The organism is Chryseobacterium sp. POE27 (assembly GCF_039727685.1).
GTDB lineage: Bacteria > Bacteroidota > Bacteroidia > Flavobacteriales > Weeksellaceae > Chryseobacterium.
This window is the reverse complement of record NZ_CP152475.1, coordinates 3,064,385-3,122,055: the sequence shown is the minus strand read 5'-3', so window position 1 is coordinate 3,122,055 and position 57,671 is coordinate 3,064,385. Positions and strand designations below refer to the sequence as shown.

The following is a 57,671-nucleotide window of genomic DNA, read 5'->3' as shown; positions in this document are numbered from 1 at the left end:
TGTTCTTAACCAGTTTATGCTTATTTTTGAACAAAGGCTCAGATTATAAAAATCCAAGCCCCTAACTTTTTAACTTACACACTTCGTGGGAGAGTGTCTTAAATTTTGGCTGAAGTCAAATCTTTAAATTATAAAAACGGGCTAAAGCTCGTTCCTATTGAAATAAAGTTCTTTTTTTGATGATCTTTATTTGGAAGTAAAAGTCATTCTCTGGATTCTCACCGCATTCAGAATCGCTAATAAAGCAACGCCGACATCTGCGAAGACCGCTTCCCACATCGTGGCTAAACCGCCGGCACCTAAAATAAGAACAACCGCTTTGATCGTAAAGGCTAGCATAATATTCTGCCAGACAATCTTTTTCGTCTGCTTTCCGATATTAATAGCCATCGGAATCTTACTTGGCTGATCATCCTGTATTACAACATCAGCCGTTTCGATCGTCGCGTCACTTCCGAGTCCGCCCATGGCAATTCCGACATCACTGAGGGCAACAACAGGAGCATCATTCACGCCGTCTCCGACAAATGCAACTGTTTCTCTCTTTGATTTTATTTCTTTGACTTTGTTTACTTTATCTTCCGGTAGCAGATCTCCGTATGCATTAAGAATTCCTAACTGATCTGCCACATGCTTTACCACTGAAGTTTTGTCACCACTCAACATTGTCGTTTTTACATGAAGAGCTTTCAATTTGTTGACTGCAGATTGCGCATCAGGTTTTACAGAATCAGCAATCGTAAGGTACCCGGCAAACTTTTTATCATAAGCCACCGCGATAAGCGTATATACTATATTTTCAGTATTAATATCATAATGGATGTTGAATGTATCCATCAGCTTCAGATTCCCAACCAGCAGTTCTTTACCATTAATTAATGCTTTAAGGCCATGTCCGGCAATTTCCTCAACCCTTTCCAGCTGAAGAGAATGATCAACTTCTCCCACATATTCGTGGATAGCAGTTGCTACAGGATGTGAGCTTTTACTTTCCAGGGCATTAACAAGTTTAAGAATTTCATCTTTATCCAGCTCATTTTTAAAAACAGCTTCCTGTACTTTGAATACACCTTCTGTCAGCGTTCCGGTTTTATCCATTACGACATTTTGGATATTGGCCAGCACATCCAGGAAATTGCTTCCTTTAAATAAAATTCCGTTGCGGCTGCCTGCACCGATACCTCCGAAATATCCCAATGGAATGGAAATCACCAACGCACACGGACAGGAGATCACCAGAAATACCAATGCTCTGTAGAGCCAATCTCTGAAATGATATTCTCCGACGAAAAAGTATGGTAAAAAGGTAATGCCGACAGCCAGAAAAACAACAATAGGTGTATATACTTTTGCAAATTTCCTGATAAAAAGTTCAGTGGGTGCTTTCTGGGCGGTTGCATTCTGCACGAGTTCGAGAATTCTGCTCAGCTTACTGTCTTTATAGGCTGCGGTCACTTTGATCTGGCTAAGCATATTTAAATTAATCATTCCCGCCAGCACGGTATCTCCTTTTATTTTGGTGTCGGGTTTACTTTCACCGGTCAGTGCCGCTGTATTGAATGAGGCGGTTTCAGATAAGAGCTCTCCATCCAGCCCCAGTTTTTCACCGGATTTCAACTGGATGATCTCTCCGATATGTACGTTTTGTGCTTTTACAGTCCGTGGTTTTCCGTCCTTTATAACCGTTACCTCATCGGGACGCTGGTCGAGCAGGGACTTGATATTGCTTTTTGCCCTTGTCACGGCCATTCCCTGGAACACTTCCCCTACAGAGTAGAAAAGCATAACGGCAACCCCTTCCGGATATTCTCCGATCGCGAAGGCTCCGACTGTTGCAATGCCCATCAGAAAAAATTCTGAGAATACATCTCCATGGGTAATACTTTCCCAGGCTTCTTTCAATACGGGTAATCCTACAGGAATATAGGCAATCAGATACCAGACCAGACGAATCCAGCCGGTAAACCAATCGGCTTTTATCAGGTTATCCAGCACGATACCGACTAGAAGCAATCCAAAAGACACCATCGCCGGAAGAAACATCTTAAATACCGACTGATTTTCCGTTCCATGAGAATGGTCGTGATCGTGACCGTTATGGTCATGAGATTTTTCCTGTTTCGATTTTGTACTACAGCATTCTTCCATACTTTAAAACTTTTAACCAAAATTATACATAAGCCCGATGCAATGCTATTGCAAACTTTCCAGGCAGTTTTCGCAGATTCCTTTGGCAAAGAGTCTTATTTCATCGATCCTGAAATTGGTTGTAACATCTTCAGGGAAAGAAATATCTTCTTTGCAGGTGGTCTGTTTGCAGATCTTGCAGTAGAAATGAAGATGCCAGTCGTTGTGTGTATTTTCGTCGCAGCCATCATGACACAGCTTGTATTTGGTGGTGGTATTTTCCTGAATACTATGGACAATCCCTTTTTCTTCAAATGTTTTTAAAGTCCTGTAAATGGTTGTTCTGTCTGCATTGTCAAAGTAGTTTTCTATTTCAGACAAAGAGAGCGCTGCCTCCTGAGAACTCAGAAAATCATACACCAGAATCCTCATGCTGGTGGGCTTGGTATTCTTATCCATTAATTTATTTTCGATATCTTTTTTCATGATCTTGCTGAATTAATGTTCGTGTTCCCCTGAATTTGTCAGTTTCGCATTAATAAAAAACGCTCCTTTTACGGCGATCTTTGCATCAGGTGCAATATTCTGTACGGAAGTTATGGCGGTGTAGCCCATGTCCGATGATCCTTTTACGACTTCCACCTTTTCAAAGGTAATGGTTTTAGGGTGATTAATCTTTTCTTTTTCATGACTTTCCCCGGCAGCTTCATCGGCCATTTTATCCGTCTGAACAAAAACATAAAACTTACCATCGGCTTCCACAATCGCTTCATCAGGGATTGCCGGGGTTACTGTTTTGTCGAGACTTACGATACCGGTAATATTCATTCCGTCGATCAGCCCCGCTTTATTACCCGTCACATTGGCGTGTACGGAAATGGTTTTGCTGTCGTTCTCAAAGGAAGAGCCGATGCTGTAGATTTCCGCGTCGTATTCCGTTCCGGGATTGTTGGTTAATTTAAAATGAACAATCTGTCCTACTTTCATCTTCGGCAGATCTTTTTCAAAAACCTGCAGATCCAGGTGGATGGAATTATTATCAATGATTTCTGCCACCGGTGCGGAAATATCTACATAGCTGCCAATCTGTGAAGAAATACTGCTGATCGTCCCGCTGATCGGTGCCGTAATGGAAAGCCCCGACCGCATACTGCTGTTATTTACTTTTTCCGGGCTTATTCCCATCATCTGAAGCTGCCTCAGAAGTGAGGCTTTGCGGGTTCGCAGTGTTTTAAGCTCGGCATCAGCGCTCTGCAGATTTTTCTTTGCTCCCGCATCATTGTCGAAAAGCTCTTTTTTGTCTGCGGTATTCCTGTTCTGCATACGCCATCCTGCTGTTTACGGTGAGATAATCTTCCTGAAGCTGTATGAATTCCGGGTTGGCAATTGTTGCAATTACCTGTCCTTTTTTCACGAAGCTGCCCACCTGAATCGGTAGAGTTTTTATAATTCCACCATAGAGAGAAGTCACCGTTGCCTTATTATTGTTGGGAACCCGCAGCAATCCGTTGGCTTTGATGGTGGAAGTAAGTTCCTTCATTTCAATATTTCCCAGGGTAATACCAACAGTACCGATCTGCTCTTGCGTTAAAGAAGCGATCGTCGGAGCTTCCTCATGATGATTCTGCTGCTCCGTTGTATTATCCGGATTTTCAGCAGCGGTTTCTTTTTTTACTACAATTTGTTGTAAGGGTAGCAAAGATGAAAAGGGATATAATGTTATATTTAAATTTCATGCTATTTATTAATAAGTGAATTAATGATAATGACCGACTGATTAACCTGCTGAATAGATTCCAGGTATTTTAGCTGGATATTCGTAGCGGTCTGTAAAGCAAAAAGATATTCGACATAAGAAATCTCGCCGGTGGTATATCCTAGCTGAGCAGCTTTTACGATTTTATCGGCATTCGGAACAGCCTGACTTACGTAATATTCATACTGCTGGAGATCGTGTTTATATTGGTTAAAAGCATTTTCCCACTGCGCCAGTAACTGTTTTTCCTGATGCCGGGCATTGATTTCAGCTGCCTGTTTCTGGTATTCCCAGGACTGTATTCTTGCTTTGGTAGCTCCAAAAGTTAAAGGTATTGCCACGCCCAGACTCAGAGAACTGAAACGGTCGCCGGCGTTGTAAAATTGTTCCTGCCCATTTTTTGTATGAAATCCTATCAGTGACTGATTGGTATATCCGATACTGAATTCCGGAAGTCCCTGTGACTTTTCAACATTTTTATTCTTTTCTGCAATACTTATTTCCTGATAGAATGCTCTTACGGTCGGATGTGCGGCAATTACGCTGCTGTCCAGAATATTTTCTGCTTTTAACGGCTCATAATTATTATTGAAGGGAATTTCGAAATCGTCGGTAGTATTCAGGATCGTTTTTAAATTGTTGTAGGCATTATGTAAATACACTTCGTTCTGCTTCAACAACAAATTAATTTCACCTTTCTGCGTTTCTGCGGTATTGATTTCAATCTTTTTGATATCTCCCGCTTTAAATCTTACCGTGGCAATCCTGATAAAATCCTGATACAGACTGTCGAGATTTTTCAGCTTCGATTCGTTGAACTGCAAATATTCGATCTGATAATAATACGTGCGTACCTGCTTTATCAGTTCATTCACGGAAATCTCCTTCTCAATCTGCCTGCTCTTCACATTTTCATTAATCAATTCTTTTCTTGCTTTAAATAATGTTGGGAAAGGAATGCTTTGTGAAATGGAGAACGACTGATCGAATTTCGGACTGTTGTATTGTCCGAGCTGGGCATCAACATTAAGTTTCGGGAGTTCTTTTGCAGTTCCTTTCAATGCTTCAGCAGATTTTATATTTAAATCTTTTGACTCTATATTTAAATTATTGCTAATGGCCATTTCAATAGTCTCATCAATGGAAAGCTTCCTGGACTGAGCATTTGTGTTTGCACCGAAAAATATGAATCCCAGCACCAGAATCGGACTTATGGATTTCATTCTCAGATTTCCCATTTTAATTTTTGAATTAAAAATGATATACAGCATCGGCAAAACAAATAAAGTAAGGAAAGTTGCCGACAAGAGCCCTCCGATAACAACTGTGGCGAGTGGCTTCTGCACTTCTGCGCCGGCTCCTGTAGAAATGGCCATCGGCAAAAACCCTAATGATGCCACCGTTGCTGTCATCAGAACGGGTCGCAACCTGATTTTTGTGCCTTCAAGGACTCTTTTCATGATATCTTTTTCGCCCTCTTTCTCCAGCTGATTAAAGGTTCCGATCAGGACAATTCCGTTCAGTACGGCTACCCCGAAGAGCGCAATAAAGCCTATCCCCGCACTGATGCTGAAAGGCATATCCCGCAAAATCAATGCAAACACACCTCCGATAGCACTCATTGGAATAGCTGAGAAAATTAATGCTGCCTGCTTCAAAGAATGAAAAGTAAAATACAACAGCATAAAAATCAACAACAATGAAACCGGAACTGCGATCATCAGCCTTTTGCTTGCTGCCTGCAGGTTCTCGAACTGCCCACCGTAGGTAAAGTAATAACCGGGCGGCAACTTTACCCGATCCAACTTTGTACGAATATCTTTCACAACGCTTTCTACATCGCGGCCGCTTACATTAAACCCAATGACAATTCTCCGTTTTCCTTCCTCACGGCTGATCTGCGCGGGACCAAGTTTATAACCGACATTTGCCACCTGGGAAAGCGGAATCTGCGTTCCTGTACCGGTAGATATCATTAAATTATTCACATCATCGATATTGGTGCGGTGAAGGCTGTCGAGGCGCACCACCAGATCAAAACGTCTTTCGTTCTCAAAAATCTGCCCGGCACTTTTTCCGGCAAATGCGGTGCTTACGGCAGTATTAACATCTTCAATATTGAGCCCGTAGTTAGCCATTCGTATTCTGTCATATTCTACATTAATCTGGGGAAGACCGCCCACGCGTTCAATCTGTGGCGCTGTCACGCCATCAACAGACTGAATGACCTTCGCCACTTTTTCGGCATATACTGATAACGAATCGAGGTTTTCTCCGAAAATTTTGACGGCTACATCCTGGCGAACTCCTGTCATCAGCTCATTAAACCGCATCTGGATCGGCTGATTCTTTTCAAAGAAAACTCCCGGAATGACTTCGAGCTTTTCCATAATTTCATCTGCCAGTTCATCATAATTTTTATTGGACTTCCATTCTTTCTGAGGTTTTAAAACAACGATTAAATCTGAAGCTTCAGGAGGCATGGGATCGGTAGGAACTTCTGCAGAGCCCGTTTTCCCAATCACCATTTTTACCTCATCAAATTGTTTGATAATCCTTGAAGCCTGCATGGATGTTTCGATACTCTGGCTTAATGAGCTGCCTTGTGGCAAAATGCAGTGAAATGCATAATCGCCCTCCTGCAGCTGAGGAATAAACTCACCACCCATATTTTTAAAAATGAACACTGTAACAACAAAAACGGCAATTGTTGCAGAGACAATGATATATTTCAGACTGATCGCTTTTTTTAACAAAGGCTGGTATATTTTCTGAAGCTTTCCCATCATTCTGTCGGAGAAACTTTCTTTATGAGATATATTCTTAGAAAGAAATAAAGCGCTCATCATAGGGATGAACGTTAATGATAAGATCAAAGCCCCCCAGAATAGCAAACCCCACCGTTTTGGCCATTGGTGTAAACATTTTTCCTTCTACACCGGCGAGTGTAAGAATGGGAATATAGACAATCAGAATAATGATTTCTCCAAAAGCGGCACTGCTTCTGATTTTTGACGCAGAAAGAAAAACTTCTTCATCCATTTCTGCCTGGGTGAGTTTCCCTACGGATTTTCGCAAGCCTAAATGATGAAGGGTTGCCTCAACAATAATCACTGCGCCGTCGACAATCAATCCGAAATCAATAGCTCCCAGGCTCATTAAATTGGCGCTTACGCCAAATACATTCATCATTCCTAAAGCGAACAATAAAGCGAGCGGGATCGCAGAAGCAACAATCAGTCCTGCCCGAAGATTCCCAAGGAAAATAACGAGAACAAAAATAACGATGAGCGCGCCTTCAATAAGATTTTTCTCCACTGTTTTCATAGCTCTGCCTACGAGATCTGTCCTGTCAAGAAAAGGTTCTATCACGATATCCTCAGGAAGCGACTTTTGTATTACCGGAATTTTTGCCTTGATATTGCCGACAACGTCATTGCTGTTGGCACCTTTCAGCATCATAACCACTCCACCTACGGCATCCACATTACCATTGTATGTCATTGCTCCATACCTTACGGCACTTCCTAAATGAACCTCTGCCACATCTTTCACAAAGATCGGAACACTTCCTGTTTCATTTTTCACCGCAATATTTTTAACATCATCCAGAGACGTCACCCTTCCGATTCCACGGATGAAATAAGCGTTGGGCTTTTTATCTATATAAGCGCCTCCTGTATTCTGATTGTTTTTTTCCAGCGCTGTAAAAATATCGGTAATGCTCACTCCCATCGCTTTCAGGCGGTTCGGATCAATGGCAACCTCATACTGCTTCAGCTGTCCCCCAAAACTGTTGACTTCAGCCACTCCGGGAGTTCCGTTAAGCTGTCTTCTGACGATCCAGTCCTGCATTGTTCGGAGTTCTTTGGCATCATATTTTTTTTCACTTCCTTTTTTAGGATGGAGAATATATTGATACACTTCACCCAGACCTGTACTTACAGGGGCAAGTTCCGGAGAGCCGATCCCCTCTGGAATTTCTTCGGCAGCTTCTTTCAGTTTTTCACTGATCAGCTGGCGTGCAAAATATATATCCACTTTTTCTTTGAAAACAACCGTAATCACCGATAATCCAAACCGGGAAACACTTCTGGTTTCTTCAATATCCGGAATATTGGCTATACTCTGTTCAATAGGAAACGTAACGAGCTGTTCCACTTCCTGCCCTGCGAGCGCAGGACACGTCGTGATAATTTGAACCTGATTGTTGGTAATATCCGGTACCGCATCTACCGATAATCTGGTTGCACTCCAAATGCCCCAGACAATCAAAAACAATGTCATTATGCCAATGACAATTTTGTTCTTGATGCTAAATTCTATGATTTTATCTAACACAAACTAAGATTTAATGGGTGACTGTTTTTTATCTTTCACCACATAATATTTTTAAAACTATTGCGTATTCGCTAAGACGTTCACTCAGCAAAATGAAGAAAATACAGTCATTAATATGATTGAAATAATTAAAATTCTGTCATCCTGAATGACAGATTCAAAGATATATTCTTGTACTCTGCAAAGGAATTGCAAAGTTTCAGAATGTTAAATCAAAAATTAAATTTTAGGAGGTTGCCAGATGTGATCGTAAATCTGGTAGACAAAATTATTCTTCTGGAAAAGAATTTTCTTTGAAAAATACACCCGGATTTGTTCCGGAATATCGATTAGCGCATCCAGTTTGAAGGCTGCTACCGTAATCTGACAGCAGTTGCAGACACACAAAGGAGAGCAGATATCTCCATGATCTTTTGAATGAGAATTATCAGCAATAAAAGAAAGCCGAAGCTGATCTGAACCGTGTGATTTCTGCATATCTTCACAAGGCATCAGCGATAATGCCACGAAATAAAATGCAAGTATTAATCTTAACAGGTTCATCCGAACAAATGTAAAGCTTTTTTTATAAAGAGATTAATTAAAATAAAATTTTGCAAAATTATCCTGCCATACTGTAAAAACCATTAATTTTATCCTATGAAAGTTTTAATTGTAAACGGCCCAAGTCTTAACCTGCTGGGAACTCGCGAACCGGAGGTCTACGGTACAACATCAATGGAAGATTACCTGAAAAATTTAAAGTCTCAATTTCCATCTCATGAACTGGATTATTATCAGTCCAATATTGAGGGTGAAATTATCAACAGGCTGCAGCAGGACGATTTTGATGCTCTGGTAATTAATCCGGGTGCATTTACCCATTATTCTTACGCTATTGCCGATTGTTTAAAGAATATAGGTAAGCCTAAAGTAGAGGTTCATATCAGTAATATTTACAAAAGGGAAGAATTTCGTCAAAAATCTGTAACGGCAGCAAATACTGATGCAGTTTTATCTGGCTTTGGTATGGATGGATACAGGCTGGCTTTGTTGAGTCTGATTTCTGCTTAAGCTAGCCTATAACTACAGATTGCACGAATTTTCACACATAATGTGCAAGTATAATGCTTTTTAGAGTTCTCGATAGCTTATATAAAAAAACCTCATCAAATGATGAGGTTTTTTTACATTTATTAAATTGTCTGTTCCTGTAACTGAGGACCGGAAGTCACTAATTTTTTAGCTTCGTCCGAATTGCAATACTGTTCAAAATTCTTGATGTATTTTGCAGCAAGATCTTTTGCTTTTTCTTCCCATTCTTCAACATTGCTGTACGTATCTCGCGGATCCAGGATGCCTTCAGAAACATTTGGCAATGAAGTAGGCACTTCCAGATTCATAATCGGAATTCTTGTTTTCGGGGCATTTTCTATAGAACCATCAATAATAGAATCAATAATTGCTCTCGTATCTTTTAATGAAATTCTTTTTCCGGTTCCGTTCCATCCTGTATTTACCAGATAAGCTTTTGCCCCGTTTTCTTTCATTTTCCCGATCAGTGTTTTCGAATACATGGTAGGATGTAATGTAAGGAAAGCTTCTCCAAATGCCGGTGAAAAAGATGGTTCCGGTTCGGTAATTCCTCTTTCTGTTCCAGCTAATTTTGAGGTATAACCACAAAGGAAATGATACTGAGCCTGGTCTTCATCCAACACAGAAACCGGAGGCAATACTCCGAAAGCATCTGCAGAAAGATAAACAATCTTCTTGGCGTGTCCTGCCTTTGAAGGTAAAACAATTTTATTGATATGGTAAATAGGATAAGATACCCTTGTATTTTCTGTAATAGAATTGTCTGTATAATCAGAAACGCCATTATTCACAACCACATTCTCAAGAAGCGCATCTCTTCTGATGGCTCCGAAAATATCCGGCTCTTTTTCCGCTGAAAGGTCGATTACTTTTGCATAACATCCGCCTTCATAATTGAAAACTCCATTATGGTCCCAACCGTGCTCATCATCCCCGATAAGGTATCTTTTCGGATCGGCAGACAACGTTGTTTTTCCGGTTCCGGACAGCCCAAAGAAAAGAGCTACATCACCGTCTTCACCAACGTTTGCAGAGCAGTGCATGGAAGCCATTCCTTTTAGCGGGAGGTAATAATTCATCATTGAGAACATTCCTTTTTTCATCTCACCACCATACCATGTTCCTCCGATAATCTGAATTTTTTCAGTAAGATTAAACATGATAAAGTTTTCAGAATTCAATCCCTGCTCTTCCCAGTTCGGATTTGTAGTTTTAGAACCATTGATTACGGTGAAATCCGGTTCTCCAAAATTTTCCAGATCAAAATGGGAAGGGCGGATAAACATATTCGTCACGAAATGCGCCTGCCACGCAACTTCTACAATGAATCTCACTTTTAATCTCGTATCTGCATTGGTTCCGCAAAAAGCATCCACCACATAGATTTTTTTTGATGTTGAAAGCTGATTCAGCACTAATTCTTTACAAAATTGGAAAATTTCCGGAGTTGTCGGAAGGTTTACCTTACCGTCCCAAAAAATTGTGTCTTTTGTAACATCATCCTGAACAATGTATCTGTCTTTAGGTGAGCGACCTGTGAAAATTCCTGTTTTTACTGATACTGCACCAGATTCCGTAAGTTCAGCTTTCTCAAAGCCCTGATTTTCAGGAGAAACTTCAGCCTGATACAATTCTTCGTAAGAAGGATTATAGACGACTTCATAGTTTCCTTTAATCCCTAATTTTTCTAAATCCTGGATGATTTTAGCGTGTTTCATTTTACTTATATTTTCTATTTCTTTTTTGGGGTTTAACAAAATTAATATTAATTAATTGTTAAAAGTGGTTTAAATATAATGATATAAGTCAGAATGGCAAATAAAAAAACAAGTTTATAACGTATTGATTACAAATTAATTATATCTGACCATTCAAAAATAGTGTTAAAATCTTTTCCCCAAAAATAGTCCTCAAAGCCGTCAAATTTTCTGCTCATGACGAAATCTCCACCCCAGGCACCCAAACTTTTGACAAAAACAGGACAATCTGCGAAAAAACGATCCTTAACTGTAGGAATTTCAAGAAATTCCGATATTTTTTGTTCATGAAACAACATTAAGTCTGAAAAATTTTCCAATTCATGGCATAATAAAATTTTTCTTGTAAGATCCGAAAATTCATCGACCAGTTTTTGAGACTTATTTTTTGACCGATAAAAGCTAATTCCTTCACGGCTGTCCTGCTTCTGATTAAGGTGGATAAAAATCAGTTCATTTTTAAAAGAAGGATTGAAGTCTACCTTTTCATATTTGATCTCCGGCTTGCTCTGATAAAGCACCGCAGATTTCTCTTTTGCCACGGCTATATCATAACCGCTTCCGCCAAGACTTATCGTATTTAAATAAAAAGGATCGATATCTGCCCATTCTGCAAGATTGTTCATTAAAGTAGAACTGCTTCCTAAACCGTAATCTGCCGGAAACTGAAGATTGGTCGAAAGATGGTAAGTAAAATTGCTTTTGAATTTTGTATTGGAAAGCAACTGAACGTTTTTTAATGTTTTTAAAATAAACTCAGCGCTTACAGGGATATTGGTTTCCAAAATCTGCCAGTCCTGATAATTGATGACAGCCTTCAACCATAATTTATTCTGATGATACGCCTCCCAGAAGATAAGGGATTTCTCATCATTTTCTTCTTTAAAAGAAAACTCTTGTCCCAGCTTAGTTGGTACTGCCAGGACAAGAGCTCCGTCTATTGCGAAATATTCTGAAGTAAGCATCAGCTTTCCCGGTGAAAATATCTCGCCCATGATTTATTACATTTTAGATTGCAGAAGCGACATCAACAGAACTGTCAATTTTCTTGATCAGTCCCTGTAATGTTTTTCCGGGTCCAACTTCTACGAAATTGGTTGTACCGTCTTTGATCATATTTTGTACAGACTGAGTCCATTTTACAGGACCGGTAAGCTGTGCAATCAGGTTTTTCTTAATTTCATCTGGATCAGAAACCGCCGTTGTCGTAATATTCTGATATACCGGAATGGTTGCTTTTCTGAATTTTGTCAGCTCGATTGCTGCTGCCAGTCTCTCCTGTGCCGGCTGCATCAAAGGAGAGTGGAATGCTCCGTTTACCGGTAACAATAAAGCTCTCTTTGCACCTGCTTCCTTTAATTTCACACACGCTTCTTCAACTGCTGCGGTTTCGCCGGAAATTACCAGCTGACCAGGACAGTTGTAATTGGCAGGAACTACGATTCCATTGATTTGGGAACATATTTCTTCAACTTTAGCATCTTCCAGTCCTAAAATTGCCGCCATGGAACTTGGATTGGCGTCACATGCTGCCTGCATAGCCTTTGCTCTTTCAGAAACCAATTTCAAACCGTCATCAAACGACAGAACACCATTGGCAACCAATGCTGAAAATTCTCCTAATGAATGTCCCGCAACCATTTCTGCGCCGAGACCATTTACTGCTTTCAATGCAGCAACAGAATGTATAAAAATTGAAGGTTGGGTAACTTCGGTTTTTTTTAGATCATCATCTGTTCCGTTGAACATGATAGAAAGGATATCGAATCCTAAAATTTCGTTGGCAGATTCCATCAGATCTTTGATGTCTTTTCTAGAATCATATAATTCCTTTCCCATTCCTACGAACTGAGAACCCTGCCCAGGAAACACAAGTGCTTTCATGTATTAATTTAAAATATTTTGCAAATATAAATATAATGTTAATAATATTCTTAAGAAGTGACCAGATGATTTATGGAACCAGTCTGATAACACGGTAGCCTGTATTTACGTATGCTCCGTTTGCTTTAGATTTTACAAACTCAAATTTGGTGGCTAACTGCGTCTGTACTTTATTCATTTGTTTAAAAATCTCCCCTTTTTTGTTCTCTCTGGTCAGCATATCGTTAACCACATCAAAACCTATGATAGCATATCTTGGAGGAGTTTTACAGTATTTACTTTTATAAGCGGCAAGAATTTCTTTTTCAAAATTTCCTTCTGTATTGATTTTTCTGTCCATCAGATAAACCAAATTGGCCTGACTCAGATCATCTACTTTCTTTTCAAAAACCGGAACATAATTCATACTAAATGCTTTTACCCCCTGAACTTCTTTAGATAAAGCAATCACTTTATTGGCAAAAGCTTCGCCGATAGCATCGTTATCACTTGCAAGAATAGCGATTACCGGAGCAGATTGTCCGGTCATCATATTTTGATCCAGCTGAATATCTGCAGCCGAATTTACAATCGTAACATTAGGATTTTTCAGTACTTTTTCAAGGCCTGCCTTGATGTAATTGGCATTTTCTTTTTTAGCATCAGGCAGGATATATATTTTCTGATCAGAATATGCAGCTTTTACTTCTTCAACAATTTTATCGGCATAGGTCTGGTCGTTGGTTTCAACGATAATCAGGTTGCTGTAATTGTACAATTCCGGAGAGTTGGCGAAAGGTGCTACAATAGGAATTTTCTGATTTTTTGTAAAATCAAGAACATCAACAACATTCGATTTAAAGAACGGGCCAATGATCAAATCTGTATTGTTGGGATTTATCTGTGTCAATGAGTTTCTGAAAGAAGCTTCATTTCCTGAATCTACAATTTTTACATCCAGTTTCTGTCCGTTTCTTGCATTTCTTTCAATGGCAAGTTTCGCTCCAGTCAGGAAATCCATCGCCATCGTTCTGTACTGGGTTTCTCCGGTACTATATCCGAAAGGCAACATAACTACGACACTTAATGCATCTCCATTTTTCTTAACATAAGCAGGGTCCATTTTTTTTATTTTAAGAACCATTCCTGCTTTTAATCCTTTAGACAATTCAGGGTTCAGTGCGATTAATTCATCAATGGAAATCCCGAATTTATTAACGATCGAAAAAACAGTATCCCCCTGCTGAACAGTGTAGGTAACATAATCATCGGCAGCAACATCATTTACAGAGACTGATGATCTTTCGTTTCCGGAATCTACCTTTGTTTTTGAATTGACTGTTTCTTCAGAAACTGCTGTTCCGGAATTGCTTTCGTTATTTGATTTTTTAACTGAAATTTTTTCACCAGGTTTCAATCCTTTTTCTTCCAAACCAGGATTTAAAGCAAACAGCTCTTCTTTGGTAATGTCAAACTGTTTTGAAATTCTATAATAATTGTCTTTCTGCTGAATGATGTATTCTCCTTCAGAAGCAGTTACAGCCGGTGTTTCAGCTATTGTTTGCACAGGTTTTACGGTTGGCGCGACTGCCTGCTGATTTCCCCCATATTTTTTAATACTTTCAAGAGGTAACGTAATTTCGTCGCCGATCTTCATATGAGAATCCAGATCAGGATTCAGTTTTCTGAGATCAGTTTCTGCAATTCTGTACTGTTTTGTAATTCCGTAGATCGTTTGTTTTGGCTGAAGAACAATTTTCCCCAACTGAGCATTACCGGAAGATTTTGTCTGAACGGCCGTCCTTGATGAGGCTGTTGCTTTATCATTTTTAACCGTTAAAATCTCACCTATCGCCAGCTTTCCGTCTTTTACAGAAGGATTGAGCTTCAGCAATTCGTCTACAGTAAGTCCGTATTTTTTAGCAATATTATAAGGAGTATCGCCTTTTACAACGGTGTGCGATTTCTGAGCAGACACCCCCAAAACCATGCATAAACTGGACAGAATAAAAAACCTCTTTATCATATTGGAAAATTATATGTACAAAAATACTTCTTTAAAATTAAATGGCAAGGATTATTAATTTCGACTCGTCAATTTGCATTTCTTCTAAACAAGTCTCAAGCCACGAATACCCCTGATCCGCAAAAAAGACACTGAAATTATAAACTCTTTCCTGCCAGTTTTTAGAGGGATGAACATCAAGAAACAAATTTTCAAGCCTTTCGAGCATTTCGTTCTGTTTGATTTTCTCAGCATACAGCAGGCGTCTTTTCATTCTTTTAAAGGATTTCATCTGCCTTACCTCTTCGGCTTTCACCATATTTCCGAAAGATTTCTCGGTGGTTTCCGCAGCTCGCTTTAATTCTGAAAACTGATATGTTAATAGATTTTCTTTTTCGTCAAGCAATCTTAAGATTTCACTATTATCTAAGATCTTATTATTTGTAATTGTCGTGAAATTTTGGAAAAAATCTTCAATTTTTAATTGCAGTTTTTCAATTTTACCTACTGTTTTTTCCTTTAAAAATAACATTGAATTCCTTGGAATCAGAATTGGAAACGGTATATTTATTTTTGTAAAGTAATCTTTCAACTCCAGCCAGTACATGATTTCTGCATTCCCACCGATGTACGCCAGATTAGGCAGTACTGTTTCCTGATAGACAGGACGCATCAGCGCATTAGGGCTGAATTTTTCCGGATGACTTTCCAGTTCGCTGAGAATTTCTTCTTTTGTAAATTGTATATTTTTATCAACGATACTATATTTCTTCCCATCAAAATCAATTCTGTCTCTTGTATCCGTGAGATAAAAAAGATTGATTTCACGAGGATTAACCTGAACTTTACCATATTTTCCAGTTAAGAAATATACTTTTTCTTTTGAGGTTTTATGTAAAGTAAAGTTCAGAAGCTCATCTTTGAACGTTTCCTTTACCTGGCTTTTTAATTCCTTAGAATCTCCATCTAACATCAACAAGCCAAAGTCGGAGAACAATCGATTAACTAAAATCCGAATAGCTTCCGTTAAAGTATTTCCAGCTTTATAGGCTTCTTTTAGCATCAAAATCAATTCAGTTCCGAAAACAAAATCTTTAAATTCTTTCTCAAATTCTGAAATGAAAAACGTATCGGTAATCTGAATTCGTCCTACTGCTCCACCGGATTTTTCATTGATTTCGTAATAATTATTCTCAGTTTTAAAATGGTTAATTTCCGCAAAATCGTGGTCTTCCGAAGCCATCCAATAAACAGGAACAAAATTGAATTCCGGGAAATTTTCTTTTAAGTAAGAACACGTTTTTATGGTCTGTAAAATTTTATACACAAAAAAAACAGGTCCGGAAAAGAGATTCAGCTGATGGCCTGTAGTAATTGTGAACGTGTTTTTAAACTTTAAATCATTCAAATTCTGCTTCTGCTTGGATGAAAGCCTGAGTTCTGAAAGCTGATTTTCCAATGCGTCAGCAAGAATTTCTCTCTGCTGCAATGTGAAGGAGTTCTGCTTTTGATGGAGACTCTTTTTAAAATGATCTAAAGAAAATGTGCTTTCTTCAAAACCCTCAATTTTCTGATTTAAAAAATCTTTTATCAGCTGAGGAATACTTTCTATATCTTGAAATGATATCTTGTTAGTTGTTTTCAACCCTATAATTTTTAGTTGAACAAATACCACACAATTCCGAGGTTCAATCTGAAATCGTAGACCGGATAACTCGGAAATGCATAAGCTTTATTGTGAGAAATAAAAGTTCCGATCTGCTGGCCCTCGATGAAGAAGAACATTTTCTTAACCTTCATATTGAAGTACACATCAGCGATCGGTTGTCCTCCGATTGAGAACGAATTGGCTCCGGGTAAAATATATTCATTAAGAATCGGAAAATATTCTCTGGATGCAAATTTTGAGAAATAATATACTTTTATTCCAGCCTGAATTTCTGCTGCATTTTTAAACGCTTTTGACTGATAAAAGAAATTAGCCCTTCCAATGAAATCCGGCAGAGGCAAAAGATCTTTGTTCGTAAGCACATTCTGGAACTGTACTCTTGTATTTAAATGAAAATTTCCATAGCTGAAAGTGGCATCACCTCCGATCTGGGAAATATTAACCGAGCTTTCACTTTGTTTTGGCATCGCAGCCGTATCAAAATAAGTATAATTTTCAATTCTGAAATAATTGGCAAACAATTCTGTTTTAAACCATTTCAGATTAAGACTTCCGCCTGCCTCCATTACCGTCTGGTTTTGTGCATTCTGGAAATAGTAGTTGAAATTATTATAAATTGACGTATTCAGCAGATAATTGAATGACGGATAAGCGGTCTGAAAATTTAATTTAGCATTTACGAAATAATCTTTTACAGGTTCAAACTTAATATTATTTGTAGTTTTCAGGTAATTTCCGAATTGGCTTCCATTTGAAAACTCTAAAAATGAATTCAGCTGAAATTTATCAAAAAGTCTGATCTGCAGATTGCCAACCGCTCCAATTCTGTTTTCTTTGATTTCAGTAGGAATTTCAAGTAAGGGCAAAATGACCTCACTCGTTCCTAATTTCAACATCTGATACCGAACTCCCGCATCAAGCTTAAATTTCTCATTGTCCCAAACCAGGCTTACCGTATTGCTGAAATTATCAGAGTATTTCTTTGATGAAACAGGTCCGTCTGTTACAAGTTGTTGCGGAGCCTCATACCAAAACGCTTCAGGCGAACTCTGGGTATAATAATATTTATTTCCCTGATGAGAAATTGTATGTCTGATTTTAAAAGGTATTTTCTCTGAATTGAAAGGCGCAAACTGATGCGTAAGATAATATCTGCGATAAGAAAACTGGGAGCTTGAAGAGGCCAGATTGACCTGCATATTCTGCCTGTTTCTGGAATCACTGTTGCCATTCTGGAAGAGACTGTCTACTGCAATTCCTCCGTTTTCCTGGTTATTAATATTTTGATGTAGATAATGGGCAAACAATTCATAATTTCCACTTTTGGAAACATAATGTCCCGAAAATAGTGTATTGTTATTAGAAGCCAAAGAATTCCTGTACATGCCCTGAGAGCGTAAACCACTGTATTCCAACGAAAAATTGAATCTTTTTCCGATATTCTGAGTATAAGATGATCTTAAAGCCGCTCCGTTTTTCATTGCGTTATGATAAATGAAGGTAGCGGTTGGCGTTTTGACATCGTAATAATGGATATCGTTTACTCCGAGAATGCCATATGACTTGTTGGTAGGTAATAATGCCAAATTCTGTTCTGAATTGAACTCATAAGAAATGGGATTGAATCCTGCTCCAATATTGGCAACCTGTACCCTACCGAAATTATCCCTGTTATTGTACTGTGAGAAGATATAGGTTTTATCAAATGTCATCACCGTATCAAAGACTTTCTTTTCTGAAAATTGAGTCTGATACAGATAATCATTAATGGTTGGCTTGAATATTTTTAAGGAGTCTTTCTTTCCGGAGTCGATGACCAGGGTGTCTTTTGCCTCTAACTTTTTATCCAGCCTGTTCGAATCTGTCTTGTTAACCACCTGAGCATGAGTTATAAATCCGAAGAAAGTTATTATGAAAAGTATATACTTCATTATTCTTTTTTGTACAGCAAAAATAAGAAATAATGGGGAATAAAAAAACCCCGCACAATAATGTACGGGATCTAATAAAAATAATCAATTTAAATTGATATTAATAACCAGGAAATTGAGAAATATTAGGATTACTCAAAACTTCACCTTGAGGAATAGCAAATGCTTTAAATTGATATTTACTTGGATCAAGTGTAACTCCAGTTTGAGGATTTGTAAATCCTAAATTATTTCTTTTTAAATCTCGATATCTAAATCCTTCTAAAAATAACTCAACATCTTTCTGGAATAATATTTCTTCCAGTAAAGATTGTCCACTACCTGTAAATACATAACCTGGTACTCTGTAAGTAGAAATATATGCATTCAACTTAGCTAAAGCAGAAGTAGGATTAGTATAGTATAAAGCCTCTAATTGATTAAATATTGCTTCAGACTTTCGCATTAATATAACATCTGTACCAATTGCTGTATATTTAGCAACATCTACAGGCTTAGGATTATCTGGAAAAGCAGATAGAGATGGAGTACCAACACCTGTTAATTTATACCACGTATTTCTCCTAACATCGTTTGTTGACAGTTTATTATAAAATGCTCTCGTAGCAAAATTTTGTCTATACGTTCCACCAGAATACCAGGTTGCTATAATAGCATCATTAGAACCCGGTAAATCCTTATCATTAAATTCAAGCCTGAAAATAGTCTCAGGATTACTTCCTTCATTAGCAGTGGAAAACATAGTTGGAGCTGATGTTGTGGTAGCAATGGTAGAAAAACTACTACTCAAAACTTTTTGAGCATAAGTATCAGCCATCTCATAATTTTTTACCGCGAGATAATATCTTGAGAATAACATATCTACGGCAACATTATTTATTAATCTTTTGTCTTGATTAAGGATTTTCCCTTCAGCTGCTTTCAAATCAGCAAGAATCTGATTATAAACCTGAGCCACAGTAGCTCTAGGCAATTTTGCATTTACATCTACTTTTAAAGGCAGAGGAACACCTAATTCTTGGTTGCCATTTCCTGAAACTTCTGAAAAATGAGTCACCAAATCATAAAAAGCCATAGCCCTCACAGCATGTGCTTGTGCAAATAAACCTTCAGGCGTAGTATTGGTATTAATATCATCTTGAATTTGCCCTTCATAACTTAATACAAAATTTGCGTTTGAGACAATAAAATATAAACTGCCCCAAAGATTTGTAAAATCGCCTTGTTGCCTTACATAATATGACAAATCAGCTTGTCTTGTTCCAGCAAATCTATTAGAATTTCTAAGACTTACAAAGCTATTATCTGCCAATAATTCATTTAGTGTAGGAATTAAAGCTCCATATGAATTTGTACTTTGCATTGAATTATGCAATCCATTAACTGCAATTTCAAGAGTCTTTTCATTTGTAATACCTTGACTGAGTTCTACATTAACTTGAGGTTTCTCATCCAGAAATTCCTCACTACAAGATGTAAAAAAAGAAGTAAAAGCTAAAGAAGCAATTATATATTTAATTTTTTTCATTTGATAATTATTTATTATTAGAAATCTATAGTAAATCCTAACATATATTGTCTTAAGTTAGGTTGTGTTTGATCGTATATACCTAGATTTGAAGCAGTATAGGCAAATGCGTTTGAATTTGATTCAGGATCAAAATAAAGACTTTTATCAAAAGCATAAGTATATAAGTTGATACCTCTAGCATATACATATATGCCATTAATCCCATTAATATTAAGTGTCTTTTTAGTAAATCTATATCCAAATTCAACGTTTCTCAACCTTATGTGGTCTCCATCAAATAAATATCTTGTGGATGTTGCATTAGCATTTTTATTACCACCATATACATATTTTGGTTGAGAAGCACTTGTGTTTTCACTAGTCCAAGAATCATATAAAGCAGAAGATAATTGATTTAAATATCCATACTGTCCGCTTGAATCATAGACAAATGCCCATCTATCATATACCGAATAATTACCTTGATAATTTATTAAGAAAGATAATTTAAAATTTTTGTAATTTAATTCATTATACCAACTCCCTATATGAGTAGGTAGAGCATGCTTTCCTGTGAAAGACAACTTAGCTAACCCTGAATTATTTGTAGTTGCAGTCTTTGTGTCATCTGTGTACCAAAGTGGATCTCCATTTTTCGGGTCAACACCTGCCCATAATCTCATATAAAATTCAGTAGGATTATGTCCTGGCAACCAAGCTTTGTTTCCATCAATAATAGTTGGGCTTGTTTCCCCATTCAAATTTTTGATTCTACTATCATTATAAGAATAATTAAATTTTGTATTCCAATTCAGCCCCTCTCCATTTCCTACTCTAAATCCTAAAGTAGCTTCTAATCCTTTAGAGTAAGAGTCAGCTAAATTTTTAGTTAAAAGATTAAATCCTGTAGAAGGAGGATTTGGAACATTAAATACTTGATCACTATTATTATTCTTATAAACTTCAACTGTTCCGTAAATTAGTCCATTTTTACCGAAAGTAAAGTCTAATCCAATATTCGACTTATCTGATTTTTCCCAGTAAAGTCCCTCACTTGGAGCAACATTGGAAATAAAGCCAGCATTATTTGAAATATAAGACCCATTATAGGAATATTGGTCAATTTTTGCATATGGACCAGCCGCTTGATTTCCATTCTGCCCATAACTAGCTCTTAGTTTTAAGCTCTTAAAAAACCCCGGTAATATACCAGCCTTTCCAAAATCAAAGCTCAATCCAGTACCCCAGAAATTGCCATAATAATCTGTAAATCCAGTATAGCCATCCCTTCTAAAAGATCCGGCTACAGTTAAATATTTGTTAAAGGTATATGAAACTCGTCCCACATATCCGACCAAACTTCTAAAATCCGCACTACCTGTGATGTCAACAGCATTAGTTCCCGCATCTGCATACTTTATTCTTGTACCTGCAGGGAAACCTTGTTTTTGATATCCATAAAATTCACGCTCTGTCCTAGTAGCCTCCAATCCGACTGAAACAGAAAGATCATGTTTTTCTGCAAAAATTTTATTATAGTGTAAAAAATTATACCAATTCCATGTCAGGTAATTATTAAAATTTTTAAAAAGATTACCGTTTCCATTCGTATCTCCAAGATTTAAACCGTCACCAAAGTCTGGATTCCAATATACCAATTCATTACTTGATGTATAATCCAAGCCAAAATTAGAACTATATCTGAAATTTGGTAAAAACTGATAATCAGCACCAATACTTGTAATAATTTTATTGAAAATACCTTTTTCTAAATTTTCATTCTGAATACCTACCGGATTAAAAGTTGAATTTATATAATATAGGTTTATATTATAAGTTCCATCAGGATTGTAGATTGGCTGTGTTGGAGACATCAACCTTCCTGTAAATGTTGGATTCCCAAATGCTGATCCGTCTGCTGATCCATTTTGAACAGAGCGTGATAAGTTAATTGACATGTTCATCTTAAGCCTATCACTAGCTTTCCAGTCCGCTCTTAAAGTTCCATTATATCTATCAAATTTTGAATCTCTGGAAATTCCTTCTTGTTGCAAATATCCCATAGAGGCATAAATTGAAAAATTTCCTACACCTCCAGAATAATTTACATTGTATCTACTAAAAGCAGGATTAGATCTCCTTACAACTTTATTCCAGTCATAATTAGAAACTCCATCCCAACCATATTCAGATTTGGCTATATCATATCCATCTTGTAAAGATGGAGCTTGACCAGCATTAAATAAGCTTAAACCAAATAATTTTGTAGATTCTTCGGCATTAAGCATATTAAATTTTTCAAAAGCGACATCACCTGCACCAATTTCAGTAGTGAAATTTATATCAGATTTGCCTTTTTTTCCAGACTTGGTAGTTATTACAACAACTCCGTTAGCACCCCTAGAGCCATAGACCGCTGTTGCTACACCATCTTTTAAAACTTCTACATTTTCAATGTCTGCAGGATTGATTAGAGACAATGCATTTTGTGTAGTTAATAACCCTGATATATCTCCTGCTGGAATAGGCACTCCATCTATAATATATAATGGATTATTTCCAGAAGTCAAAGAGCCAATACCCCTAATTAAAGTAATTGAATTAGCACCTGGTTGACCGCTGCTTGCTGTAGACATAAGCCCCGCTACCTGGCCCTGCAAAGCACCTTCAATTGATACCGCAGAAGGTCTTTCCAATTGATCCGATTTTATCCTTACACTAGCTCCAGTAATTTGCTCTGCAGTTTGCTTTATACCATAAGATCCCATTACTATAACCTCTTCAATTTGCTTTTCTTTTGGAACAGTATCTCTTTTAGTTTTTTGGGCTATAACTGTTCCACCAATAAAAAACAAAACACCAGCACTCAATACACGTAATTTCACATTCATATTAACAAATTTTAATATTTATAATGGCAAATATGTTAATAAATATTAAAATATCCAAAAAATAAAAATACATAACAAACTGATAATCAAATGTATAAATTCGTAAAAACAGTATTTTTGATTAAAAATTTTATTTCATAATCGATTTTCAAGAAAAAAAATTTGTTCCAAAATTTTATTCACTAGACTTCTTTAACATAAGAAAATTATTTAGAATTATTCTAAATTTCATTATGGTTTCTTCAATAAATTAGGAGTAGTAATTTTCATATACTTTATGATTCAAAAAAATGTTAGTCTAGGCAAATAAAAAACCGCCTCGTACGAGGCGGTTTATATTATAATTTATTTTAAAAATTATTAGTTATCGTAACCAGGGTTAGATACAATTGGCGTTCCCGCAATATCAGTTTCTACTCTCGGAATAGGAAAAGCTGTTAGTCTTATATCAGTACTTGCAACAGAAGGTCTAGGAACTGGATCTCCCCATCTTAGCAAATCCCACTGTCTGAATCCTTCTCCTACTAATTCTTTAGCTCTTTCAAGTTTTAGAGTGGTCATATTTACAGATGATGCAGCAGCAAGACCTCTGTTTTGAACAATTTGATTGTAGTAAATTAGGGCTGTAGCAGCACTTCCTCCATTAAGCTCTGCTTCAACTCCATTTAGAAGAACTTCTTCATATCTAATAAGCTTAAGATTATCAGCTCCTTCCAAGCTTGGATACTTATATAAATAATATTCGCCGTCAGTAAGCTCGATTATACTCTTTCTTACATCATTATTACTGTATTGATTATACAAACCAGAACTTACCACAGTATTTCCATACCCATTATAGTTGTAAAGGTATCCCAGTGAGTTTGTACCATTAGCACCTGCAACACCTACAGCAAGTTCAAAGATGCTATTATTTTGCTTAGAAGATTTCCATGAACCCGCATAAGAAGCAGCCGGAATTACCTGATATAAATCACTATTAACGATATCTGCAACTAATGTTCTCACTTTAGCATAATCTCCTTTATAAAGATAAAATCTAGACATTAATGCTTTGGCTCCGTAAACATTTAAATATACACGATCTGTAACTCCCAAATCATACTGCTCCATCATGGCCAACCCTGTGGTAAAATCAGATTCTATCTGAGCTTCATTCTGGGCTATTGTACCTCTTGCTTGTAAAGCTTTAGGATCATATTTCAATGGAGTAACAATACCTAAACTACCACCAGTGTATTTCTGCCCGTATAATTTTAGAAGATCAAAGAAATATAATGCTCTTAATACGTAAGCCTGTCCGATATGATATCTGACAGCATCACGATCAGCTGCTGTTCCCTGAATACCGTTTACATCAGTATTAATTAAGATATTTGCTTTCGCTACAGCCGTATAAATCTGTCTGTAAGTATCTCTTGCATAAGCATCCGCAGACGTCATCTGATAATTGTATACTGTCGTAAAATATCCTGCATACAGGTTACTGTACATTTCGTCAGATCTTACTTCAGCAAATGCGGTATAATCTCTTCCGTAATAAGTTTCTGATCTCATTGATGTGTACATTCCTCTCTCGAACGACTCTACTTCAGTCAAACTTGTAAGCGGCGCCTGTTCTACATCCTGAAAAAATTTAGTTTCTACAAAGTCTTCACTACAAGAAACAATTGCAGTGGATAAACTAGCAGTTAACAATATTGTTTTTAAAATATTTAATTTCATAATATTCATCTTATTTATAATTAGAACCCTATATTAACACCTATACTATACGTCTTCAAAATAGGTAAATTCAAATTTGAAGTTCCTTCTAAGTTAATTTCCGGATCTAGTTTTAATCTATCATCAAATGTATGAGTCCAAATATTGGTTCCCATAACATAAATTTGAACAGAGTTTAATCCTGAGCCTCTCAACATTTCATTATTGAATGTATATGAAAGTCTTGCATTACCTAATCTGATATAATCACTGTCATATAAAAATCTTGTAGAGGCCTGATTTGAACGCTTGTTTCCACCATAAATTGGTTTTGGATTTGCTGCGTTCGGATTATCAGGCGTCCAGTAATCCATCTGATCTGCATATCCAGGATAGTTTAGAGTATATTGACCGTCACTCATTGTGTAATTTGCCCAATCATCATAAACCTTTCCTCCGAATCCGTAAGTAAACTGTGCATCAAGACCAAAACCTTTATAAGACATATTAATATTAGCACCTCCAAATACTTTGCTTAAGAAACTTCCTTGTACAGCCTGTTTAGCCAGATTATAATTATTAGTGGTTTCACCGTCAACACCATTTACATACCATAGAGGATCACCATTGGTAGGATCTACACCCGCCCATTTTCTAAGATACCAAGTTCTAACACCTTCTCCAACTCTTAAAGTTGTAGTTCCTGTATTAACATCCCCTCCGTACAAAGAAGTGATTTCGTTAGTTAATGTACTTAAGTTTGCTCCTAAGCTTAAATTGAACTCATCTCTTGTTCCTGTAAAGATATCACCATTCACTGAAAACTCAAAACCTTTGTTTACAAGATCACCGACATTATCTACATAGCTTGCTAATCCTTGCGCTGAAGATAATGGAATATTATAAATTAAATCTTCAGTCTTTTTATTATAGTACTCTGCACTAACAGTTAATCTGTTCTTAAAGAATCCGAAATCAAGTCCAACGTTGAAAGGTTTAATAGTTTCCCATTGTAAATTCGGGTTATAAAATCCTTTATAAGTAGCAGCAGCCAAATCATCATAATTTGTCGAGTAAGAATAAGTAGCATACGGAACTGCAAAAATCTGATTTCCTACTTTACCATAAGATGCTCTGAACTTTAAACTTGAAATTTCGTCCACTTCTCTAATAAAATCCAGCTTAGCTAAATCTATCCCTAAACCTGCAGACCAGAAATTACCTCCTTTTTGCCCTGGTGTAAAGTAAGATAAAACGTCTCTTCTGTATGATGCATCAAGTAAAATTAACTTTTGAAAGTCATAATGTCCAGTTAAAGCATATCCATATCTGCTATTTTGAGATTTTGTTCCGGCAATAGACTGCATTTTAACAAAGTTGGAAATTGTTGTCAGTGACAGGCTACCTACTGCAGATGCATTTGCTGTTAAATCTCTGAAATCAGATTTGTAAGCTTCTTGAATTGCTGAGAAATCAAAGTTATGTTTTTCTGCAAGGCTAAAGTTATAACTTAAGATATTCTGTACGTTGAAATTAAAATATCTTCTGGTTCCTGAAACAGCCAGTCCATTGTAATTGGTTCCATCACCATGGAGTGGACTTCTGTACTCATCTTCTTCAATATTTATATATTCTGGAGCGAATACAAATCTATATTTCAAATTTTTCAAAATATCATACTCAGCATATAAGTTACCAAAAACTCTTGCTGTTTTACCAACTTGAGAATTGTAATCTAATAATGCCGCATTATTAAAAAGACCGTTTGATGTTCTTCCGTTCGCACCCCAATAGTAGCTTCCGCCTGCTCTATAAAGAGGATCGGTAGGTCTTAAAAAATATTCTCCTAAAATAGGATTTGCAAAACCTCCACCATTTGGCAATGTATTAATCTTGCTATAGGACATTTGAAGATTCGTTCCGAATCTAAACTTATCCGTAGCTTTTATATCAAGCTTATTTGTAAAAGTTAGTCTGTTAAATGATGAATTTTTAATAATACTATTTTGATCAAAATAGTTAATTGAGTTATAGTATGATATTTGTTCATTTCCTCCAGACATACTTACATCTGCATTCTGAACATATGCACCTCCTTTATGAGATACGGCATCTCTCCAATTTGTGTCTCCTCCTGTATTATAGATAGCAGCAGCCGAAGCACCGAGCGCTCCACCCGCTAACGCATCTTTTGTATCTTCAATAGTACCCAACTGAGGATACCTGTTCAAAACCTGAACAGCTACTAAATCCTGATATTGCTGAGCACTTAGGCCTCTATACCCCTCTACAGCCCTATCACTTACCCCATGGTTAAAGCTTAAATTAAATCTTGGCTTTCCTCTTTTTCCAGATTTCGTTGTAATAATAATTACCCCGGCACCAGCATCTGCACCGTAAACAGCAGTAGAAACAGCATCTTTAAGTACCGTAACACTTTCAATATCATTCGGGTTCATGCTTGCAAGAATATTGGAAGAAGTACTGTTCCCAGTCAGGTCTCCAGAAGCAACCCTTACACCATCTACAACATAAATAGGAGTAACACCTCCGTTAATAGAAGCAACCCCTCTAACTCTTACAGAAGCAAACCCACCAGGCTGACCTGAAGCAGCTCCCGTTTGCACACCAGTTACTCTACCCTGAAGTAATTTATCCACAGAAGCTACAGGAATATCTTCAATAGCCTTAGCTTTCATTGTAGACGTTGAACCGGTAATTTCTTGAACTGCTCTTTTTTGACCGAATCCAACCATAACAACTTCTTCAATCTGAGTCTCGTTAGCAGCCGTGTCTGTTTTAGTTTTTTGCGCAAAAGCAGCTTGTCCTAAGAAGAACAAAGCTCCCACACTTAATACACGTAATTTCACATTCATATTAACAAATTTTAATATTTTTAAAAAAAGTAAACAAATATGTTAATAAATTTTAACATCAGCAATTTTTATATTTAAATATTTCATAACTACATAACCTTATGCCCATCTATTGCCATAAAATAAAGCTATTTCATTATGCTATTATGCATATGATTATTGTTTTAAATTCATAAACAATATTGAATTAAAAATTTTAACATATATGGAGTAATTACGAAAATTCAATTTAGAATCATTCTAAATTTATATTCATCACAAAAAAAACCGCTTTTTTGAAAAGCGGGTTAATTATAATGTAGAAAGTAATACTTTACTTCAACTTCTTCTTCACAGCAACCTCCTCATACACCTCAAGAATATCTCCAACTTCAATGTCATTATATCCTTTAAGGTTAAGTCCACATTCGTAGCCTTTTGTTACTTCTTTTACGTCGTCTTTGAAACGTTTTAAACTCTCAAGTTCTCCTTCGAATTTAACAATACCATCTCTCAATAGACGTATTTTTGATTGTCTTGTAACCTTACCGGTAAGAACCATACAACCGGCAATTGTTCCTACTTTAGAAATCTTAAATACTTCACGGATTTCAACGTTACCAATCACCTGCTCCTGGATCTCCGGAGATAGCATTCCTTCCATCGCTTCTTTTACCTCATCAATTGCTTTATAGATTACAGAATATGTTCTGATCTCAATTTCTTCACGGTCAGCAAGATCTTTTGCATTAGCACCAGCCCTAACATTGAAACCAATGATAATAGCATCAGAAGCCGCAGCAAGGTTGATATCGGATTCTGTGATCTGTCCTACACCTGAGTGAAGAATTTTCACACTGATCTCCTCTGTTGATAATCTCTGTAGCTGATCAGAAAGTGCTTCTACAGAACCATCTACGTCACCTTTAAGGATGATATTCAATTCCTTAAATTCACCTAAAGCAATACGTCTTCCTAATTCCTCAAGCGTTGTATGTTTTTTAGTTCTGATCGACAATTCTCTCTGAAGCTGCTCTCTCTTATTGGCAATAGCCTTACCTTCACTTTCATCAGCATATACACGGAATTTATCTCCCGCCGTAGGCGCCCCGTCCAGACCTAAGATCGTTGCAGGAATTGAAGGTCCCGCTTCTTCAAGATTTTTACCTCTTTCATCAAGTAAAGCTTTTACTTTACCGTGGTTTTTACCGGCTACTACATAATCACCAACTTTTAAAGTTCCGGATTGCACCAACATAGTTGCTACATAACCTCTTCCTTTATCTAGTGATGCTTCAATAACAACTCCATTTGCAGAACGTGCAGGGTTAGCTTTCAATTCTAACATTTCTGCCTGTAATAATACTTTTTCCAATAAAAGATCAATATTATTACCCATTTTAGCTGAAATCTCCTGAGCCTGAACATTTCCTCCCCATTCTTCCACTAAAACCGGTGGGTTTAAGCCTGAAAGTTGCTGACGAATATTGTCCGGATTTGCATTAGGTTTATCAACCTTATTGATCGCAATAATCATTGGTACCTGCGCAGCCTGAGCATGAGCAATCGCTTCTTTTGTCTGAGGCATCACATCGTCATCAGCAGCAATTACAATAATTGCAATATCGGTGATTTGTGCACCCCTCGCTCTCATTGCGGTAAAGGCTTCGTGACCAGGGGTATCCAGGAATGTAATTCTCTGACCATTTTCCAGTTTCACATTATAAGCCCCGATATGCTGGGTAATACCACCGGATTCTCCTGCAATAACGTTAGTTTTTCTGATATAATCCAATAATGAGGTTTTACCGTGGTCAACGTGTCCCATTACGGTAACTACCGGCGCTCTTGATACTAAATTTTCTTCATTGTCGATCTCGTCCTCAGCTTCTGTTTCTTCAAGATCTGCATCAGAGAATTCAATTTTATATCCGAATTCATCAGCCACTAATAATAAAGTATCAGCTTCAAGTCTCTGATTCATGGTAACCATTACCCCTAATGAGAAACAAGCTGAAATTACTTCTGTAGGAGATACGTTCATTAAACTTGCCAATTCGCCTACTGTGATGAATTCCGTTACTTTTAATGTTCTGTCTGCTGCATCAATTTCCTGCTGACGTTCGTCTTGTTCTCTACGGAAGTTTCTCTTATCCTTTCTGTGTTTCGCAGATTTTGATTTACCTCCTTTATTGGTTAATTTTTCAAGGGTTTCCTTGATCTGATTTTTCACCTGCTCATCTGTAAGCTCAACAGGCATTGTTCTTTGTCCGGGTCTGTTGTTTCCAAATCGGTTTCCACCTTGTCCTGGTGGACGGTTACCCTGCCCTGGAGGACGATTGCCCTGGTTATTGTTTCCAAAACGGTTTCCGCCTTGTCCGGCACCTTGTCCCTGAGGACGGTTTTGACCACCCTGGCTGTTGTTTCCGAAGCGGTTTCCACCCTGGCTACCTTGGCCTTGGGGACGGTTTTGACCACCTGGTCCACCCTGACCTTGAGGACGGTTTTGTCCACCCTGATTATTTCCGCCTTGTTGATTGTTGTTTCCTCCCTGCTGGTTCTGACCTCCGGGTTTCTCAATTCTTTTTCTCTTCTTTTTAGCACCCGCGCCTTGTTTAGGGGCAAACTGTGTTAAATCGATTTTCTCACCAACAATTTTGGGACCGTCAAGTTTTTGGTAAACGGTTTCAATCTTCTGAGATTCATGAGGTTCATCCGGAGTATTTATCATTGTTACTTTCACTTCATCCGGTTTAGCTTCAGGTACGGGCACTTCTGCAACAGGTTTTGGAGTTTCTTTTACAGACTCCACTGCAGCTGGTTTTTCAACAGGCTTTTCTTCTGCTTTTTTATCCTCCACTTTTGGTTTGTCTTTTTTTACGGGCCTGTTTCTGGACTCGATCTGGGACAAATCTATTTTATCCAGGACTTTGAATTCCTGTTTTTCAGGAGTTGCTTTCACTTCAGGTGCAACTTCTTCTTTTTTCTCTTCCACCACAGGTTCCGGTTTCGGAGCAGAAGTTTCTTCTACTTCAGGTTTCTTAGGCTCTAAGTCTATTTTACCTAAAATTTTAGTTTCCGGTTTGTTTGCTTTAGCTCTTATTACTTCAGGGGTTTTCTTTTCCTCAATTTCCAGTTTTTCTTCCGGAACCTTGGTGATCACCACCTCATGGGACGCTTTACGCTGTTCGCCGTCCTTGGCAAACTCAGCCTCCAATGCAGAATATGCCGCTTCTTCTAATTGAGCGTTAGGATTGCTTTCAACCTCGATACCCTTAGCTTGTAAAAATTCCACTAATCTGGACATCGAAATATTGAATTCCTTAACCGCTTTATTTAATCTTATTTTTGGCATCTATATTATTTACTGTTTTTTAATTCTTAAAATTAAAGTATTTCTTTTTTACTGTTTATTAAAATTTAATTAAAATCTTAATCTTCAAATTCTTCTCTCAGAATACGTTTCACTTCTTCAATGGTTTCTTCTTCAAGATCTACCATATTTAATAAACTCTCAGTTTCCTTATCCAGAACCGATTTTGCAGTCGTAAGACCCACTTTTTTGAATTCATCAATAATCCACTGATCAATATCATCATTGAATTCTCTTAGTTCAACATCATCATCTTCGCTGGCTTCTCTGTGTACATCAATCTCATAACCTGTCAACCAAGAAGCAAGTCTGATATTTTGTCCCTGCTTTCCGATCACTTTCGAGATCTCTTCAACAGGCGTATAAACCAAAGCGTATGTACTGTTTTCATTGATATCAATTTTGTTGATCGTAACATTTCCTAATGCTCTTTTCACCAAAATTTCAGGATTTTTCGACCACTGAATAACATCAATGTTTTCATTTCTCAGCTCTCTTACGACGCCATGAATTCTGGATCCTTTCACACCAACACAAGCTCCTACCGGATCAATTCTGTCATCGTAAGCATCAACGGCAATTTTCGCCTTCTCACCAGGAATTCTCACTACTTTTTTCAGCATAATCGTTCCGTCCTGAATTTCAGGAATTTCCAACTCAAGTAATTTCTCAAGGAATTTAGGTGCAGTTCTGGAAATAATAATCTGCGGCTTTGAACCTTTGAAATCTACCGTTTCCACAATAGCTCTGATGTTTTCACCTTTTTTAAAGAAATCGGATGGAATCTGATTTTCTTTAGGTAAGATAAATTCATTCCCTTCATCATCCAGCAAAATTACGTGTTTGTGACGGATATGGTGAATTTCTCCCACAACAATCTCTCCGATTCTGTCTTTAAACTGCTCATACAACATGGCATTGTTGTGTTCCTGCAATTTCGTAGCCAAAATCTGTTTCAAAGTAAGGATATTTCTTCTTCCCAACTGTGCAACAGGAATTTCCATTGTAAAATCTTCACCAACTTCGAAAGTAGGGTCAATCTTTTTAGCTTCAGAGATTTCGATTTCCAGATCATCATCTTCAGACATTTCATCCTCAACGATCGTTTTATTTAAAAATATCTGAAAATCTCCTTTATCAGGGTTCACAATCACATCAAAATGATCATCAGAATCGTATCTTTTTCTCAAAAGTGTCTTCAGTGAATCTTCAATAATCGCCATAAGATCAATCTTACTGATCCCTTTTTCGTCTTTAAAATCACCAAAGGATTCAATCAACGCTATATTGTCCATTTATTCTTTTTCTTTTAAAATTTAATTGTTACTAATGCTTTTTTAATCTCAGAGTAAAAGATTTCCTTTTCCTCTTCCACATCAACTTTTCCTTTACCGATATCTTTTGGTTTTCGGTAACGAAGTATCAGTGTGATTTTCTCTTCATCTACTTTTGCCAGCTCACCTTCAATTTTAGTAGAGTCATTCAACAATACTTCAATTTCTCTTCCGAGGTTTTTGGCAAACTGTCTCGGAGTTACCAGAGGCTCGCTTAATCCGGCAGACATTACCTGAAGGCTGAAATCATGCTCTTCGCGATCCATATTAAATTCTATGGCGCGGCTTGCATCAAGACAGTCCTGCAGAGAAACTCCGTTATCACCATCCAAAATCACCGTAATATCATCCCCGGCAGAGATTTTAAGATCTATAAGAAACAGATCTGTTCTCGTTTCCAGGAACTCATTTAATAATTCTTCAATTCTTTTTCTAAACTCCATACGTTATTTAAAATACTGATTTACCCGTACGAAAAAAAGGCTTTCTTCCGAAGGCCTTTGCATGTTTACCGTAAATCCACTGCAAATATACGAATATTTATTAAAAAAGCAAAATAACTTATTATCAACAGGATAAGTTATTTATTATTTAAAAGTTTACCATGATGGTATTTTTATTACTTTTGTATTAATTTAAAAAAAAACATACATTTTGAATATTACTATTGTAGGAACAGGTTATGTAGGATTAGTCACAGGAACGACTTTAGCAGAACTTGGAAATTCAGTATACTGTGTAGATATTGATGAAAAAAAAGTAGAAGGTATGAAAAACGGCGTAGTTCCCATTTATGAGCCGAACCTTGAAGAAATGTTTTTGAGAAACATCCAGTCTGAAAGATTATTTTTCACCACCAATTTAAAAAAAGCATTAGATAAAAGCGAAGTCATCTACCTGGCTTTGCCAACGCCTCCCGGAGAAGACGGCTCTGCAGACCTTTCGTATGTAATCAAGGTTGCAAATGACATCGGAGAAATGATGACAGACTATAAAGTCATCGTCAACAAAAGTACGGTTCCGGTGGGTACAGCTGATAAAGTGAGAGAAGTGATCGAATCCAAAACAACAATTCCTTTTGATGTGGTTTCTAACCCGGAATTCCTGAGAGAAGGTTTTGCCGTTGAAGACTCCATGAATCCGTCGAGAGTAGTTGTAGGATCTAGTTCGGAGAAGGCAAAGGAGATCATGGAAAAAATTTACCAGCCTTTTACTAATACCGGTGTTCCTATTATTTTCATGGACGAAAAATCTTCGGAGCTTACAAAATATGCGGCGAATTCATTCCTTGCTGTAAAGATCACGTTTATGAATGAAATTGCCAACTATTGCGAAAAAGTAGGCGCAGATGTAGATAAAGTAAGGCTGGGAATGGGTAGCGACGACAGAATCGGGCACAGATTCCTTTTTCCGGGAATCGGTTATGGCGGAAGCTGCTTCCCTAAAGATGTGAAAGCTTTGATAAAATCAGGAAAAAATGAAGATTTTGATTTCAAAATTTTAGAAGCAACCGAAAATGTAAATGCATCGCAAAAAGTAATTTTAGTTTCTGAAATCGAAAAGTATTTTGGCGGAAACATTGAAGGAAAAACCATTGCGATGTGGGGATTGGCTTTTAAGGCAAATACCGATGACATTCGCGAAGCCTCTTCGCTTGACAATATTTCTATTTTACTGGAGAAAGGTGCAAAAATTGTAGCGTATGACTCCGTTGCAGAAAATAATGTTAAAAAACTTTTGGGAGATAAAATACAATTTGCCAAAACCATGTATGAAGCACTGGAAGATGCAGACGCCTTATTCATCGCAACGGAATGGCCGGAATTCAAAAATCCTAATTTTGAAATGATGGCCAAAAAGATGAAAAATAAAGCTGTTTTTGACGGAAGAAATATGTACCCTCTGGAAATACCCGAACAAAACGGATTTTACTATAAAAGTATTGGCCGGAGAACCATTGTAAATTAAAAAAAATGAAAAATATTATCATTACAGGTGGCGCCGGATTTATCGGCTCACACGTTGTAAGAGAGTTTGTGAAAAATAATCCTGACAGCACGATTATCAACTTAGATGCTCTCACCTACGCCGGAAATCTTGAAAACCTAAAGGATATTGAAAATGAATCCAACTATGTTTTCGAAAAAGCAGACATTACAAAACCTGAAGAATTAAGAGTAATTTTCAAAAAATATAATCCTGATGCCGTTGTTCATCTGGCTGCAGAAAGTCATGTTGACAGAAGTATCACGGATCCGATGGCATTTATCAACACGAATGTAAACGGAACCGCTAATCTTTTGAATTTGTGCAAAGAATTCTGGACACTCAATCCTGATCACACACATGGAAGATTTCCTGATGAAAAAAGAAAAAATCTTTTCTATCATATTTCTACCGACGAAGTGTATGGAAGTTTGGGAGAAACAGGATTTTTTCTGGAAACTACTGCTTACGATCCGCAATCTCCGTATTCTGCTTCAAAGGCCGCTTCGGATCATTTGGTGAGAGCTTACGGAAATACTTATGGAATGCCTTTTATCGTATCGAACTGTTCAAACAACTATGGCCCCAATCATTTTCCTGAAAAATTAATTCCTCTTTGTATTTCAAACATTATTAATGAAAAACCTTTGCCCATTTACGGTGACGGTAAATATACGAGAGACTGGCTTTTTGTAATCGATCATGCAAAAGCAATTCATCAGATTTTTAATGAAGCCAAAACAGGAGAAACTTACAATATCGGAGGATTCAATGAGTGGCAGAATATTGATTTGGTAAAAGAATTAATCAAACAGATGGATGCAAAGCTTGACAGACCTGAAGGATATTCTGAAAAGCTGATCACTTTTGTAAAAGACAGACCAGGACACGACAAACGTTATGCAATTGATGCTACCAAGCTTAATAAAGATCTGGGCTGGAAACCTTCTGTAACATTTGAGCAAGGTTTAGCAAAAACGATTGACTGGTATCTTGAAAATAAAGAATGGCTGGAAAACGTGACAAGCGGGGATTATCAGAAGTATTATGAAAAACAATATCATTAAAATACGATAAAGATGAAAGGTATTATTTTAGCCGGAGGTTCAGGAACCCGACTTTATCCTCTTACGATTGCGGTCAGCAAACAGCTGATGCCTATTTATGACAAACCGATGATCTATTATCCGTTGTCGACACTTTTATTGGCGGGTATTAAAGATATCTTGATTATCACAACACCACATGACCAGGAAGGTTTCATCAAGCTTTTGGGTGATGGCTCACAGATAGGCTGTAATATTCAGTATATTGTTCAGCCAAGCCCGGACGGCCTGGCGCAGGCATTTATTCTGGGAGATGAATTCATTGGAGATGATGCCGCAGCATTGGTTTTAGGTGACAATATTTTCTACGGTTCCGAAATGGGAACATTGCTTAAAAATAAAACAAATCCTGAAGGCGGAGTCGTTTTTGCCTATCACGTTTCAGATCCTGAGAGATATGGTGTGGTAGAATTTGATGATGATTTTAAAGCCGTTTCTATTGAAGAAAAACCATTGAATCCAAAATCAAATTATGCTGTACCTGGTTTGTATTTTTATGACAATGAAGTCGTAGAAATAGCAAAAAACATTCAGCCTTCTGCAAGAGGTGAGCTTGAAATAACCGATGTTAATAACGTTTATCTTCACAAAGGCAAGCTTGAAGTAGGCGTTCTCGACAGAGGTACCGCATGGCTGGATACAGGAACTTTTGATTCTCTTAATGATGCTTCAGAATTTGTACGCGTGATTGAAAAAAGACAGGGATTCAAAATCGGATGTATTGAAGAAATTGCTTTCAGAAACAAATTCATTGGCGAAGAGCAGCTCCTTAAAGCCGCTGAGAAATATGGAAAAAGTGGTTACGGCGAGTATCTCAAAAATCTGGTAAAATAGAGTGACATAATCACGAAATAAAACTGACATTTGACTATGTCAGTTTTTTTTATTTGCTACAACAAATATTATATTTTCAGTATTAATGATTTAATTTTTAACTAAATAATATTTTTTTCAAGAAAAAAATACAAGATATTATTAAAATATATAAATTTGCATCAAACTCTACACAGATGAATGAACCACAACAACAGTGGACCGAAATAATTGAATCCCGACATTCTTTGTTCGACTTAAAATTAAAAGAGGTATGGAAATACAAGGATCTTGTTTACATGTTTGTAAAAAGAGATTTCATATCGAGTTTTAAGCAGACAATTTTAGGTCCCGTCTGGTTTTTTATTAACCCTATTTTTACCACCATTACTTACCTTATCGTTTTCGGAAAAATTGCCAATCTTCCTACAGATGGTGCACCACCATTATTATTTTATCTTTCCGGTGTTACCCTTTGGAATTATTTTTCTGCCTGTCTTTTAGCAACTTCATCCACATTTTCAGGAAACGCCGGCATTTTTGGCAAAGTTTATTTCCCAAGGCTGGTAACTCCTCTCTCTATTGTAATCTCTAATCTGATGCGATTCGGAGTACAGTTTCTTTTGTTTTTGATCGTCTGGATATATTATTTATCTAAAGAGGGAATACACCCCAATATATGGATGTTGGCTACACCTTTTCTGGTGATTCTTATGGCACTATTCGCCTTGGGAACAGGAATGATTTTTTCGGCACTTACAACAAAGTATAAGGATATGAGCATGCTTTTGGGGTTTGGAGTCAGCTTATATATGTATGCAACACCAGTCATCTACCCTGCATCAGCCTTGCCTGGCTTTTTCAAAAAATTAGCATTCTATAATCCTTTAACAGGAATTTTCGAATGCTTTAAATACGCATGGCTTGGGATTGGAAGCTTTTCACCAGTCATGCTTATTTTCAGTACAATCATAATTCTTTTACTGTTAATGATTGGTACCCTTACATTCAACAAGGTTGAAAAGACCTTTATGGATACTGTTTAAAACCTTTAATCTTAATACTGGAAAAATGCTGACTTTAAAAGCAGAAAACATATCAAAACAATATAGATTAGGACAGGTAGGTACCGGAACCTTATCTCATGACCTCAACAGATTCTGGCATAAAATGCGAGGAAAAGAAGATCCGTATCTGAAAATCGGTGAAGTTAATGACAGAACCATAAAAGGAGAATCTGAGTATGTCTGGTCTCTGCGTGATATTAACTTTGAAATTGAGCAAGGTGATGCTGTGGGCATCATCGGGAGAAACGGCGCCGGGAAATCTACCCTTTTAAAATTACTGAGCAAAGTAACAAAACCTACAACAGGAAAAATTTATACAAGAGGAAGAATAGCTTCTTTATTAGAGGTAGGAACCGGTTTTCATCCGGAAATGACGGGCCGTGAAAATTTATTTCTTAACGGGGCCATTCTGGGGATGACCCGAAAAGAGATCAGTAGAAAATTTGATGAAATTGTTGATTTTTCCGGGGTTGAAAGATATATTGACACACCGGTAAAAAGATACTCTTCAGGAATGTATGTACGTCTTGCCTTTGCAGTTGCAGCACATCTGGAATCTGAAATTCTGATCGTAGATGAAGTGCTGGCAGTTGGTGATGCAGATTTTCAAAAGAAGTGCTTAGGGAAAATGGGAGACGTCACCAAAGGAGAAGGAAGAACAATATTATTCGTGAGCCATAATATGACGGCAATAAAGGAACTCTGCAATAAAGGTATTCTTCTAAACCAGGGACAATTAATTTACAAAGGCAGTATTCTTGACACCATTGTAGAATATCAAAAAAATTCTGAGATCCGGAATAAATATATTCACGAAGGTTCCTTTGAAACAGCATTAGGTAACGAGAATATAAAAATTCTTGAATTTTCTGTACAGCCATCCCAGGGAGAATTATTAGATATCGAATCCGGAGTTTCGGTAAAACTTAGATTCTTCAACTATAAATCCGGAATAAATATGGATGCGACCTTCGAGCTAAGAACATACGAGGAAGTCGCTGTTTTTCATACAGGTGTTTTAATTACGACCAATAACGACTCAGAGGCTAAAGAATACTGTATTGAATTTGATATTCCTAAGAATCTGCTCAATGCAGGAAATTATTATTTCAAGCTGATTTTTGGGGAAAACCAAAGGGTCCCATTATACATTGCATCAAACATAATTGGCTTCGAGGTCGACAATATAAAAATCGGGAAAAATATGGAAATTCTTCCTGGGATTATAAGACCGGAATTGGATTTTAAAATAATCAGCTAATGAACGATCCTCAATATTTCAGTTTAGATAAAATTGGCAATTCTTACCTTGGCTACATTACCGTGGCTGAGAGTCTGAAAAATATACCTTTTGAAATTAAACGTGTGTACTGGACGTATTATACTCCTCAGGATGTCACGAGAGGAGGCCATGCTCACAGGAAATTAGAACAGCTCATATTTGCAGTTTCCGGAAGAATAGAATTTAACACCATCAATTTAGAAGGAATAGAAGAAACCTTCATTCTTGACTCTCCTTCAAAAGGATTATACCTTCCAAGACTGATCTGGCGCGATATAAAATTCAGTCACAGTGCCGTATTATTGTGTCTGGCATCCGAACTGTACGATGAAAGTGACTATTTTCGAAATTACCAGGACTTTAAAAATTATCAATATGAAATTTAATAACAGAAATGTATTTATAAGTGATAAAGCAGTAATAGGCAAAAATGTAAAAATTGGCGACAACACGGTAATTTATGACCATGTTGTAATTGGTGATAATTCTGTTATTGCCAATGACTGTGTTATCGGAGAACCTCTAAACGATTATTATTTTAAAGATAATTATATAAACCCTGAAACCATCATCGGTGAAAATGCATTGATCAGAAGTCACACGATCTTATATGCGGGTTCCCAATTCGGCAATCATTTTTCCACAGGACACCGTGTTACTGTAAGAGAAAACTCTGTTTTCGGGAATAACTGCAGATTAGGTACTGTTACGGATATTCAGGGGCATGTGACTTTTGGCAATAACTGCTGGCTTCACAGCAATGTCCACATTGGACAAAACTCTACAATTGGGAATTTTGTTTTTATTTACCCTTATGTGGTATTCACGAATGACCCTACGCCTCCTTCAGATATTTGTATAGGTCCGGAAATCGGAGATTTTTCTCAGGTAGCTGTCGGCTCTGTCTTATTGCCCGGAACTAAAATCGGAAAACATTGTTTAATAGGCGCTCAATCTTTGGTTGGAGGAAGCCATGAAGATTATTCTTTAATTGTCGGTAATCCCGGGAAAAAAATTAAAGATGTTCGGGAAATGAGATCAAGGGAAACAGACAGATCACATTATCCATGGCCGTATAATTTTTCAAGAAGTTTGCCTTGGGAAAAAGAAGGATTTGATCAATGGAAAAAAGAAAACGGATACGAAAATGATTAAATAAAGGAATTGAAAACCAGTAATTTCAGATACGACATTTCTTTTCTGCGGGCATTATCTGTACTCGCAGTGCTTTTCTATCATTATAAATTCCAATGGTTTAAATCAGGATTTATTGGTGTTGATATATTTTTCGTTATATCAGGTTATTTAATGACCAAAATTATTCTATCCTCTTTCGATAAGGAAAAATTTAATCTATGGAATTTCTACAGCAGAAGAGTAACCAGGATCATTCCAGCTCTTCTGGTTTTAATTGTTGTCTTTTCAGTATTAGTATTCTTTTTTTTTACAACCGCAAATTGTAAATTTTCTGAGAAGTGCATTTTCGAGCATTCTATTTTTCTCAAATATTTATTATTATTTCAACAATGGATATTTCGATGCTTCCTCTCAATACAATTTTTTATTACACACTTGGTCACTTTCCGTAGAATGGCAGTTCTATTTAATATATCCTATTATATTGCTTTTACTAAAAAAAGTATATAATATTAAAAAAAGCAGGTTTATTTTAATCTTTTTATTATTGGCATTCACTTCATTTATTTCGATGTTAATCCATAATGCTTTTAACACGCATTTTTCCTTTTACATTTTTTATCCCCGAGCCTGGGAAATGATGTTGGGCGGGCTTGCTTTTCTATTGGAAGAAAAGGCACAAAAAATTCCGCCAAAACTAAAATTAGTTGTAGCCCTGTCTTGTCTCTCAGTTTTGGGATGCTTTATTTTTCTTTTCCATATTTCTGTATGGCCATCTGTATATACAATCATTCCGGTATTTTTTACAGTTCTGCTTATCAGTATGAATTATGAGTTTAAAATATATAAAAAACAAGCAGTAACCTATCTTGGAGATATTTCTTATTCTTTATACCTCTATCACTGGCCTTTTTATGTGTTTATATTATTTTTTGAAGTAAATGCCATTTTAAAGTATCGCATTTTAATGATCGTGCTTTCGTTTATTTTTGCCACCTTTTCTTATGAACTCATCGAAAAACGAAACTATTCTAAGAAAGCCTTACCTGTTTTAGGAATGAGTATGACTGTATTTATCATCTCATTCTTTATCACAAAAATTGATGCAAAAAATTATACAAAAGAATATAATCTCATAAATACTACTTCAAATTACAAGTATAGCGAAGCCGCTGAAAAACAATATAAGTTTAATACAAAGCATCTGTTATACAATAAAGACTGGAAATCAATTTTAAAATATTTAAATGCACCCGCCCCCGATAAAAAAAACATTATTCTTTTAGGGGACAGCCATGCAGGAATGTTTTCAGAAACACTTCACCATATTTTTCCCAATACCAGAGATACAAACATTATCCAGATCACTGCAGATGCAACATATCCTATGGAAAATTCTAAAGGCATTTATTCAAATCCAGTTAATTATTTCAATTATATATTCAGGGAATACTTGCCAAGATATCATAAAAATATAGATCTTATTATTGTCAATGCCAATTATTCAGGTTATTCTGAAACTGAAATAAAAAACAATATCCGGATAACCGAACAATATTATTCAAAATATAATATTCCTACAGTTTATATTGGTATGACGAATATTTATAATATAGACTATCCAACATATTATTACATAAACAAAAAATATCATGCTGGTATGTATATGCAAGAAAAGAAATTCAAAGAAACTGAAAATTTCAATACTTTTTTAAAACACAACTTAGGAAATAGATATATTGATTTATTGAGCTTAAATATTCAAAAAGTATCTTCAAAACAATTTCCGTATATCTATGATACCAATCATTTAACGCTGTTTGGAACAGAACAGTATAAGGATATTTTATCACAAAAAATACAACAGCTCCTTGCGGAAAAACACAAATATAAATAGCAAAAAGATGATTAAATTTTTAGACCTCCAAAAAATCAATGTACAACATCAGGAAGAAATTGAAAAAAAACTTTCCCAGGTTTTCCGTTCCGGATGGTATCTTATGGGGCAGGAACTTTCAGCTTTTGAAAATAGTTTCTCTCAATATATTGGAGTAAAACACACTATTGGCGTAGCCAATGGCCTAGATGCATTGCGTCTTATCCTTCGTGGATATATCGAACTGGGAATTATGAATCCCGGAGATGAAATCCTTGTGCCATCCAATACTTACATTGCTTCCGTTCTTGCAATTTCAGATAATGGGTTAGTTCCTGTTTTTGTAGAACCAGATCTTAATAATTATAATATTGATATCACAAAAATCGAAGAAAATATTACTTCAAAAACAAAAGGGATTCTAATTGTTCATTTGTACGGCAGAACTATTTTCTCCGATAAACTTAAACAACTAGCAGAAAAATATCATTTAAAAATCATTGAAGATAATGCTCAGGCGATCGGCGCCGAATGGAATGGAAAAAAAACAGGTAGTTTAGGTGATGCTGCCGGCTTCAGCTTTTATCCTGGGAAAAATCTTGGCGCTTTAGGAGATGCGGGAGCTGTTACAACCAATGATGAAAATTTAGCAAAAACAATCAGAGCATTGTCCAATTATGGATCTGATCAGAAATACGTCAATATTTATCAGGGTCTTAACTCAAGATTAGATGAAATTCAGGCGGCAGTATTGGTCGTTAAATTAAAATATATTGACGAAGAAAATACAATAAGGAGAAAAATTGCCGAAAAATATATTTCTGAAATATCAAACCCGAAAATAATTCTTCCGGAAAACCCGGCTGATGAAAAGGAGCACGTCTGGCATTTATTTGTAGTGAGGAGCAAAAACCGTGATGAATTTCAAAAATATCTGACTGAAAATGGCATTCAAACCCTAATACACTATCCCATTCCGCCTCATAAGCAACAAGCTTATAAAGAATGGAACAGCTTATCTTTCCCTATCAGTGAAAAGATTCATGAGGAGGTACTGAGTCTGCCAATTTCTCCTGTAATGCAGAATGATGAAGTTACAAAAGTAATCGGATTATTAAATATGTACTGATGAAAAATCCTTTAGTAAGCATTATCGTTATTTCTTATAATCATTCAAAATTTGTTATTGAATGTTTAAACAGCATCAAGGACCAAGCTTATGCCAGATGGGAACTTATTGTGGCAGATGATGCTTCAACAGACAATTCGGTAGAAGTTATAAAAGAATGGCTTCAAGAAAACAAGATCTCTGCTAAAATTAATTTTCATACAAAAAATGCAGGCCTTGCCACAACGCTTAATGAATGTATAAAGCTTTTAAATGGCGATTTCGTAAAACTGATTGCTGCAGACGATTATCTTCACCCGGACTCTATTGATTATTGTGTTTCAGCACTGGAAAAATCCGGTAATGGTTACGGAATGGTATTTACAGACTTCTGGTCTGTAGATGAAAATAATATGCCTGCTAAAATTTTTCTTAATTATGAAAAAAAGATTTCATTAATCCTGATAATTCTTTAAAAAAAAGATCAGCTGGTAAAAGACAACTGTATTATTTCCCCTACCGTATTGATAAGAAAAGATATTCTTATAGCCACCGGAGAATATTCTTTAGGGATGCTTCTTGAAGATCATGAAAGATGGCTAAGAGTAAATGAAATTAAAAAAATATTATTTATTGATAAGAAGCTGGCTTATTACAGAGTGTTGCCGACAGGTATTACGGCAACAAAGCATGACAAAATGGTAGTGGAAGATATGTACCTAAAACTCAAATATGATCAATGGGGTATTAATAGAATGCGGGCCTATCATTTTATTCTTTCCAAGTTAAAGAAAAAGGAAAAAATCCCCGACCTGGTTCTGAATGAATATTATAAATATCCATTCAGAGTCAAATCACTGGTATTTGCTCTAAAAACAAACATAAATCCACGCATCTCCACCTTACTTTTAAAATTTAACAAAAATAACGTAATTAATTTTTTCAAATCAAAAATGAATTGATAATCAGTTAAATCAAAAACAAATTATTAATAATCTAAAATTATTAGCTATGATTGATGTTTCTGTCTGTATTCCTGTTTATAATGCTGAAAAATATTTAAAAGAATCATTAGACAGTATTAAAAAGCAAACTTTTAAAAGCATAGAAGTTATTATCAGTGACGATCAGTCAAAAGATAATACGTTAAAGATTGCTAATGAATTTAAAAAAAGAGGTTGATTTTCCTGTTACTATTTACTCTCATCAGCCTCAGGGTATAGGCGCCAACTGGAACCATTGTATTGAAAAAGCGCAAGGTCAGTATATTAAATTCTTATTTCAGGATGATGTTTTATATGACACCTGTATTGAGGAAATGGTTGAAATCTATAGAAAATATCCTGGGATCGGATTAGTAGCCTGCAAAAGAGATTTTATTATTGAAGCTAACATGAAGTCGGAACAAACTAAAATATGGGTTGAAAAATATAAAGATCTACAAATAGATTATGAATTATTTAACGATTCTGTGTATTATTTAACAAATACTATTTTCGGTGAGGCATCTTTTTTAGACACTCATCGTAATAAAATCGGCGAACCAAGTTGTGTTATGTTTCGAAAAGATATTACGAGAAGTATTGGATTATTTGATGTCCGGCTTAAGCAGATTTTAGATTATGAATATTGGTACAGAATTCTAAAAGACAACCCCATTATCGTAATAAATAAATCTTTGGCAGCCTTTAGAGTTCATGAAAATCAGGCTACTAATGTAAATAAAACAGCAGAAATTGATGATTATAACTTATACCATGAAATATTGTATAATGAGTATTATCATTATTTACACGATTCCTTGAAAAAATCATTAGATCATGAATTTTCAAAAAAAAACATTATAAAGAAATATATTTTAAAAAGATACAAATCACTCAAATCAAATGTTGAAAAATGGTTAAGATAATTATTGTAAATTATAATTCTGACAAATGGATTGCTCGCTGTTTATTTTCCATTCATCAGGCGGGATTGATTGATCATACCATTATCGTGGACAATGCCTCTACCGACAATAGTGTTCTCTTTATTGAACAAAATTTTCCTCGCGCAGAGCTTATTAAACTTTCTGCCAATTTAGGCTTTGGACATGCAAATAACATAGGTATTAAAAAAGCAGATGAGCAAGATGCAGATTACGTTTTTTTAATGAATCAGGATGTGTATATAGAACCCAATACTATTAACTATCTGATTAAAGTAGCACAATTAAATCCGGATTTCGGTATCATAAGCCCAATGCACCTCAATGGAAGTGGTTCCGAACTGGATTTTAGTTTTTCTAATTACATTGTTCCTTTTAAATGTAACAAATTATATTCAGATATATTTTTACAAAAAACAGCTCCGTTGTACGAATTACATTTTGTAAATGCAGCAGCCTGGTTAGTCACAAGAAAATGTATTGAAAAAGTAGGAGGATTTAACCCGTCGTTCTACCATTATGCAGAAGATTGCAATTATTGTCAAAGAGTATTGTATCATGGATTAAAAATAGGTATTGCTCCAGAAGCTGTGATATACCACGACAGAGAAAACAGAACCGAAAATAAATACTTTGATAATACCGCTCTGCTTCATGAAAGAAAATTAATTATGCTGTTTTCAGATCCTTTTAATAATGAAAAATCGACAGGCAAATTATATCTAGATTATTGTAAAATGATGATGAAATCTTTAATAACATTTAGATTAAAAGCTTTTAAAGAGCATTACCACAAGATAAAGATCTGTCATTCGCTGGACTGGAAAATGATTTTCCATAACAGAAAACAATCTGTTGACAAAGGAAAAAATTTTTTATAAACAATTCCGATTATCCGGAAACTGAATGGTTTTTCCAAATTTATTGAATGATTGGCAAGATAAACAAAACCAGGGAAAGGACCTGCCACTTCTAATTTCAAATAAAGATTCGGCCGTTTTTAAGTCTTAAAAATAACAAATGGTAAAAAAATAATTATGATTATAGGTAATGGAATTATGGCAAATGCCTTAAAATATTTTGATAAAGAAGATGTTGTTTTCTTCGCCTCGGGAGTTTCCAATTCTCTTGAAAAGAAAGCTTCTGAATTTGAGAGAGAAACCCTACTTTTAAAATCTGTTATCAACCAAAATCAGGACAAAAAATTTATCTATTTTTCTACCTGTAGTATGTATGACCCAACGAAAACAGAAAGTCCTTACGTAATCCATAAAATAAAGATTGAAAAACTGATCTCAGAATTGTGTAGAAGCTTTATCATCTTCAGGGTGGGAAATGCAGTAGGGCGTGGCGGCAACCCAAATGCACTAATCAATTTTCTTAAGAAATCAATTCTTTCGGGAAATAAGCTTATACTGCATACCAATGCAAGACGAATCCTTATTGGTACAGATGATATTGCATCATTTATTAATCAAAACATAAAACATTTCCAAAATGAGGTTGTTAATCTAGCGTATCCATATCAGTATTCATTACAAGAAATTTTATCACAGATGGAAAATCACCTGGGCAGGAAAGCAGTGTATGAAACAATAGAAGAAGGCTCTTTTTATAAAATAGAATTCAACCGTTTTACCGAAATTTTTTTTCAGAAATACAACCGGACAAATATCTGAAAAAGCTGTATTCAATGTATTTACAGTAAAAAAACAAATATGCCGGGTATTGCTAGAAACAGAAAAAACAATCCTATTTTAAAATTTAAAAGTACAATATCAAATGAAAATTTCCGTTATCATTCCCGTGTACAATGCAGAAAAGTATGTTACCCAAGCTGTAGAATCTGCTCTTCAGTTCCCTGAGGTTTCCGAAGTTATTCTGATTGAAGATAAATCTCCGGATAATGCCTTACAAGTTTGCGAGAAATTATCTATAGAGAACGAAAGAGTAAAACTTTTTCAACATTCAGATAAAGAAAATCACGGAGCCGGCCCTTCAAGAAATCTTGGAATTGAGAAAGCTACGGGTGATTATATCGCTTTTCTGGATGCTGATGATTATTATTTGCCCAACAGATTTGATGCAGAGAGAGAGCTTTTTGAAGATCCTGCAATAGAAGGAGTATATGGAGCTTTGGGCGTTCATTATTATTCCGAAAAAGCCAGAAACGATTACTATAAAGTATTTGGTGACCGGCTGACTACCGTGTATCAAAAGCATCGTTCTGAAGATGTTTTTCCCGGTCAACTGGGTATGAAAGGAAGTTTTGGACTTATCCATCTGGATACCTTAACAATCCGGAAGAATGCATTACATAAGCTGAATTCTTTTTTAAAAAAAACACTACGGCTTCATCAGGATACAGAATTTCTTTTCCGGTTATCTTTTTATACCAATCTTTATCCCGGAATATTAAACCAAGCCATTGCCATAAGAGGCGTCCATGAAAACAATCGGATCACAAAAGTCGACACAAAAAAAATAAATCCCGCCACTACAAGGGTTTTGCTATGGAGAGAAGTCAACGAATGGGCAAAAGATGAAGACACAATTCCGGAAGATATAAAACTGCATATAACGAGAATGACCCGCAGTTTTGAAATTGCTGTTGCTCCGTTTTTTAAGAAGTGGTTCATGATTTTAAAATACCTGATCACTGATTATCCGAGCATCCGTTCCGGGTTATACAATATTAATTTCAGACGGGATTTACTTTAAGCTATCTGATTTTTATTTTCTTCAGATAATCTCTTGCCGGTTTTTCAATAAAGCGATAAAAAATTGCTGAAACAATCATCAAAACTAAAATGTAAATCCAAAATACAGTATTGCTCTGATATATCTGAAAGTTATCCCATAAAACCGATCTTAAAATATACAACACAGGAATATGAACAATATAAACAGCATAGCTGATCTCTCCAAGAAATTCCAGCGGTTTTAACGAAAATATTGTTGTCAGAATCCCTTTATTGCACGAAATTAAATAGATCAGTGGAACAAAAAGCACTGCCATCAGACCATTATGGAAATTCAGCGGAATAAAAATTAAGGATAATAAAATTGCGATAAAAATTAAAGCAATGCCAATATCATAATTTTTCTCTTTACGGTTTTTCACAAAAAATAAGCCTGCCAGATTACCAATTAAAAACTCATTGACATGCCAAAGAGGAAAATAATGACTGAATTCATGACTTACCGTATGTGCCCCTTTATAAGCGTGAGAATTAACATACAGATTTGTAAAAAACTGAGTCCCTATCCAGATGAGTATTGCAATAATCCATATGCTTTTATTCCCTTTTGAATACAAATAGTTGTATAACCATGGGAAAATAAGATAAAATAAAAATTCTACGGAGATAGACCAACCCGGAAAATTAAGCACCAGCGCTTTTCCCGGAATCCAGCTCTGAATACCCAGGAGATATAAAAGACCTTTATAAATACTGAAGTCTGAATATCTGGTCACAAGATACAGCAGTAATCCCAGCACGTACAAAGGATAAATTCTGGCAAATCTATTCCTGTAAAAATCTTTATAATCTATTCTTTGCTTTTTATGATATGCAATGATCATAATAAAACCCGAAAGAATAAAAAAATAACTCACCCCAACATTTGCCTTTAAGAAAACCTCAGAGATATAAGGAATTTTATATAAAAATAAATCTTTATTAAAATGAGAAATAACGATCGCTATAGCAGCGACAAACCGGGTAAATGTAATCTGACCTATTTTCACGGACCAAAAATACATCTAAAAGTTTTTATTTCACAAAAACCCCGATGTATTTTCCTTCATATTCCACCACTGTGGTTTCGATATTGTTTTTTTCACAAAAGTCCTGATAAGCAGAATTGTCACCAATGTCATCACTGATAAATACTGCACCAGGCTTCATTCTATCATAAACCTCATTATAAGCCCACATTCTACCATTATAGCTTTTATCAGAATCATAGTGAAACACATCGAACGAAGAACTTTCAGCGAAAATTTTAGGTAAGGACTCTTTATCGGCAAAACGGAATAATTTCCAGTATTTCTTAAGATTATCAGGAACAATACAGCCTACAAATTGATCCCCATCCTGTGCAAGATACGGCATATCTGAGCTATACAGTGTTCCGTTTCTTTTTCCTAAAGAAAGTAAAGCTGCGAGAGAAGACCATCCGTAAGCAACTCCTGTTTCAAGAACACATTCTGCCTTAGTAAATTCACAGGCATAATAAATTAGCTCCAGCGCACCTGGCCCACCCATTTTTATGGGACATTCTTTTTCTTTTCGGTCTGCTTCCTGTAAGATTTCAGCAAACTGACTTCTGAAATCATCAATATTCATAGAGAAAAGTCTGGAAACAGCCTCTTTCTGGGAAACAGCTACTGATGCAGCCCAGAAATTCGTCTTTTCCTTTCCTTTGAATGAACTTCCCCGGTTTACAGTATTTTTAATGATTTTTCTTCCCAGCTCGGGATAGAGATCTGGCCTTTTAAGATAAGCTACAAATGTTTTGAGAACTCTCGATATTTCAGTCATTGTGTTAAATTTAAAAACAAAAATATATATTTTTTTTAATTACACAAAACTATTATATTTGTAATGCAAATATGACGAAAAATTTACACCGATGGCTTTCAATATTTTCGAGAAAATCCAAAGAAGAAATCAAATTTCTCTTCTTAAAAAAACATAAAAAAGTATCCTTTAAAGATATTAAACTAGGGAATTACAACCATTTCATCATTGACCCTGATATTCAAATCCTGAAAATAGACCATGCTGCATCTTTAAGAAATTTCATCCATATTTTTGTCGGTAAAAAAGCATCGCTTGAGATTGGAAAAAATTTTTTCATGAATAATTTCTGCTCCATCAATTGCCTTGAAAGCATAAGCGTAGGTGATAATACCTTATTCGGGGAAAATGTAAAACTCTATGACCATAATCATCACTACGAAACCACACCGGATTTTAAAATTCATCCTAATCAATTTAATACAGAACCGATAACGATAGGCAATAACTGCTGGCTGGGAAGCAACGTAACTGTTCTTAAAGGAGTTAGCATAGGAGACAACTGCATTATAGGCGCAGGATGTGTGATTTATAAGGATGTTCCATCGAACACCATCCTCATAAATCGCCAGGAATTGATAAGCAAAAGCTCTATCTGAATTATTAAATTTCATAATCATAAACACAAATAATGAAATTTTCGATACTTATTGCTCATTATAACAATGCCGTCTTTTTTAAAGACTGTTTTAATAGCATCATAAAACAAACTTATTCCAATTTTGAAGTGATCATCGTTGATGATTGTTCTAAAGAATCTGAAAAACAGAACATAAAAAAAATAATTGCGGATGACAATAGATTTTTCTTTTATGAAAATCAACATAATAAAGGGGTAGGATACACTAAGAAAAAATGCGCAAATCTCGCTACAGGTGATATATTAGGATTTGTGGATCCTGATGATGCATTAGTTCCTGATGCTTTAGAGGAAAGTATAAAAGCATTTAAAAATAAAAATATTATTGCGGCTTATTCTCAATTTTATCTCTGTTCTTCCGAGCTTATTCCACAAAAGCTGTTTCCGAACTCAAGAAAAGTAAAAAACAAGCAAAAAAAATTTCTGAATCTCGATTTTGAAGTAAATCACTTTTTTTAGCTTTCGAAAAACAGGGTATGAAAAAACTGATAAAATAAATGAGCACCTTACCTCTTCTGTCGATCAGGATTTATATCTGAAATTATATGATCAGGGAAAATTTCATTTCATAAAAAAAGGGTTGTATTTGTATCGTATTCATAAAAATGGGGTTTCACAAAATCAGAATAAAAAAGAAAAATTATATGAAAACTGGCATATTGTATTGTATGAAACACTCAAAAGAAGAGGAATAAAAAAGGTTTTTAATAAATCTATTGATGAGATCAAAAATCTTCCGGCTTATTTATACGAAAAACGCAACACTCTATTTTTCAAAATTATCCGTAAAATCTCATATGAGATGATCCCATAAATAACACAAATAATGAAATTTTCGATACTTATTGCCAATTATAATAACGGTAAATACTTTAAAGACTGTTTTCAATCTCTTCTGTCTCAAAAATATCAGAATTGGGAAGCCGTTATTCTTGATGATGCTTCCACTGATGATTCTGTAGAGATTATTAAGAAAATAGTGGAAAATGACGAGCGGTTCAGAATTTATCATAATGAAACCAACAGTGGCGTCGGAGTTACCAAAAACAAACTGATAGAACTGGCGAAAGGAGAGATCTGTGGATTTGTGGATCCAGATGACGCTATCCTGTCGACGGCAATATCTTCAAGTATAGAAATTTACCAAAAGAAACCGGATGTGGTACTTACCTATTCCCTTTTTACAAAATGTGATGAAAATCTCAAACCTCAGGAAGTTTTCAACGGCGGAAAACAGATCATCAATCAATCTCCTTATTTTTTTAACAGCCCTATTGAAATCGCTCATTTTGTGACGTTTAAAAAAAATATTTACAACCAGACGGAAAAAAATGGATACCTCTATGAAAATTGCCGAAGATCAGGATCTCTATCTGAAAATGTATGAAAAAGGAAAAGTGTATTTTATTAATGAACCGAATTATCTCTACCGAATGCACTCTGGCGGAATTTCTCAAAATGAAAATAAACAGAAATCAAGAGAATATTTTGCTAAAGTGATTCTCAATGCGATGAAACGGAGAAATTTAAAAAATATTAATGGAAGACCTGTTCCGGAACAATTCAGACATGCTGATGAAATCTATACTCTCCTCGAATACCAGAATACATTGATTTCAAAAATAAAGAGAAAGATAATCATCGTTATTCAGCAAATTTTTAATTAATGATTAAAAAAGACAAAATAAAAGTTCTGTTCAGACATCGCTCAATGGAAATGGGCGGTGTGGAAAAGGTGGTTTTGAACATGCTTAACAACCTCAACAGGGAAAAATTTGAGCTTACAATATGCCTTAATATCAATCAGGGTGAGCTGCGGAACGAATTTCCTTCCCACGTCAGAAAAGTATATATAGCAGAAGGCAAGGAAGATCTTTCAAAAAATCCACTGATCCAAAGATTACAGTTGGCAATACGATGGATAAAACTTAATAAAGCCCGAAAAGATCCCTCTATTGCAGACCGTATTCTTCAGGACCAATTTGATGTGGAAATTGCAACAACGTATTCAGTTTACGAAACGGTCCTTAATTCCAGCAATAAAAACTCAAAAAAAATTGCGTGGCTGCATTCTGATCTTACCCTTCCCTCTTTTAATCCTTACCGTGACAATATTTTCAACAGTATGAAGCAGTTTGATTATATCATCTATGGCTCCCAGCAGTGCAAAAATGTTTTGGAAGAAAAGTATCCCGATGTACAATTTCCTCCCGGAAAAGTGATTCTCAATGCAATACCTGTTGAAGAGATTAAGGAAAAAGCGCTGGCTTTCAAACCTGAATTTGAAAATATACCTACATTCGTTTCAGTGGGACGACTGGATATAAGAAAAGGATACAGAACTCTTCTGGAAGCACACCAAAGACTTCTGGCAGACGGATATGCTCATCATATTTACGTGATCGGAAACGGGGAAGATTACGAAATCCTCTCCAAAAGAATTGATGAACTGGGAGTAAAAAAAACTTTCAGACTTCTAGGTACACTGATTAATCCTTATCCGTTTGTAAAAAATGCTGATTTCTACATTATGCCTTCTGAAAGTGAAGGCTGGCCATTAATTATTGCGGAAACCCTGATTCTGCAGAAACCGATCGTAGCAACAGCAGTGGGCGGTGTTCCTGAAATGATCGATCATAAGATGACCGGATATCTCACCGAATATTCCCAGGAAGGTCTTTATCATGGGATTAAGGAGTTCCTGACGAATAAAAATCTGGTTGAAAATATTCAAATGAATCTGGCAGATATTGAGGATGAATTCGACAATAAAAAGATTTTTGATGCTGTTGAAGAAATCATCGAAGAATTGGCTCGAAAACAGGAATGATTAATAAAGGAATTCAAAATACAATGATGAAAAAGAAAAAAATTCTTATCCGAATCGGTTCATTGCGCCATGGTGGTGCAGAAAAGGTATTGATTAATTTCCTAAAAAATATTCCTCCGAATAAATATGAGATTGATCTTCTTCTGAATCTATACTCCGGACTCTACATAAAGGACGTTCCTTCCTGGATAAATCTTCACTACCTGATAAAAGGTGAAATGATCACGACCAACAGACCCAAAGATATTCCTATAAAAGCTTTCAGGGTTCTATATGAGAAAATGTTTCTTTGGTTTCCTTTTCTGCTTTACAGGTTTATTTTAAAAAATAAAAAATACGACGTGGAAATCGCAGGCATTCATGGTCTTTATAAAGAAATACTTTCAAGCCCACAGAAAAATTCAAAAAAAATCATTTGGGTGCATAACGACGTTTTTAGTATACGAGGTTATACTCCTAAGATAATTCGTAAGTTTTTCAGATTTAACAGGATTCTTGTGATCTCAAATAAAATCCTCGACGGAATGTATGATCTGGCACAAAACGAAGATGAGAAAACTGCAGTTATCAAAATATTTAACCCAATTGACCGGAATGAAACACTGAGAAAAGCAGATGTTGAAATTTATAATTTTCCTTTTACAGAAAACCTTCCCACATTTATAAGCATCGGTACAATATTTCCACAGAAAGGGTACGACCGACTGCTGAATGTGCATAAAAGACTGATCGATGAAGGATTGAAACATCAGCTGCTAATTATTGGAGATGGTTATGATTTTAATACTATTCAGGATCAGCTTAACAGGTTAGGAATTAAAGAAACAGCTAAAATGTTTGGATTCACCGGCAATCCTTATCCTTACCTGAAAAAAGCAGATTTTTATGTATCGTCTTCCAGGCATGAAGGTTTCCCTACGGTTATTGCAGAAGCACTGATCTTCCAAAAGCCTATTTCTGCAACTGATGTTTCCGGAATACGGGATCTTCTGCAGGACGGTATGCTAGGAAACATCACCAAAAATTCTGAAGAAGGAATTTATGAAGGCATGAAAATGTTTCTTACTGAGAAAAGTGTTACTGAAGCATACAGAAAGAGAATTAAAGAGTCCGAACTTCCTTTTACTTTGGAAAAATCAGTAGCACATCTTCAAAAAATTATTGACGAAGTTTAAAAAAAATCCATAATGGCAGGTTATTCCATCATCCAAAAAGATTTTTACCGTGAAAGCGGAAAATGGCTTTCCGGCATACAGATCATTACAAAATGTATTAATCCGAATCTGCACTTTATTTATCTGCTGAGAAAAGCACAGAAATACAGAAAAACACCGTTGATCGGTATATTTTGGAGATTAATTTTAAGACATTACCAGATCAAATATGGTTACCAGATCTATCCCGAAACAGAAATCGGAGAAGGTTTCTATATCGGGCATTGGGGCTCATTGGTCATCAATCCGAAGGTGAAGATCGGTAAGAACTGCAATATCGCGCAGGGCGTAACGATCGGTCAGCAGAACCGGGGAAAAAATGCGGGTTTCCCGTTAATTGGTGATGAGGTCTGGATCGGCACCAATGCGGTGATCGTAGGGGGAATTACCATCGGTCACAATGTTTTGATTGCCCCGAACGCTTATGTTAATTTTGATATTCCGCCGCATTCTGTTGTTATGGGAAATCCTGGCACCATTTATCCTTCAGAAACAGCTACACAAGGATATATTAATAACAAAATCTGAAAATTAATCTTGTAATTTTAATATTGATTTTTTTAGGAATTGTTCGTAATTTTATCGAAATACACCATTTGTGTATATTTTGCCAATTGCAATTAGCCGAAAAATAAGATATAAAGCATGATTTTAAGCATATTTTAATATTAAATTTTGTTAAATGTATTTGCTTTTTCATCAAATATTCTATTTTTGTAGTGTTATTGATTTAGTCTATTGATTTTAAAAATAATTTACACGAAATAAATAATTATAAATAGTTAAATTATGTCACAATCGTACGAAGTTATTTTTGAAAACAACAGAAAATGGGTAGAATCCAAATTGGAAAACAACCCGGATTTCTTTCACGATCTGGCTAAAGCCCAGAATCCTGATTACCTGTACATTGGATGTTCAGACAGCAGGGCAACCGCGGAAGAACTGATGGGAGCTAAGCCCGGTGAAGTTTTTGTTCACAGAAATATAGCCAATATCGTCAATACTTTGGATATGAGTTCCACAGCCGTTATTCAATATGCTGTAGAACATCTGAAAGTAAAGCATATTATTATCTGTGGCCATTACAACTGCGGCGGTGTAAAAGCAGCGATGACACCCGAAGATCTCGGATTGCTGAATCCATGGCTGAGAAACATCCGCGACGTTTACAGACTTCATCAAAGCGAGCTGGATTCTATCGAAGATGAAAGCAAACGTTATGACAGGCTTGTAGAACTTAATGTTCAGGAGCAATGTATTAACGTTGTAAAAATGGCCTGTGTACAGGAAAGATATATCTTAGAAGAGTATCCTGTTGTTCATGGGTGGGTATTTGACCTCAGAACAGGTAAGATCATTGATCTGGAAATTGATTTTGAAAAAATCCTCAAAGACATCCAGAAGATCTATAACCTTACAAGTTCTGACTGGGTCATGAGCAGAAAGACCAAATAGTTTTTCTAAAAAAGAATGTGAAATGAAACTCTGGAGTATTATTACATTACTGTTTTTTCTGAACTTCACGGCTTTACCGGGTATTGCCTCGGTTTTCGGCTGGGATCTCACAAGAACAAATGTCGTGATCAGTGAAGAAGAGCCACATTCTCACCCTTCATCTTTTATTGTTTACGAAAAGACACTTCCAAAACCTCTGGATGTATTCGATTATCTTAAATTTTTCGAAACCTCCCTGGAAGAAAGATCTTTTGTGCTGGTAGATGATTCCTTTCATCTGTCACCTTTACTCACCATATTTTCTCCGCCTCCGGAAGCTTAATTATTATAATCAGAATTTTTAATGCATATTCATATCATTTTTGATATCGGATACCCATGTACTATTATAAAATTTAAATTTCCAATCTTATGCAATTGATTTATTGAAGCCATAATAAATCAGTTCTATTCACAGCAGTTTGATATCATGAAAAAAACATCATTAATAGGAGGAATAAAGGAGAATTTCCCTTCAGGACTCGTCGTATTTTTAGTAGCGTTACCCCTTTGTCTGGGGATTGCACTGGCATCAGGAGCGCCACCTTTATCCGGAATTATCGCGGGTATCGTGGGAGGTCTTGTGATAGGCTCAATAAGTAACTCCAACATCTCGGTATCGGGACCGGCGGCAGGATTAACAGCCATCGTTCTTACAGCAATTACCGATCTCGGTGCATTTAATATTTTTCTTTGCGCGGGAATTATTGCGGGAGTTATTCAGTTGGTCCTAGGATTTATAAGGGCAGGAAGTATTTCCAACTATTTTCCCAATAACGTTATTGAGGGAATGCTTGCCGCTATCGGGATTATTATTATTTTAAAGCAGATTCCACACGCACTGGGATTTGATAAAGACTATGAAGGTCATCAGTCGATCTTCGATAACGGGCTGAACTTCGGCTATTTTTCCGAACTGTTCGGAGCCGTGCATCCGGGAGCGATTGTTGTGACGCTTGTTTCCGTAGGAATATTAATCATCTGGGATAAAGTTCATGTTTTAAGAAGAATAAAAATGCTTCCGGGGGCTCTTGTAGCTGTGGTCGCAGGAATTATCCTGAATGAACTTTTTAAAATAACAGGAAGCTCGCTGGCCATACAGACCCAGCATCTGGTATCTCTTCCGGTTCCGCAGTCTCTGGATGATTTCAAGAATCTTATCACCCTTCCGGACTTTACAGGCTTTACCAATCCGAAAGTATGGGTTGCCGGTGCGACCATTGCCATCGTAGCTTCTATTGAGACCCTTCTTTGTATTGAAGCATCAGACAGGCTCGATCAGCAGAGAAGAATTACGGATACCAACCTTGAGCTTAAAGCACAGGGAATCGGAAACCTGGTAAGCTCATTTATCGGTGGACTTCCAATGACTTCAGTGGTTGTACGAAGCTCTGCCAATGCCAATGCGGGAGCAACCTCGAAATTATCGGCGATTATTCATGGAGTCCTTTTATTACTATGTGTTTTGTCTATTCCCGTTGTATTAAATCTTATTCCTCTGGCAACTTTGGCAGCAGTATTGATCTTAGTCGGATACAAGCTGGCCAAGCCGGCGACCTTCAAGCATTTCTGGCATCTGGGCAAATTTCAGTTCATTCCGTTCGTGGCAACAGTTATTGCTGTTGTGGCAACAGATTTATTGAAGGGAGTAGGAATAGGCCTTGCGATTTCCATTTTCTATATCCTGCAGGGAAATATGAAAAGAGCGTATTATCTCAGCAGAGAGAAACTGAATGACGCAGACGGAATTACTATCAAACTGGCTGAGGAAGTTTCATTCCTGAACAAAGCTGCGATTAAAAAAACATTGAAGAATATAAAACCGAACTCTACCGTAATTATTGATGCCAAAGGAACGTCCTATATCACGACCGATGTCTTAGAGATGATTCAGGATTTCGCCAATATAAGGGCCAAAGAAGAAGACATCAATGTAGAATTGTTAGGGTTCAAAACATCATACAGAGACTATGAAAGAGACGAAGATTCTCATATCGTAGTCACCCATAAAAGAGCCATGTAGGCTTATTGTTTAATAATTTTTTAACTTTAAAAATATAAATAGATTATATGAAAGCACATACTCACGAAACTCAGTCTACCATTACTCCTGAAAGAGCATTGGAATTTCTGAAGGAAGGAAATCAGAGATTTGTCAATAACCTGAAAGCCAACAGAGATCTTCTGGAGCAGGTAAATGCTACCCGCGAAGGACAATGGCCGTTCGCCGTGATCCTGAGCTGCATAGACAGCCGTACTTCTGCCGAGCTTATTTTCGATCAGGGGCTGGGAGATGTTTTCAGCATCAGAATTGCCGGAAATTTTGTGAATCAGGACATCCTGGGTTCTATGGAATTCGGATGTAATGTAGCCGGTTCCAAGCTGGTAGTTGTATTGGGACATACCAAATGT

General features: G+C 36.3%; 47 protein-coding genes and 2 pseudogenes (2 of these 49 running past the window's edge). 29 read left to right on the top strand and 20 right to left on the bottom strand.

From position 1 onward, the window contains the following. On the top strand, positions 1-49 hold the 3' end of the coding sequence (locus AAHI02_RS14760) for an IS256 family transposase (RefSeq protein ID WP_346983900.1). It extends 1,154 nt beyond the left edge of the window; only the last 49 of its 1,203 coding nucleotides appear in the window; its start codon lies off the left edge, out of view; the stop codon is at positions 47-49. 137 nt (positions 50-186) lie between these two features. On the opposite strand, the gene AAHI02_RS14755 is transcribed toward AAHI02_RS14760, so the two are convergent. The 5 genes and pseudogenes from AAHI02_RS14755 to AAHI02_RS14735 all read right to left on the bottom strand — a co-directional run bounded on the left by AAHI02_RS14755 (position 187) and on the right by AAHI02_RS14735 (position 8,767). Next, positions 187-2,148 carry a heavy metal translocating P-type ATPase gene (locus AAHI02_RS14755; protein WP_346983899.1) on the bottom strand — a complete coding sequence of 654 codons (1,962 nt, stop codon included), beginning with the start codon at positions 2,146-2,148 and terminating at the stop codon, positions 187-189. A 45-nt stretch (positions 2,149-2,193) separates the two neighbouring features. Next, positions 2,194-2,613 carry a transcriptional repressor gene (locus AAHI02_RS14750; protein ID WP_346983898.1) on the bottom strand — a complete coding sequence of 140 codons (420 nt, stop codon included), beginning with the start codon at positions 2,611-2,613 and terminating at the stop codon, positions 2,194-2,196. A 12-nt stretch (positions 2,614-2,625) separates the two neighbouring features. Next, positions 2,626-3,863, bottom strand: a pseudogene (locus AAHI02_RS14745) (efflux RND transporter periplasmic adaptor subunit). Between the two features lies 1 nt (position 3,864). Continuing rightward, a pseudogene (locus tag AAHI02_RS14740) lies at positions 3,865-8,224 on the bottom strand (CusA/CzcA family heavy metal efflux RND transporter). A gap of 219 nt (positions 8,225-8,443) precedes the next feature. Beyond that, on the bottom strand, positions 8,444-8,767 hold the full coding sequence (locus AAHI02_RS14735; protein WP_346983897.1) for a DUF6660 family protein: 324 nt from the start codon (positions 8,765-8,767) through the stop codon (positions 8,444-8,446). Positions 8,768-8,863: 96 nt separating this feature from the next. Here AAHI02_RS14735 and AAHI02_RS14730 point away from each other — a divergent pair, with 96 nt between their 5' ends. Beyond that, positions 8,864-9,277, top strand: coding sequence for a type II 3-dehydroquinate dehydratase (locus tag AAHI02_RS14730; RefSeq protein WP_346983896.1), 414 nt, complete (start codon positions 8,864-8,866; stop codon positions 9,275-9,277). Between the two features lie 122 nt (positions 9,278-9,399). Here the strand turns inward: AAHI02_RS14730 and pckA are convergent, their stop codons facing one another. The 13 genes from pckA to rimP form a co-directional block, all read right to left on the bottom strand. Then, positions 9,400-11,016, bottom strand: a complete 1,617-nt coding sequence (gene pckA, locus AAHI02_RS14725; RefSeq protein WP_346983895.1) for a phosphoenolpyruvate carboxykinase (ATP) — start codon at positions 11,014-11,016, stop codon at positions 9,400-9,402. Between the two features lie 128 nt (positions 11,017-11,144). Then, entirely contained in the window at positions 11,145-12,050 is a 906-nt protein-coding gene (locus AAHI02_RS14720) for a GYDIA family GHMP kinase (RefSeq protein ID WP_346983894.1), read from the bottom strand. Positions 12,051-12,063: 13 nt separating this feature from the next. Next, positions 12,064-12,939 carry an ACP S-malonyltransferase gene (gene fabD, locus AAHI02_RS14715; protein ID WP_346983893.1) on the bottom strand — a complete coding sequence of 292 codons (876 nt, stop codon included), beginning with the start codon at positions 12,937-12,939 and terminating at the stop codon, positions 12,064-12,066. Between the two features lie 70 nt (positions 12,940-13,009). Beyond that, positions 13,010-14,944 carry a LysM peptidoglycan-binding domain-containing protein gene (locus AAHI02_RS14710; RefSeq protein ID WP_346983892.1) on the bottom strand — a complete coding sequence of 645 codons (1,935 nt, stop codon included), beginning with the start codon at positions 14,942-14,944 and terminating at the stop codon, positions 13,010-13,012. A 37-nt stretch (positions 14,945-14,981) separates the two neighbouring features. After that, positions 14,982-16,568: a bacillithiol biosynthesis cysteine-adding enzyme BshC gene (gene bshC, locus AAHI02_RS14705; RefSeq protein ID WP_346983891.1), complete on the bottom strand. Its 1,587-nt coding sequence runs from the start codon at positions 16,566-16,568 to the stop codon at positions 14,982-14,984. 11 nt (positions 16,569-16,579) lie between these two features. Next, positions 16,580-18,523 (bottom strand): putative porin, encoded by a 1,944-nt coding sequence (locus tag AAHI02_RS14700; protein ID WP_346983890.1) that lies wholly within the window; start codon positions 18,521-18,523, stop codon positions 16,580-16,582. Positions 18,524-18,623: 100 nt separating this feature from the next. Beyond that, the gene (locus AAHI02_RS14695) at positions 18,624-20,051 is read right to left on the bottom strand and encodes a RagB/SusD family nutrient uptake outer membrane protein (RefSeq protein WP_346983889.1); all 1,428 of its coding nucleotides are present in this window, start codon (positions 20,049-20,051) and stop codon (positions 18,624-18,626) included. Positions 20,052-20,068: 17 nt separating this feature from the next. Continuing rightward, a complete protein-coding gene (locus AAHI02_RS14690) occupies positions 20,069-22,924 on the bottom strand; it encodes a SusC/RagA family TonB-linked outer membrane protein (RefSeq protein WP_346983888.1) in 2,856 nt (951 codons plus the stop codon). Between the two features lie 360 nt (positions 22,925-23,284). Next, the gene (locus AAHI02_RS14685) at positions 23,285-24,649 is read right to left on the bottom strand and encodes a RagB/SusD family nutrient uptake outer membrane protein (RefSeq protein WP_346983887.1); all 1,365 of its coding nucleotides are present in this window, start codon (positions 24,647-24,649) and stop codon (positions 23,285-23,287) included. Positions 24,650-24,669: 20 nt separating this feature from the next. Beyond that, the gene (locus AAHI02_RS14680) at positions 24,670-27,504 is read right to left on the bottom strand and encodes a SusC/RagA family TonB-linked outer membrane protein (RefSeq protein WP_346983886.1); all 2,835 of its coding nucleotides are present in this window, start codon (positions 27,502-27,504) and stop codon (positions 24,670-24,672) included. Positions 27,505-27,817: 313 nt separating this feature from the next. Then, the gene (gene infB / locus AAHI02_RS14675) at positions 27,818-30,838 is read right to left on the bottom strand and encodes a translation initiation factor IF-2 (RefSeq protein WP_346983885.1); all 3,021 of its coding nucleotides are present in this window, start codon (positions 30,836-30,838) and stop codon (positions 27,818-27,820) included. Positions 30,839-30,915: 77 nt separating this feature from the next. Then, a complete protein-coding gene (gene nusA, locus AAHI02_RS14670; RefSeq protein ID WP_346983884.1) occupies positions 30,916-32,151 on the bottom strand; it encodes a transcription termination factor NusA in 1,236 nt (411 codons plus the stop codon). 14 nt (positions 32,152-32,165) lie between these two features. Next, positions 32,166-32,633, bottom strand: a complete 468-nt coding sequence (gene rimP, locus AAHI02_RS14665; RefSeq protein ID WP_346983883.1) for a ribosome assembly cofactor RimP — start codon at positions 32,631-32,633, stop codon at positions 32,166-32,168. 211 nt (positions 32,634-32,844) lie between these two features. On the opposite strand from rimP, the gene AAHI02_RS14660 reads away from it, so the two are divergent. From AAHI02_RS14660 to AAHI02_RS14585, 16 genes are all read left to right on the top strand, one after another. Then, the gene (locus AAHI02_RS14660) at positions 32,845-34,158 is read left to right on the top strand and encodes a UDP-glucose/GDP-mannose dehydrogenase family protein (protein ID WP_346983882.1); all 1,314 of its coding nucleotides are present in this window, start codon (positions 32,845-32,847) and stop codon (positions 34,156-34,158) included. A gap of 5 nt (positions 34,159-34,163) precedes the next feature. Further along, positions 34,164-35,243, top strand: a complete 1,080-nt coding sequence (gene rfbB, locus AAHI02_RS14655) for a dTDP-glucose 4,6-dehydratase (RefSeq protein WP_346983881.1) — start codon at positions 34,164-34,166, stop codon at positions 35,241-35,243. Between the two features lie 12 nt (positions 35,244-35,255). Continuing rightward, positions 35,256-36,116: a glucose-1-phosphate thymidylyltransferase RfbA gene (gene rfbA / locus AAHI02_RS14650; protein ID WP_346983880.1), complete on the top strand. Its 861-nt coding sequence runs from the start codon at positions 35,256-35,258 to the stop codon at positions 36,114-36,116. 176 nt (positions 36,117-36,292) lie between these two features. Then, a complete protein-coding gene (locus tag AAHI02_RS14645) occupies positions 36,293-37,141 on the top strand; it encodes an ABC transporter permease (protein WP_346983879.1) in 849 nt (282 codons plus the stop codon). A gap of 25 nt (positions 37,142-37,166) precedes the next feature. Continuing rightward, positions 37,167-38,423: an ABC transporter ATP-binding protein gene (locus AAHI02_RS14640; protein WP_346983878.1), complete on the top strand. Its 1,257-nt coding sequence runs from the start codon at positions 37,167-37,169 to the stop codon at positions 38,421-38,423. Continuing rightward, positions 38,423-38,830 carry an FdtA/QdtA family cupin domain-containing protein gene (locus AAHI02_RS14635; RefSeq protein ID WP_346983877.1) on the top strand — a complete coding sequence of 136 codons (408 nt, stop codon included), beginning with the start codon at positions 38,423-38,425 and terminating at the stop codon, positions 38,828-38,830. Before AAHI02_RS14640 ends, AAHI02_RS14635 begins: the two co-directional genes overlap by 1 nt. Beyond that, positions 38,820-39,599 carry a DapH/DapD/GlmU-related protein gene (locus AAHI02_RS14630; protein WP_346983876.1) on the top strand — a complete coding sequence of 260 codons (780 nt, stop codon included), beginning with the start codon at positions 38,820-38,822 and terminating at the stop codon, positions 39,597-39,599. Before AAHI02_RS14635 ends, AAHI02_RS14630 begins: the two co-directional genes overlap by 11 nt. 301 nt (positions 39,600-39,900) lie before the next feature. After that, on the top strand, positions 39,901-41,478 hold the full coding sequence (locus AAHI02_RS14625) for an acyltransferase family protein (protein WP_346986625.1): 1,578 nt from the start codon (positions 39,901-39,903) through the stop codon (positions 41,476-41,478). A 7-nt stretch (positions 41,479-41,485) separates the two neighbouring features. Beyond that, positions 41,486-42,586 (top strand): DegT/DnrJ/EryC1/StrS family aminotransferase, encoded by a 1,101-nt coding sequence (locus AAHI02_RS14620; RefSeq protein WP_346983875.1) that lies wholly within the window; start codon positions 41,486-41,488, stop codon positions 42,584-42,586. Then, the gene (locus AAHI02_RS14615) at positions 42,586-43,041 is read left to right on the top strand and encodes a glycosyltransferase family A protein (protein WP_346983874.1); all 456 of its coding nucleotides are present in this window, start codon (positions 42,586-42,588) and stop codon (positions 43,039-43,041) included. The genes AAHI02_RS14620 and AAHI02_RS14615 overlap by 1 nt, the downstream gene beginning before the upstream one ends. A gap of 48 nt (positions 43,042-43,089) precedes the next feature. Beyond that, positions 43,090-43,527, top strand: coding sequence for a hypothetical protein (locus tag AAHI02_RS14610; RefSeq protein WP_346983873.1), 438 nt, complete (start codon positions 43,090-43,092; stop codon positions 43,525-43,527). 49 nt (positions 43,528-43,576) lie between these two features. Continuing rightward, positions 43,577-43,747: a glycosyltransferase gene (locus AAHI02_RS14605; RefSeq protein WP_346983872.1), complete on the top strand. Its 171-nt coding sequence runs from the start codon at positions 43,577-43,579 to the stop codon at positions 43,745-43,747. Then, complete coding sequence (locus AAHI02_RS14600) at positions 43,725-44,474, top strand: glycosyltransferase (RefSeq protein ID WP_346983871.1); 750 nt, start codon at positions 43,725-43,727, stop codon at positions 44,472-44,474. The genes AAHI02_RS14605 and AAHI02_RS14600 overlap by 23 nt, the downstream gene beginning before the upstream one ends. Next, on the top strand, positions 44,462-45,373 hold the full coding sequence (locus AAHI02_RS14595) for a glycosyltransferase family 2 protein (protein WP_346983870.1): 912 nt from the start codon (positions 44,462-44,464) through the stop codon (positions 45,371-45,373). The genes AAHI02_RS14600 and AAHI02_RS14595 overlap by 13 nt, the downstream gene beginning before the upstream one ends. A 156-nt stretch (positions 45,374-45,529) precedes the next feature. Further along, positions 45,530-46,171 carry an NAD-dependent epimerase/dehydratase family protein gene (locus AAHI02_RS14590; protein ID WP_346983869.1) on the top strand — a complete coding sequence of 214 codons (642 nt, stop codon included), beginning with the start codon at positions 45,530-45,532 and terminating at the stop codon, positions 46,169-46,171. A 103-nt stretch (positions 46,172-46,274) separates the two neighbouring features. After that, positions 46,275-47,213, top strand: a complete 939-nt coding sequence (locus tag AAHI02_RS14585; protein ID WP_346983868.1) for a glycosyltransferase family 2 protein — start codon at positions 46,275-46,277, stop codon at positions 47,211-47,213. A gap of 1 nt (position 47,214) precedes the next feature. On the opposite strand, the gene AAHI02_RS14580 is transcribed toward AAHI02_RS14585, so the two are convergent. Together AAHI02_RS14580 and AAHI02_RS14575 are read right to left on the bottom strand one after the other, a co-directional pair. Further along, the gene (locus AAHI02_RS14580; RefSeq protein ID WP_346983867.1) at positions 47,215-48,258 is read right to left on the bottom strand and encodes an acyltransferase; all 1,044 of its coding nucleotides are present in this window, start codon (positions 48,256-48,258) and stop codon (positions 47,215-47,217) included. A gap of 10 nt (positions 48,259-48,268) precedes the next feature. Then, positions 48,269-49,039 carry a class I SAM-dependent methyltransferase gene (locus tag AAHI02_RS14575; protein ID WP_346983866.1) on the bottom strand — a complete coding sequence of 257 codons (771 nt, stop codon included), beginning with the start codon at positions 49,037-49,039 and terminating at the stop codon, positions 48,269-48,271. A 71-nt stretch (positions 49,040-49,110) separates the two neighbouring features. Here AAHI02_RS14575 and AAHI02_RS14570 point away from each other — a divergent pair, with 71 nt between their 5' ends. From AAHI02_RS14570 to AAHI02_RS14520, 11 genes are all read left to right on the top strand, one after another. Further along, complete coding sequence (locus AAHI02_RS14570) at positions 49,111-49,677, top strand: acyltransferase (RefSeq protein WP_346983865.1); 567 nt, start codon at positions 49,111-49,113, stop codon at positions 49,675-49,677. Between the two features lie 32 nt (positions 49,678-49,709). Continuing rightward, a complete protein-coding gene (locus tag AAHI02_RS14565; protein ID WP_346983864.1) occupies positions 49,710-50,177 on the top strand; it encodes a glycosyltransferase family 2 protein in 468 nt (155 codons plus the stop codon). 367 nt (positions 50,178-50,544) lie between these two features. Further along, positions 50,545-51,105: a glycosyltransferase family A protein gene (locus AAHI02_RS14560; RefSeq protein ID WP_346983863.1), complete on the top strand. Its 561-nt coding sequence runs from the start codon at positions 50,545-50,547 to the stop codon at positions 51,103-51,105. After that, positions 51,062-51,385 carry a hypothetical protein gene (locus AAHI02_RS14555; protein ID WP_346983862.1) on the top strand — a complete coding sequence of 108 codons (324 nt, stop codon included), beginning with the start codon at positions 51,062-51,064 and terminating at the stop codon, positions 51,383-51,385. Before AAHI02_RS14560 ends, AAHI02_RS14555 begins: the two co-directional genes overlap by 44 nt. Then, positions 51,385-52,548, top strand: a complete 1,164-nt coding sequence (locus AAHI02_RS14550; protein ID WP_346983861.1) for a glycosyltransferase — start codon at positions 51,385-51,387, stop codon at positions 52,546-52,548. Before AAHI02_RS14555 ends, AAHI02_RS14550 begins: the two co-directional genes overlap by 1 nt. 26 nt (positions 52,549-52,574) lie before the next feature. Next, positions 52,575-53,723 (top strand): glycosyltransferase, encoded by a 1,149-nt coding sequence (locus AAHI02_RS14545; protein ID WP_346983860.1) that lies wholly within the window; start codon positions 52,575-52,577, stop codon positions 53,721-53,723. A gap of 12 nt (positions 53,724-53,735) precedes the next feature. Beyond that, the gene (locus AAHI02_RS14540; protein WP_346983859.1) at positions 53,736-54,290 is read left to right on the top strand and encodes a serine acetyltransferase; all 555 of its coding nucleotides are present in this window, start codon (positions 53,736-53,738) and stop codon (positions 54,288-54,290) included. A gap of 261 nt (positions 54,291-54,551) precedes the next feature. Then, positions 54,552-55,220, top strand: a complete 669-nt coding sequence (locus tag AAHI02_RS14535) for a carbonic anhydrase (protein WP_346983858.1) — start codon at positions 54,552-54,554, stop codon at positions 55,218-55,220. 22 nt (positions 55,221-55,242) lie between these two features. After that, positions 55,243-55,542, top strand: a complete 300-nt coding sequence (locus AAHI02_RS14530; RefSeq protein WP_346983857.1) for a hypothetical protein — start codon at positions 55,243-55,245, stop codon at positions 55,540-55,542. 147 nt (positions 55,543-55,689) lie between these two features. After that, positions 55,690-57,282, top strand: a complete 1,593-nt coding sequence (locus AAHI02_RS14525; RefSeq protein WP_346983856.1) for a SulP family inorganic anion transporter — start codon at positions 55,690-55,692, stop codon at positions 57,280-57,282. A gap of 47 nt (positions 57,283-57,329) precedes the next feature. Continuing rightward, positions 57,330-57,671 carry the 5' portion of a carbonic anhydrase family protein gene (locus AAHI02_RS14520; protein ID WP_346983855.1) on the top strand. 294 nt of this gene lie beyond the right edge of the window, so the window shows 342 of its 636 coding nt (coding positions 1-342); it begins with the start codon at positions 57,330-57,332; its stop codon lies beyond the right edge, outside the window.

What these genes read in the sequence shown, in the direction of transcription:
- AAHI02_RS14755 (WP_346983899.1), bottom strand. Translation starts at nt 2,148, where the DNA reads ATGGAAGAATGCTGTAGTACAAAATCGAAACAGGAAAAATCTCATGAC.
- AAHI02_RS14750 (WP_346983898.1), bottom strand. Translation starts at nt 2,613, where the DNA reads ATGAAAAAAGATATCGAAAATAAATTAATGGATAAGAATACCAAGCCC.
- AAHI02_RS14735 (WP_346983897.1), bottom strand. Translation starts at nt 8,767, where the DNA reads ATGAACCTGTTAAGATTAATACTTGCATTTTATTTCGTGGCATTATCG.
- AAHI02_RS14730 (WP_346983896.1), top strand. Translation starts at nt 8,864, where the DNA reads ATGAAAGTTTTAATTGTAAACGGCCCAAGTCTTAACCTGCTGGGAACT.
- pckA (WP_346983895.1), bottom strand. Translation starts at nt 11,016, where the DNA reads ATGAAACACGCTAAAATCATCCAGGATTTAGAAAAATTAGGGATTAAA.
- AAHI02_RS14720 (WP_346983894.1), bottom strand. Translation starts at nt 12,050, where the DNA reads ATGGGCGAGATATTTTCACCGGGAAAGCTGATGCTTACTTCAGAATAT.
- fabD (WP_346983893.1), bottom strand. Translation starts at nt 12,939, where the DNA reads ATGAAAGCACTTGTGTTTCCTGGGCAGGGTTCTCAGTTCGTAGGAATG.
- AAHI02_RS14710 (WP_346983892.1), bottom strand. Translation starts at nt 14,944, where the DNA reads ATGATAAAGAGGTTTTTTATTCTGTCCAGTTTATGCATGGTTTTGGGG.
- AAHI02_RS14700 (WP_346983890.1), bottom strand. Translation starts at nt 18,523, where the DNA reads ATGAAGTATATACTTTTCATAATAACTTTCTTCGGATTTATAACTCAT.
- AAHI02_RS14695 (WP_346983889.1), bottom strand. Translation starts at nt 20,051, where the DNA reads ATGAAAAAAATTAAATATATAATTGCTTCTTTAGCTTTTACTTCTTTT.
- AAHI02_RS14690 (WP_346983888.1), bottom strand. Translation starts at nt 22,924, where the DNA reads ATGAATGTGAAATTACGTGTATTGAGTGCTGGTGTTTTGTTTTTTATT.
- AAHI02_RS14685 (WP_346983887.1), bottom strand. Translation starts at nt 24,649, where the DNA reads ATGAAATTAAATATTTTAAAAACAATATTGTTAACTGCTAGTTTATCC.
- AAHI02_RS14680 (WP_346983886.1), bottom strand. Translation starts at nt 27,504, where the DNA reads ATGAATGTGAAATTACGTGTATTAAGTGTGGGAGCTTTGTTCTTCTTA.
- infB (WP_346983885.1), bottom strand. Translation starts at nt 30,838, where the DNA reads ATGCCAAAAATAAGATTAAATAAAGCGGTTAAGGAATTCAATATTTCG.
- nusA (WP_346983884.1), bottom strand. Translation starts at nt 32,151, where the DNA reads ATGGACAATATAGCGTTGATTGAATCCTTTGGTGATTTTAAAGACGAA.
- rimP (WP_346983883.1), bottom strand. Translation starts at nt 32,633, where the DNA reads ATGGAGTTTAGAAAAAGAATTGAAGAATTATTAAATGAGTTCCTGGAA.
- rfbB (WP_346983881.1), top strand. Translation starts at nt 34,164, where the DNA reads ATGAAAAATATTATCATTACAGGTGGCGCCGGATTTATCGGCTCACAC.
- rfbA (WP_346983880.1), top strand. Translation starts at nt 35,256, where the DNA reads ATGAAAGGTATTATTTTAGCCGGAGGTTCAGGAACCCGACTTTATCCT.
- AAHI02_RS14645 (WP_346983879.1), top strand. Translation starts at nt 36,293, where the DNA reads ATGAATGAACCACAACAACAGTGGACCGAAATAATTGAATCCCGACAT.
- AAHI02_RS14640 (WP_346983878.1), top strand. Translation starts at nt 37,167, where the DNA reads ATGCTGACTTTAAAAGCAGAAAACATATCAAAACAATATAGATTAGGA.
- AAHI02_RS14635 (WP_346983877.1), top strand. Translation starts at nt 38,423, where the DNA reads ATGAACGATCCTCAATATTTCAGTTTAGATAAAATTGGCAATTCTTAC.
- AAHI02_RS14630 (WP_346983876.1), top strand. Translation starts at nt 38,820, where the DNA reads ATGAAATTTAATAACAGAAATGTATTTATAAGTGATAAAGCAGTAATA.
- AAHI02_RS14620 (WP_346983875.1), top strand. Translation starts at nt 41,486, where the DNA reads ATGATTAAATTTTTAGACCTCCAAAAAATCAATGTACAACATCAGGAA.
- AAHI02_RS14615 (WP_346983874.1), top strand. Translation starts at nt 42,586, where the DNA reads ATGAAAAATCCTTTAGTAAGCATTATCGTTATTTCTTATAATCATTCA.
- AAHI02_RS14605 (WP_346983872.1), top strand. Translation starts at nt 43,577, where the DNA reads ATGATTGATGTTTCTGTCTGTATTCCTGTTTATAATGCTGAAAAATAT.
- AAHI02_RS14600 (WP_346983871.1), top strand. Translation starts at nt 43,725, where the DNA reads ATGAATTTAAAAAAAGAGGTTGATTTTCCTGTTACTATTTACTCTCAT.
- AAHI02_RS14595 (WP_346983870.1), top strand. Translation starts at nt 44,462, where the DNA reads ATGGTTAAGATAATTATTGTAAATTATAATTCTGACAAATGGATTGCT.
- AAHI02_RS14590 (WP_346983869.1), top strand. Translation starts at nt 45,530, where the DNA reads ATGATTATAGGTAATGGAATTATGGCAAATGCCTTAAAATATTTTGAT.
- AAHI02_RS14585 (WP_346983868.1), top strand. Translation starts at nt 46,275, where the DNA reads ATGAAAATTTCCGTTATCATTCCCGTGTACAATGCAGAAAAGTATGTT.
- AAHI02_RS14580 (WP_346983867.1), bottom strand. Translation starts at nt 48,258, where the DNA reads ATGTATTTTTGGTCCGTGAAAATAGGTCAGATTACATTTACCCGGTTT.
- AAHI02_RS14575 (WP_346983866.1), bottom strand. Translation starts at nt 49,039, where the DNA reads ATGACTGAAATATCGAGAGTTCTCAAAACATTTGTAGCTTATCTTAAA.
- AAHI02_RS14570 (WP_346983865.1), top strand. Translation starts at nt 49,111, where the DNA reads ATGACGAAAAATTTACACCGATGGCTTTCAATATTTTCGAGAAAATCC.
- AAHI02_RS14565 (WP_346983864.1), top strand. Translation starts at nt 49,710, where the DNA reads ATGAAATTTTCGATACTTATTGCTCATTATAACAATGCCGTCTTTTTT.
- AAHI02_RS14560 (WP_346983863.1), top strand. Translation starts at nt 50,545, where the DNA reads ATGAAATTTTCGATACTTATTGCCAATTATAATAACGGTAAATACTTT.
- AAHI02_RS14555 (WP_346983862.1), top strand. Translation starts at nt 51,062, where the DNA reads ATGAAAATTGCCGAAGATCAGGATCTCTATCTGAAAATGTATGAAAAA.
- AAHI02_RS14550 (WP_346983861.1), top strand. Translation starts at nt 51,385, where the DNA reads ATGATTAAAAAAGACAAAATAAAAGTTCTGTTCAGACATCGCTCAATG.
- AAHI02_RS14545 (WP_346983860.1), top strand. Translation starts at nt 52,575, where the DNA reads ATGAAAAAGAAAAAAATTCTTATCCGAATCGGTTCATTGCGCCATGGT.
- AAHI02_RS14540 (WP_346983859.1), top strand. Translation starts at nt 53,736, where the DNA reads ATGGCAGGTTATTCCATCATCCAAAAAGATTTTTACCGTGAAAGCGGA.
- AAHI02_RS14535 (WP_346983858.1), top strand. Translation starts at nt 54,552, where the DNA reads ATGTCACAATCGTACGAAGTTATTTTTGAAAACAACAGAAAATGGGTA.
- AAHI02_RS14530 (WP_346983857.1), top strand. Translation starts at nt 55,243, where the DNA reads ATGAAACTCTGGAGTATTATTACATTACTGTTTTTTCTGAACTTCACG.
- AAHI02_RS14525 (WP_346983856.1), top strand. Translation starts at nt 55,690, where the DNA reads ATGAAAAAAACATCATTAATAGGAGGAATAAAGGAGAATTTCCCTTCA.